Below are 57,671 nucleotides of genomic sequence, written 5' to 3'. Positions count from 1 at the left end.
TTCGCTGAAGGATCAGCGGGTGCTGATCACGGGCGCGGGTCCCATCGGGGCGATCTGCACGGCGCTGGCACGGCTTCGCGGCGCGGCCGAGATCGTCGTGACCGATGTGCAGGATTACACGCTTGGCATCGCCCGCCGGATGGGCGCGGATCGCGTGGTCAATGTCGCCAGCGACCCCGAAGGTCTGGCCGGATATGCCGCCGGCAAGGGCCGGATCGACGTGGTGCTGGAATGCTCGGCCAATCCCCATGCCATCGCCCAGGCCATCGGCATCACCCGCCCGCAAGGCACGCTGGTCCAGATCGGCGTCGGCGGCACGCTGCCCCTGCCTTTGAACCTGATCGTCAGCAAGGAGCTGCGTTTCCACGGCACCCACCGCTTCGACAGCGAGTTCGCCGAGGCCGTGCGCATGATCGGCGCAGGCGAGATCGACCTGTCGCCCATGGTTACCCAGGTCATCCCCGCGCATGAGGCCGTGCGGGCCATCGATCTTGCCGGGAACCGGGCGCAGGCGGTGAAGGTGCAACTCGACTTCGCGGGCTGAACCGATGGTCATCACCGAGATCGAGGATCTGCGGCGGCTGCATCGACGCCGCGTGCCGCGCATGTTCTACGACTATGTCGATACCGGCGCCTGGACGGGCAGCACCTATCGCGCGAACAGCGAGGATTTCGACCGGATCCTGTTTCGCCAGCGTGTCGCCCGCAATATCGAGGCCCGCAGCCTTGCCGCCACGATGATGGGCGAGGCCGTGTCCATGCCGGTGGCGCTCGCCCCGGTCGGGCTGCTGGGGATGCAGCACCCGGATGGCGAGATCCACGCGGCCCGCGCCGCAAAGGCCAAGGGCGTGCCCTTCACGCTTTCGACCATGTCGATCTGCTCGCTGGAAGAAATCGCCGAGGCGACCGGCGCGCCCTTCTGGTTCCAGCTTTACACGCTGCGGGACGAGGAGTTTCTGGACGATATCCTCGACCGGGCGCGCCGCGCCAGGGTGACGGTGCTGGTCCTTACGCTGGACCTGACCATTCAGGGGCAGCGCCACAAGGACCTGAAGAACCGCATGACCGCGCCGCCGCGCCTGACGGCGGGCAATCTGCTGAACATCGCCCTGCATCCGCGTTGGGCGCTCGGGATGCTCGGCACCAGGCGGCGGGGCTTCGGCAATATCCTCGGCCATGCGCGCGGGGTGACGAATATGGGCGATCTGATGGAATGGACTTCGCGCCAGTTCGATCAGCGGCTGGACTGGGCGCGGGTTGAGGAGATCATCCGCAAATGGGGCGGTCCGGTGATCCTGAAAGGCATCAACGATGCCGAGGATGCGCGGCGGGGCCTCGATACCGGCGCGCAGGCGATCCTGGTCTCGAACCATGGCGGGCGGCAGCTGGATGGCGCGCCCTCGACCATCCGGGCGCTGCCCTCGATCCGGCGCGCGGTCGGGGCGGATTATCCGCTTTACCTCGATGGCGGCATCCAGTCCGGGCAGGCCGCCTTGAAGGCGATTGCCAACGGCGCGGACGGCGTCTTCGTGGGTCGCGCCTTCACCTATGGGCTGGGGGCGATGGGGCAGGCGGGCGTGGAATGCGCGCTCGACATCATCCGGCGCGAGATGGACATCACCATGGCGCTTTGCGGGGTCAACGATATCGGCGATTTCGGGCCGGACTGCCTTTGGTCCGGCGAGGACCAAGCGAATTCACAGCAAGGAAGCGATTGATGCGACATACATGGCGCTGGTTCGGCCCCAATGACCGGGTTTCCATCGACGACATGATGCAGGCGGGGGTTCAGGGCGTCGTCACCGCGCTGCACCATGTCCCCACCGGCACCGTCTGGTCGCCCGAGGAAATCGCCAGGCGACAGGCCGAGGTTTCGGTGATGCGGGACGGCGCCGCCTCGGGTCTGGCATGGGAGGTGGTCGAAAGCCTGCCGGTCAGCGAGGCGATCAAGACCCAGACCGGCGACTGGCGCGCCCATGTCGACAACTGGATCGCCTCGATGCGCAACCTGAAATCGGCCGGGATCGAGGTGATCTGCTATAATTTCATGCCGGTGCTGGACTGGACGCGCACCGATCTGGCCTGGCGGCGCCCGAACGGTGCCACCTGCATGCGGTTCGATTTCGTCGATTTTGCCGCTTTCGACATCCATATCCTGCGCCGCAAGGGTGCCGCAGAAGATGTCCCGGACGCGGTCCGCGAGGAAGCCGCCCGTCGCTTCTCCGGGATGGACGAGGCCCGCAGGCAACAGCTTGCCGGCAATGTCGTCTTCGGCCTGCCCGGTGCCGCCGAGCGCTTCACGCTGGAAGACGTGCGCGCGCTTCTGGACAGTTACGCCCCTGTCACCGACGCCGTGCTGCGCCGGCATTTCCACGATTTCCTCGAACAGGTCGCCCCGGTCGCCGAGGAGATCGGCCTGCGGCTCTGCTGTCATCCCGACGACCCGCCTTTCGGCCTGCTGGGCCTGCCCCGCGTGATGTCGACCGAGGCCGATTTCGCCGAACGCTGCGCCGCCGTGGACCTGCCCGCGAACGGGATCACGCTGTGCTCAGGCTCGCTCGGGGCGCGGCCGGATAACGACCTGCCCGGCATGATGGACCGGCTTGGCGATCGCGTGCATTTCCTGCATTTGCGCAATGTCCGGCGCGAGGGGGACGCCATTCGCGGCTCGTTCTTCGAGGATGAGCATCTGGGCGGGCAGACCGACATGGTGGCGCTTGTCGCGGCCGTGCTGCGCGAGGAGGCACGCCGCCGCAAGGCCGGTCGCGCCGATGCGGCGATCCCGATGCGGCCCGATCACGGGCAGGATATCCTCGACGATATCGGGCGTGGCGGCCAGCCGGGCTATCCCGCCATCGGCCGGCTGAAGGGCCTGGCCGAGTTGCGGGGCGTCGAGGCCGCACTGCGCCATGCGGGCCCGGCATGACGCGCCTGACCGGCACGGCGGATCTGCCGGCGGGCGGCGCCGTTCCCGCCTATGACCGTGCGGCGCATGGCACGGGCATCCTGCATCTGGGTCTCGGTGCGTTTCACCGCGCCCATCAGGCGGTCTATACCGACGACGCGCTTGCCGCAGCGGGGGGCGACTGGCGCATTCTGGGTGCCAATCTGCGCAGCCGCGATATCCCTGACGCGCTGAATGCGCAGGACGGGCTCTTCACCGTTCTGGAACGTGGCGAGGTTGACCGCGCCCGGATCGTAGGCGCACATGGTCCCGCCATCGGCGGCGATGCGGCGGCGATCCTGCGCGCCGCCTGCGACCCGGCGATCCGCATCCTGTCGCTGAGCGTGTCCGAAAAGGCCTATGGCATCGATCGCGCGGCGATGGATATCGACGAGAGCCACCCGGCCATCGCTGCCGATCTGGCCCGCCCTCAGGCCCCGCAGGGCGTGTTGGGGATCGTCGCCGCAGCGTTTTCGGCCCGGCGCAAGGCGGGTGTCGCGCCCTTCACGGTGCTGTCCTGCGACAACCTGCCCGATAACGGCCCGCTTCTGCGCGCCGGCGTGCTGGGCATGACCCGCCGCCTCGACCCCGATCTTGCCCGCTGGATTGCCGAGGCGGTCGCCTTCCCCGCCACCATGGTCGACCGCATCACCCCCGCCACCACCGCCCGGACGCTTGCCGATACCGAGGCCCTGACCGGCCATCACGACCCGGCGGGCGTCGAGACCGAGCCCTTCCGGCAATGGGTGATCGAGGATCATTTCCCGCAGGGCCGCCCGGTATGGGAGGCTGGCGGGGCGGAATTCGTCCGCGATGTCGGCCCCTACGAGGCGATGAAGCTGCGGATGCTGAATGGCAGCCACTCGCTGATGGCCTATGCCGGCCAGCTTCTGGGGCTGGAACTGGTCCGTGATGCGGTAAGCGATGCCGATCTGGCCCCATTGGTGCGCCGCCACATGGATGCCGCCGCCGCGACCCTACCGAAAGGCGTGGGTCTTGAGACGGGGACCTATGCGGGCGCCCTGATGGCGCGCTTCGCCAATCCGGGCATTGCCCATCGGACGCTGCAGATCGCCATGGACGGCAGCGAAAAGCTGCCGCAACGCTGGTTTGCCCCGGCGGCGGAACTGTTGCGGGCGGGCGGCGATGCACGGCCCTTCGCCGTCGCAACCGCGATCTGGCTGGCATGGCTGGCCAGCCTGAGCGAAAGCGGCACCCGCCCCGACGATCCGCGCGCCGAGACGCTGATGGCGCGACTGCGCGAGGCCGGGCAAAACGAGGCGCATCTGACCCGCGCCATCCTGTCGCTGCCCGGGCTGGCCCCTGCGGCGCTGACCGAAAGCGCCCCCTTCACCGGGGCCGTTGTCAGGGCGCTGACATCCATCCGCCGTGATGGCATAAGACAGGCCATCGCAAACGGGAGCCTGTCATGACCGCAACCCGCATCCTGTCCATCGGCGAGGCGATGGTCGAACTTTCCGCCTCGGGGCAGGCGGGGCTGTGGCGCCTCGGGATCGCCGGCGACACGCTGAACACGGCCTGGTATCTGCGCCGCCTTTTGCCGGCGGAATGGCAGGTCGGCTATTTCAGCCGGGTGGGCTTGGGCGAATTCTCGCAGAAGATGATCGAGTTTCTCGATGCGGAAGGGATCGACAGCCGCCATATCGGGCGCGATGCGCAGCGCGAGATCGCGCTTTACGCCATCTCGCTGAAGGATGGCGAGCGCAGTTTCACCTATTGGCGCGACAATTCGGCGGCGAAGCGGCTGGCCGACGATCCGGCGGCATTGGCGCAGGCGTTGCGCGGCGTCGGGATCGCATATTTTTCCGGCATCACCCTGGGCATCCTGCCCGAAGCCGGGCGCGGGGCGCTGCTTGAGGCGCTGAAGACCGCGCAGCGGACCGGCACGCAGGTGGTCTTCGATCCGAATTTGCGGCCCCGGCTCTGGCCCTCGACCCGGGTCATGTGCGACGCCATCGAGGCCGCCGCCGAAATCTCGGACCTGATCCTGCCCAGCTTCGATGACGAGGAAACCTTCTTCGGCGATCTGAACCCCGAGGCGACCATCGCCCGCTACCTCGCCCGTGGCGCGCGGCAGGTGGTGGTCAAGGCCGGCGGCAAGGCGGTTCACTTCCGGGGCGCTGATGGCGCGGGCGTGGTCGACGGGCTGGAACTTGCCGTGCCGGTGGACACGACTTCGGCCGGGGACAGCTTCAACGCGGGCTATCTGGCGGCACGGATCGGTGGCCATGACGTGGCCGGTGCCATCCGCCAGGCGCATGAGTTGAGTCGCCGCGTCATCGGCCATCACGGTGCTTTGGTTGCCGAAGCCGTCACCGCAAGCACCTGACAGGATCACATCATGGATGTTGAAAAAGGCAGGCGATTAGGCATCGCCTGCCTTCCTAATCTATGCGATGGAGCGCTTCTGATTGCTCAGCCGTCCAGGAAGCGCTTCGCGGATGGCAGGTTCTTCATCAGCAGGTAATAGGTGATCCCCGCCGGCAGCAGGCTCGCATACCAGGAGATGCCCGAGAAGATCAGCGCCGCGACGACACCCACCGCCATCGCAATGACAGCGGCCATATTGATGCCCTGATAGGGGCCTTCAGGGTCATAGAGCTTGTCGAGATCGAGTTCCTGTTTGCGCAGCACGAAGTAATCCACCACCAGAATGGCGAAGATCGGGCCAAGGAAGGCCGAATAGGTGCGGATGAACAGGTTCAGCCCGGCTGCGGATTCGTCCTTGACCAGTTCCCACGGGAAGGTGACGAAGGCCAGCAGGCCGACGATCACCGCCGAAGTCTTGAAGTTGATCTTGAACACATCCATCAGCGCATAGGCCGGCGGAACGACGTTGTTCAGGATATTCGTCGTGACCTGCGCAAAGGCGATGAACAGCAGCGTCACGATCAGCAGAAGCTTGTTGTCGACGGCGCTGGAAAACACCTTGATCGGGTCGACCTCGCCGGTGGCACCTGACACCATCAGCCCGATCAGGCCCATGAACAGCGTCGCCGGCAGGATGGAGTTCGCGTAGATCACCACCTGCCGCAGCGGACCGACATCCTTGCGCAGTTCTCGCGAATAATCCGAGACGTTCAGCATCATGGTCGAGTAGATGCCCAGAAACAGCATGGTCGCGCCCCAGAACGGCGCACCCCAGGTGCCCTCGACATTGATGAGGTTGGTGCTGATTTCGTCGCCATATTTGCTGATGACGCTGAAGAACATGTAGATCAGAGAGCCGATGATGAAGATCGAGCCGATGTTTTCCAGCCACTTGATGCCGTGAAAGCCCAGGACGGACAGGCCGATCTGCAGGAACTGGAAGCCGATGAAGAACACCCACATGTTCGAATAGCCGAACAGGGTTTCCGATACGAGGTTCAGCGCGCCGGCACCGATCCAGCTTTGAAAGCCGAACCAGACGATGGCGGGAACGGAACGCACGAGGGCCGGGATGCGCGTGCCGGTAAAGCCGAAGGCAGAGCGCGCCTGCACCATGAAGGGAATTCCGTATTTGTGGCCCGCCTGACCGTTGATCATCAGCGCCAGGCCGATGACGGCGCAGCCGATGGCAATGGCGACGAAGGTTTGCAGCAGGTTCAGCGTGCCGACCAGTCCCGAACCGATGGTGAAGGTGCCGATCGACACGCAGCCGCCCAGCCAGGCGAACAGATAGGACCAAGGGTCCATGATCCGGGTTTCCTGCGGTGCCAGGCTTTCTTCGCCGATGGCCTTGTGGTCGATCTGGGCGGTCGCAACACCCTCTGATGTCGTGTGCTGTAATGTCATCCTGTTCCCTGTCCCTCTATTTGCTGTTGGGGGTTGCGTATCCGTTGATTTTGCTGGTTTTCAGGCCGGCCCCGACAAGGGCCTCGATCATGCGGGTTGCAACGGTAACCCCGTCGATGACCGGGATTCCGGTTTCCTCGCTCAGCCAGGCGGTCAGATCGGCCATGCCGGCGCAACCCAGCACCACCGCCTCGCAATGATCCTCGGCGATGGCGCGCAGGATCTCGTCGCGGACCTTGAGGCGCGCGTTCGATCCGGGTTCCTCGAGTGCCAGCACGGGTATGGCGGCGGCGCGCACGCGGCGGCATTGATGGGACAGCCCATAGCCGTGGATCAGATGCTCGATGATCGGGATCGAGCGGGGCAGCGTGGTCACGACCGAAAACGACGTGGCCAGCATGCTGGCGGCTTTCACCGCCGCCTCGCAGATGCCCAGCACCGGCCCGGTCGCCAGTTCGCGGCAGGCGGCAATGCCAGGATCGTCAAAGCAGGCGACAACGATCCCGTCGATGCCCTTGGCCTCTGCCTCGCGAATCTGCGCCATGAGGCCGGGCAACGACATGGCCTCATCGTAATGGCCCTCGATGCTGGCAGGGGCGCCGGCGGCGGTGGCACCATGGATCACCGTGCCGGGGCTGGCAACCTGCCGCGCTGCCTCCACAATCTTGTCCGTCATCGACTGTGTCGAGTTCGGATTGACGACGAGAATATCCAAAGAGCACCTCCCATATTGGTTAACAATTATTGTTAACAATGCTGGCGGCGCGTCAAAGGTTTTTTGGCCTTCAGGCTTGTCCGGCTACGATATCGCCCCTAATTTCGGCATATTGCGCGGAAATGAGCCAGAAAGCAGATGGACGCCCAGCCGGAAAACCAGATCGTTCGCGCCGTTATCGATGCCATCTCGGAACAGCGCCTGCCTGCGGGGGCGAAGCTGGGCGAGCAGGTGCTCAGCGATCTGTTCGACTGCAACCGCGCCAATGTCCGGCGCGCGCTTGCATCGCTGGCTGCGCAACATGTGGTCGAGCTTCGCCCGAATCGCGGTGCCTTCGTGGTGGCTCCCTCCGCCCAGGAAGCGCGCGAGGTCTTTCAGGCCCGGCGCGCCATTGAGCGCACGATTGCGCGGCAGGCGATAGGGCGAGTGACCGACGCCGACATCGCCTATCTGCGCGCGAATATCAGCGCGGAGACCGAAGCGCGGACGCTTCGCGACAAACCGGCAGAGCTTCGCACCTCGCAACGCTTCCACATGTATCTCGCGCAGCTTTCGGGTAATCGCATACTGGAGCGTTTTCTGGCCGAACTGACCATGCGCAGCACCCTGATCCTCGGCATGTATTCTGCCGAGGGGCATTCCTGCGCGCGCTGCGACGATCACCGCGGCATCGTGGATGCGTTGATCGCGCGCGATGAAGAACTGTTGCTGCGGCTGGCCGAAGAACATCTGCGAAATCTCGAAGCCGAACTGAACTTCGATATTTCAACGACTTCCGCAGGCGGGCTGAAGGATCAGCTTCTCGGACCGAAGCCTTCGTCAGACAAGCCGGTGACGCGTCTTTAGATTTTGGTTGTGTCTGCCAAGGCTATGCCACTATAGGTTGTTTAACTCTACTTGCCCCGAAGGGTGTCAAAACGCTGTCTGCTTCGCGTGAAGCCACCGACAGCGTTAACGCCGATCATCTGCGGGGCGGATGGTTCAACAGGCAGCTGTCGAGGCCGGTTTCGCATGGCAAATCAGAATGGCCGCAATGCCTATCACGGAACGCAGGATATGGACGGGACGCAGGTCATCACTCACATCCCGGCTTCTGAGCCTCAGGCAGCGCCGGACCTTTCCAGCCGCCTGATGGCTTGCGAGGCCGCAACCGAGGAACGCTTTGCCGATATCGCCGCGCTCGGGCATGAAATCGCCCGGCTGGAAACCGCATTGGCACAGAAAGATACGGCGTTTCGGGCGATGCTCGCCCGCAAGGATGCCGATATTGCCGCACTGACCGAACAGGTCGATCACAACAGGCCTGGCGGACTGATCCCGGATCAGGCCGAACTTATCATCGCCGAGCTTTCGCGTCAGTTGGACATCCGAGACCGGACACTTGCCGAAGTTGTCGCAGACCGGAACCGCGTTGTCGCGATGGTTGAGGAGATTTTCGGCACCTCGTCCTGGAAGGCGACCGCGCCATTGCGCAAGCTCAAGCGGATGTTGCGCGGCGCGGAACGGTCGTGACGTGATGGAGATGGACACCGCTGCAGCCTGTGCCGAAGGCCTGTCCCGCGCGCAGGCGCAATTGGCCGAACTGATTCCGCTTGAGGCGCAGCGGACATTGCTGAACCGCGCGCTGACCATGCAGCCGAGTCTGGCGGGGCTGCGCCAGCTCGCGGCGCTGGAGGTGCGGGCGAGTCATGTCTGCGCCGCCGCCGAATTGCTGCGCCAGATCCCACGCTATCTGTGGACCGAAGCCGGCCCGAGCACCGACTGGCACGATCAGATGCGGCTCAGCCTGACGAGCTTGGGGTGCGACCTGCCAGAGCCGAGCCCGCCTTCGAACCGCCTGGTGATCGCCTTTGCGTTTCCACCTTTCGCGACGGCCTCGGGCAATGTGATGGCCCGCCGGATCGAGGCCGATGGAGGCAAGGTCGATGTCATCTCCAACGACATGTCCGGGCGCGAGCGAATCGACCGCACGTTTTATGGCGCAATCGCGCCTCTGATTGGGCAGCACATCGTCCTGAACTCGGAAAACTGGCCGGCACGAAGTGCCGCCTTTTCGGATTTCGCCGACAAGGCGCAGGCGGCGGTCGCGTCTGGATTGTTCGGCCGGACGCATTATCCCGAAGTCCGCTCACGCGCGATGTGGGCGCAATCGCATTTCGCCGCTGCGGCGGTCCTCGCCGCCGGTCGGGCTGATCGCTGGGTGGCGGAGTTTTCCGACCCCTGCCGACTGGATCTGCACGGTCAACATGCCGCAGCGCCCGCCGACGATGCATGGTTGGAACGCATCGGTATTGCTGACCTGCTGCGCCAACGCGGTCATGCGGTGCCGCAAGGGCGAAGCCTGATGTATTGGGTCGAATACCTGCCCTTCTGCCTGGCCGACCGGATCATCTTCACCAATGAGGTTCAGCGCGACGTGATGCTGTCGCAGGCGGAGGACTCAGTTGAACTGCGCGCCCGCGCCTCCGGCGTTGCAGAGGTCATTGCCCATCCAGAACCGGGCGCGCGCATCCTTTCGGCGCTGCCCATGCCGAAGCCGGTCCGTGGTTCGATCTGGATCGGCTATTTCGGCAATTGCAACCCGCGTCGCGGTCTGTCGACGCTGTTGAACGCGCTGTCCGCTTTGCCGGAGGATCTGCGCGGTGCCGTTCAGCTGCATTTGCATGGCCCGGAGCCAGAGGGGCTGCGCGCCCTGATCCGCCAGCTGGACATCGTCCCGATGGTCCGGGTCCACCCGCCGCTGGACTATCTGGAGGCCCTCGCGCGGATGCGAACGATGGACTGGCTATTTGTCAACGATACCAGCAGCACTGGCGCCTTCGGGGTCACACCCTTCCTGCCGTCAAAGCTTGCGGATTACCGCAGCGCGGCACGCCCGATCCTGGCCCTTGCAGAGCCGGGTGGCCCATTGTCGCAGGCCCCGCTCCCGCCCGGATCGCTGTGCGTCAACATGGGCGATGAAGACGCTTTGCGCGATGTGATGGGCCAGATCGCCGCATCGGGCCGCGAGAGCTTGCAATCCTGACGGAAGAATGACAACCTATAGGTGTATTCAACGGATGATATACACCCATGAAGGTAATGACCGTCTTCGGCACACGTCCGGAAGCAATCAAGATGGCCCCGCTCGCGAAGACGATCGGGGCCGATCCTCGCTTTGAAGGTGTGATCTGCGTCACCGGGCAGCACCGCGAGATGCTGGATCAGGTGACCTCGCTGTTCGGGCTGACACCGAAGCACGACCTGCGGGTCATGAAGGCCGGGCAGGATCTTTACGGCGTCACCGCCGCGATCCTGACCGGCATGAAGCCGGTGCTGGAGGTCGAGCGTCCTGACATCGTTCTGGTCCATGGCGACACCGCCACGACCCTCGCCGCGACGCTGGCCGCCTATTATGCCCGCATCCCTGTGGGCCATGTCGAGGCCGGGCTGCGGACCGGCAATATCTATTCGCCCTGGCCGGAGGAGGGGAATCGCCGCATCGCCGGCGCGCTCGCCCGACGGCATTTCGCACCTACAGAGACAGCGCGTCAGGCGCTTCTCAACGAAGGCATCCCGGGTGGCCGGATCACCGTCACCGGAAATACCGTCATTGATGCGCTCATGGAGATCGTCGGTCGGTTTGACACTCAGCCCGAGTTGAACCGAGAGATTGCCGGTCGTTTCGATTTCCTGCATTCGCAACGGCGGCTGATCCTGGTCACGGGTCATCGCCGGGAAAGTTTTGGCGGCGGGTTTGAGCGCATATGCACCGCCCTCGCGCGGATCGCGGAACAATTCGATGATGTCGATATCGTCTATCCCATGCATCTCAACCCCAATGTCCGAGAGCCGGTGACCCGGCTGCTTGGCCGGCATCGGAATGTCCACCTGATCGAACCGCAGGATTACCTGCCATTCGTCTGGCTGATGAATCGCGCGACCTTCATCATCACCGATTCGGGCGGAATTCAGGAAGAAGCGCCGTCGCTCGGCAAGCCGGTGCTGGTGATGCGCGACACGACCGAGCGGCCAGAGGCATTGGCTGCCGGAACCGTCCGGCTGGTCGGCACCGATACCGACCGGATCGTCCGTCTGGCAACCGAATTACTGACCGACGCCGGCGCCTATCGCGAAATGAGCGTCGCTCATAACCCCTATGGTGACGGCAAAGCCGTCGGCCGCATCCTCGATGCGCTCACTGAAATCGGAGAAGCGGCATGAAAGATCCTTTCCGCAAGATATGCATGGTCGGTCTGGGATATATCGGCCTGCCGACCGCCGTAATTTTTGCGCTGCGCAATATCGAGGTCATCGGTCTCGATATCGACGAAAGCACCGTCAATCGGATCAATCGTGGCGAATGCCACATTGTCGAGCCGGGGTTGGAGGATGCGCTCCGCGCCTCGGTCGGTGCGGGCCTGTTGCGCGCAACGACAGTGCCCGAACCGGCGCAGGCCTTCCTGATCGCCGTGCCGACGCCCTTCCTCATGGGCGACAATGAGAAATTCCCGGATCTTTCCTATGTCGAAAGCGCCGCGCGCAAGATCGCGCCGGTGTTGAAAAGGGGCGATCTGGTGGTGCTGGAATCGACCAGCCCGGTCGGCGCGACCGAACAGATGGCGGCATGGTTGGCCGAGGAGCGACCCGATCTGACCTTCCCGCAAAGCCACGGCGAGGAAAGCGATATCCGTATCGCCCATTGTCCTGAACGGATCCTGCCCGGCCACGCCTTGCGGGAGCTGGTGACCAACGACCGTGTCATCGGCGGCATGACCCCGGCCTGTGCCGCCCGCGCGCGAGAGATTTACCGCATGGTGGTCGAAGGCGATTGCGTCGAAACAGATGCCCGCACCGCCGAAATGGCCAAACTGACAGAAAACAGCTTTCGCGATGTGAACATCGCCTTTGCCAATGAGCTTTCGATCATCTGCGACCGGCTCGGAATCGACGTATGGGAGCTTATTCGCCTGACCAATCGGCATCCGCGCGTGAATATTCTGCAACCCGGCCCCGGCGTGGGCGGGCACTGCATTGCGGTCGATCCGTGGTTCATCATTGCCCGCACCCCGGAACTGGCGCGAATGATGCGTGCGGCCCGTGACATCAACGACCAGAAGCCGGAATGGGTGCTGCAGAAGATCCGCGAAGCCGTTGCCGCCAAGGGCGAAGGCGCCAGCATTGCCTGCTTCGGCCTGACCTTCAAACCCAATATTGACGATCTGCGCGAAAGCCCCGCCGTCGAGATCGTCCGCCGCCTGACCGAGGAGTTTCCGGGTCGGGTGAAGGTGGTCGAACCGCATATTCAGGTCTTGCCGCCCGCACTTGCCGGCAAGGCCGGCCTCGTCCCGATGGGAGAGGCGATGGAGGCCGAGATCTGCGTCATGCTCGTGGATCACGCGAAATTCCGTGACGCGCCACCGCCTTCGGGTGCCAGCCAGATCACGGTCGACACGCGCGGCATCTGGCGCAAGGCGGAACTCGCCCATGCCTGATACGAGTGCGGGGACGGACGACGCCGAAACCTTCGCGAGGGGGCTTGATATTGCGGCTCAGCGGCTGGAGCAGCTTGGCCGTCCGGCGTCCAAACTGGCGATCCTCGACCGTATCTGTCGCGACCACGACCACTGGCCATATCAGAAGCAGCGCCTTGCCACGGCGATTGACCTGCGCGCTTTCGATACTGCGGAAGCCATCCTTGACGAGATGGACCGCAAGGCCGTGGTCGATCCCGCCGAAGAAGCCTGGCTCGATGCACGCCGCAAACAGGTGTCGAACAGGCCGATTGTCGTATCCCGGCTGCTGACCGAACTCGCGGTGAAGAACCCGCCACAATACGAGCCGGTCACAGGCCGCATCCTTTACGTCCTGCACAACTCGCTGCCCTATTCCTCGGGCGGCTATGCGACACGCGGACATGGTCTGCTGCAAGGCATGCGCCAGATCGGCTATGATATGGTCTGTGTCACCCGACCCGGATTTCCGACCGACATCATTGAGATCGAGCCAGAAGATGTCGCACCCATCGACGAAGTCGATGGCATCCAATATCACCGCATCACATCCCCCAGCTACAAGATTGCCATCGGGCACGGTTACATCTTGTCCGCCGCCGAGCGGATGGAGGAAAAACTGCGCGAGTTGCGCCCCGAACTGGTCATTGCGGCGTCGAACCATGTCACCGGATTGCCAGCGCAGATCGCCGCAAAACGCCAGGGCATCCCGTTCATCTATGAAGTCCGGGGCTTCTGGGAAATCACCCGTGCCTCGCGCGAACCGAGATATCTTCAAACCAAGGCCTATGCTGGTCAGGCGAAGCTGGAAACCATCTGCGCCGACGCCGCCGATCACGTCTTCACCCTTACCGGCGGGATGCGCGAAGAACTGATCCGGCGCGGCGTTTCCGGCGCCAAGGTTACCCTGCTGCCGAACTCCTGCCTGCCCGAGCAGTTCCTGCCGCAACCGCGAGACAGGCAGTTGGCGGAAGCCCTGAACATCCCCGAGGACGTGCCGGTGATCGGCTATATCGGCTCTTTCGTGCAATATGAGGGTCTGGACGATCTGGCCCGCGCGGCCGCAATCCTGAAGGGCAGGGGCGTTGAGTTCCGTTTGCTGCTCGTCGGCAACGAAAACGTCTCTCGTCAGGAAAAAGGCCCGATCACGGCCATGATCGAGGCTGTGGCGACCGAAGGCGGGCTGGCCGATTGGCTTATCATGCCTGGCCGCGTTCCGCATGACCAGGTTGCCAAGTATTACTCCCTCATCGACATCGCCCCATTCCCACGCAAGCCGCAACTGGTGACAGAGATGGTTTCTCCGATGAAACCACTGGAGGCGATGGCAATGCAGAAGGCGGTCGCGGCATCATCCGTCGCAGCACTGGCAGAGATGATTCGGGATGGCGAAACCGGGCTCATCTTCGAAAAGGGCAATCCCGGCGCGCTTGCCGATGTATTGCAACGCCTCATCGAAGACCCGGAGCTACGGGAAAAGCTCGGCAGGAATGGTCGGACCTGGGTCGAGACCGAACGCAGTTGGCCCCAAACGGCGGTCCTCGCGCAAAATGAGATCACGCGAGTCCTCGCCAGCAGGGCCAAAATGCCCGCCGCTTGACCATGCCCAGCCGCCCCGCAACCGACGACGCCCAATTTTCTGAACCCCACACGGCGGATTCCGATATGCAATCCGCAGGAACCCCCGGCACGCTCGTCCCTGTTGAGCATTTCCTGACCCGTGTCTTCTCTGTACCGAAGGCAAGCGGGGAGCTGCGTGATCTGGTCACCGCCCGCATATTCAAACCCCGGGCCGATGCTGACCCATTTCCGCTGCCAGTTTCCATAGACTGGGAAGCCCGGGATCGGCATGTCGACCGCAACTGGCGGATGCAGCTTCAGGGCTGGCTGATGTTTGCCCCGGTGATGAACGCCTTCGATTCTGGCGATGCCAAGCCCGAGGCGGTCGCCTATTTCCTTCAGGTCGTGGCCGACTGGTGGCAGCACTATGGTGACGATGCCGAGGATATCGTGACCTCGCGCATGCCGGAAAGCTATGCATGGTATGACATGTCCGTCGGCTATCGGGCGCTGATCCTCGGCTTTTTTCTGAACCGGATCGCCTATTTCCGCATCGCCCTGCCCGAAGATCAGACCCGCCTGCTGGGTGATGTCGCAGAAAAGCACATCCGCCACCTTGCACGACCTCAGGTCTTCTCGCTGAACAATCACGGTATCTTTCAGATGCATGGGCTGCTGGCACTGACCAATTGCCTGCCCGATCCCGCCCGTTTCGCGCAAGAGCGAAGCTATGCGATCACCCGCATGACCGAACTTCTGGATGCGCAATTCGACGAAAGCGGCATCCATCGCGAGCATTCGCCGCATTATCACTTCTATGCGCTGAAGATGTTCTCCGGTGCGCTTCTGTCGGGCTGGTATGGCGATCGCCCGGCATTCACCCGGCGGGTCGAGTTGGCCATGGAGGCGCGCAAATGGCTGGTCGATCCCTTGCGGCGGCCGATCTGCGTGGGCGATTCCGTCCTGACCAGGCAGTCAGATCTGACCTTCCCCGCGGCGACGGAGCCTGCACATGTGATCTCGGATTTCGACGCCTCAGGCTATGCGGTGCTGCGTTCGGCCTGGGGGGTGCCAGCGGATGCCGCCTCGATGGTCTTCCTGATGGGTGCCTATCACGCCACGACCCACAAGCATCGCGACTGCCTCAGCTTCGACTGGTTCGACAAGGGTCGGCGGATCATCTGCGACGGTGGGAAATACGGCTACAGAAGCGATGTCTATCGCCGTTACGCGCTGTCCTATGCCGCCCATAACAATATTGAATTCGACGGTTTCGATATCATCAAGATGAGTCCCTATGGCTCGGCCATCGAGGGGACCGAGGAACTGCCGGGCGGCATCTTCCGCATGACGGCGGCGCTCAGGATTAAGGCCATCACCCATGTCCGGTGCCTGCATGTCAAGCCGGGCCATTGGATATTGATCGAAGACGACATCGAGCAAAGCCGACCACGGAAGATCAGGCAGCGTTGGCATCTTGATAGCGATTTCGGGCTGCAGCGCCTTGCTGGCCGGGTGCTTCATGCCATGGCATCCGATGGGCAAGGCATCACCATCGAGCCCTTCGGCTGGAAGCCAGAGCCGATGCTCCAACGCGGCGACAGCGCCCCGGTCCAGGGCTATAGCTTCACTGCGGACCTGAAACTGGAACCGGCACTGGCGCTGACCTATTCAGGCGAGGTCCAGAATGGCAAGCTCCTGACCGCGATGTCGCTTTCCGCGTTCGACCGCCAGGATGTGCAAAGTTATTGCCACGCACATTTCGGCCTGCCCAGGCCGAAGCCCGAATCCCTGCCAGACGTAAAGGCGCTGCTGCCGAATGTTCCGCATCGGACCGTCAGACCGGATCAGGCCCTGATGCTGTCTTCGGGTACGCGAAGCTATACGATGCTGGCAGGCGGACTGGCGCTGTCTTTCCTTGCGACCAGACGACCCGGCGGATCGAAGCGGCTTCTGGTCATGCTGCCCGGCGCATCGGCGCGGAAGCACGGGCATCTGGACTTCCAGCGCCACGGATGGGGCGATGATTATCCTGACTACGATATTGTCGCGATCTCCGACCCGTCGCTCAAGCCCGGCAATGACATCGGTCTGGCCTGGTTTCAGAACAGCGCCGCATATTGCGGTCTGGATGCCTTGGCAGAGGGTCTGTCACGCATCTGCGAGGCGGGTGGATATGCCCCGCAGGATGTGGTCATCCTGGGGTCTTCCGGGGGCGGCTTCGCGGGGCTGATGCTGGCAAGGCGTTTCCCGATGGCGCGGATCATTGCCTTCAATCCACAGCTCGACCTTCGCCATTATAGCCGCTCTGCCTATCTGAAGATGTTGGGGACCTGCTATCCGGGCTTTACCGAAAGCGCCGTTCAGCAGAGATTTGGCGACCGGATGCGCGTCTCACCCGAACTGGTCGAGCGGACGGCCCCGATCTTCCTGTTCCAGAACGAGCATGACACGCTGCATCTCAACCATCACCTTACCCCCCTGCTGCAGAAGGTTCCGGCTGAAAAGCAGGCCGAATTTACTGGCCGGATCGGGCCTCGGGCGGATTGGCGCATTCTCAATATCATTCGCTATGCCGACCCCGCGCTTGGTCATTCACCGCCCAGCCGGGCTGACACAGGCGATCTCATTCGACCGCTCTTGGCGGGCGCTGAAGGTCTGGCACCGGATTGAGCGGCTGCGCCCGCTGCGAACAGGCCGATCTGCGGCGGGCCGGGCGACGCCTGAATCTGTTCGGCATCGCCCGAGCTTCCGCCCTGATCCGCCCGCTTACGCGGGATCGCGCATGGCCGCGTCGAAAAGCACGCGGGTATTCTCGCGCGTCATCTCGACCGGATTGCCCCCGCAAGAGGGATCTTCCAGCGCCATCTCGGTCAACTCGTCCAGCCGCGACGCCTCGACCCCCATCACGGCAAGGTTCTGAGGAATCGCCAGCTCGGCCCGCAGGTCCAGCACGCGGGCATAGAAGCCGTCGAAGCCGCCCTTGATGCCCAGATAATCGGCGGCCCGCGCGATGCGCTCCTCGATCGCGGGGCGGTTGAATTGCAGCACTATCGGCATCACCACGGCATTGGTTGTGCCGTGATGGGTGCCGTAAACCGCACCGACCGGGTGGCTGAGGCTGTGGATCGCGCCCAGACCCTTCTGGAAGGCGACCGCGCCCATGGCGGCGGCGCTCATCATGTTCGCCCGTGCCTCAAGGTCGTTCGGATCGGCATGGGCGCGCGGCAGGTTCTCGTTCACCAGCCGCAGACCTTCCAGCGCGATGCCCTGGCTCATCGGGTGGTAATGCGGGCTGGAATAGGCTTCCAGACAATGCGCGAAAGCATCCATGCCGGTGCCGGCGGTGATGGCGCGCGGCATTCCGACGGTCAGTTCCGGGTCACAGATCGTCACCGTGGGCAGAAGCTTCGGGTGGAAGATGATCTTCTTCTTGTGGCTGGCGCTGTTGGTCAGCACCCCGGCGCGCCCGACCTCCGATCCCGTGCCGGCGGTGGTCGGCACGGCGATGATCGGGGCGATGCTGTCGGGGTTGGCGCGGGTCCACCAGTCGCCGATATCCTCCAACTCCCAGACCGAGACCGGCTGGTCGATCATCAGCGCGATCATCTTGCCCAGATCCAGCGCCGAGCCGCCGCCGAAGCAGATCACCCCGTCATGGCCGCCCTTGCGATAGGCGGCAAGGCCGGCTTCCATATTGCCCTCGTTCGGGTTCGGATCGACATCCGAGAACACCGCCCGGCCCAGCCCCGCCGCATCCAGCAGGTCCAGCACCTGCGCGGTGATCGGCAGGGCGGCAAGGGCGCGGTCGGTGACCAGAAGCGGCTTCGCGATCCCCGCCGCGCGGCATTGATCGGGCAGTTCGGCGATGCGGCCGGCACCGAATTTGATCGCGGTCGGATAGGACCAGTTGGCGCGAAGCGTCATGCTGTCACCTTTTTCAGATGGAAGGATTTGGGCCGGGTCACGGCATGGAAGCCAAGCGCCGACAGGCTGGCCCCGCGCCCGGTATCCTTGACCCCGGTCCAGCACAGCGCCGGGTCGAGGTAATCGCAGCGGTTCATGAAGACGGTGCCGGTTTCCAGCTTCTCGCCAATCGCGGCGGCGCGGTCGGAATCGGCGGTCCAGATCGAGGCGGTCAGCCCATAGGCGCAATCGTTCATCAGCGCGATGGCTTCCGCATCGTCCCTGACCGGCATGATGCCGACCACGGGGCCGAAACTTTCCTCGCGCATGACGCGCATGTCATGGCGCACATCGACCAGCACCTGCGGGGCCAGATAGGCGCCGCCATCGTCGGCCGGAAACTCGCTTGCCTCGATCAGCGGGCGCGCGCCCGCAGCCACGGCCTCGGCCACCTGTTCGCGCACCAGCTTCGCGAAACGCAGATTGGCCATCGGCCCCATCGTGGTCTCGGGATCGGTCGGATCGCCCAGCTTCAGCGCCCGCACCCAATCCGCCGCCCTGGCGACGAAACCGTCATACAGGCTGTCATGGACATAGATCCGCTCGATCCCGCAGCAGCACTGACCCGAGTTGAACATCGCCCCGTCCATCAGCCCGTTCACCGCCGCTTCCAGATCGGCATCCTCGGCGACATAGCCCGGATCCTTGCCGCCAAGTTCCAGCCCGGTGCCGGTAAAGCCGCCCGCCGCCGCGCGCTCGATCGCCTGACCGCCGCCGACCGAGCCGGTGAAATTCACGAAGCCGAAATTGCGCTCGGCGATCAGCGCCTCGGTGGTGGCATGATCCAGAACGAGGTTCTGGAAGATATCCTCGGGCACACCGGCCTTGTGCATCGCCTCGGCCAGACGTTCGCCCGCCAGCAGGGTCTGGCTGGCATGTTTCAGCACCACGGCATTGCCGGCGATCAGCGCCGGCACGATGCCGTTGATTGCGGTCAGGAAGGGATAGTTCCAGGGCGCGATGATGAAGACCACGCCCACCGGCACCCGGCGCAATTCGCGGCGGAAGGTGCCGCTATCTTCAACCACCTGCGGGGCGAGGGTTTCCGCGGCGATCTTCGCCATGTATTCGGCACGTTCGCGCACCCCGCCCATCTCGCCGCCATAGCGCACCGGGCGGCCCATCATCCGGGCCAGTTCCGGCACGATCCGGTCGTTCATGGCGATCAGCGCCTCGACGCCGGCCATGACCAGCCGGATGCGTTCATCCAAAGGCCGCGCCGCCCAGTCCGGCTGCGCCGCGTGGGCGCGGGCGACAGCCGCGCGCGCATCCTTGGGCGACAGCACGTCGCGGGTCACATAAACCTCGCCATCGACCGGCGATACCAGCTGGATCTTTCCCGACATCTCGATTTTCCGTTCCTTCAAGCCCGCTCGAATCCGCGTGCGGTTTCCCAGTCGGAGACGACGCGATTCTGTTCCTCTATCTCCCAAAGCGCGGCGCGGTGGTAGTGGGCAACGACATCCTCGCCAAAGGCGGATTTCAGCATCCCTGACCCCATCGCCGCAGCCGCCGCCGCGCCAAGCGTGCGCGGCACCTCGGGCGCATCCTTCGACTGGTAGAGATCGCCCGAGAAGGCGGGGGCAAGCTCCATCCCCTTCTCGATCCCGTCGAGGCCTGCGGCCAGCAGCGCCGCGCAGGCCATATAGGGGTTCAGATCGGCCCCGCCGATGCGGCATTCGATGCGCACGCCCTTGGTATTCTCGCCACAGAGGCGGAAGCCGGCGGTGCGGTTGTCGACGCTCCAGACCGCGCGGGTGGGGGCGAAGGTGCCGGCAACGAAGCGCTTGTAGCTGTTGATATTGGGCGCAAGGAACAGCGTGATCGCCCCGGCATGGGCAAGTTGCCCGGCGACATAGGATTTCATCAGCGCCGACATGCCGAGCGGGTCGGTCGCATCGACGAAGACATTCGCCCCGTCCTTCGCCAGCGACTGATGGACATGCGAGGAACTGCCGACCTTGTCGTGATGGTATTTCGCCATGAAGGTGGCTGACCGCCCGGCCCGGCGCGCGATATCCTTCGTCGCCGCCTTGATCAGGATATGCATGTCCGCCGTATCCAGCGCGTCGGAATAGCGCGCATTGATCTCGTGCTGGCCGCGCTCGGCCTCGCCCTTGCTGCACTCGACCGGCACACCGGCGGCGTAAAGATCGTTGCGCAGCGCGCGCATCACCACCTCGTCGCCCGAGGTCTCGCTCAGGGCGTAATCGACATTGTAACGCGCGCTCGGCGTCGGATCGCGATAGCCGGTATCGAACAGGTCCTTGAAGCTTTCCTCGAACATGAAGAACTCAAGCTCGGTCGCCATCATCGGCTCGAACCCCATGGCGCGGGCGCGGGCGACCTGACGCGCCAGCACATTGCGCGGCGCATGGGGGACGGGTTCATGGGTGTGGTGGTCCAGCAGATCGACCATGCAGAGCGCCGTGCCCGGCGCCCAGGGCAGGCGGCGCAGGGTCGAAAGATCGGGGCGCATGACGTAATCGCCATAGCCTTTTTCCCAACTGCTGGCCTTGTAGCCGGGGACGGTGAACATCTCGTAATCCGTGGCCAGCAGGTAATTGCAGCAATGGGTCTCGTCATGGGCATCCAGGAAATGCTGGACATGGAAGCGCTTGCCCATCATGCGCCCCTGCATGTCGATCAGCGCGACGGCCACGGTGTCGATCTCGCCCGCCTCCCAGGCGGCTTTCAGGCTGTCGAGCGTCATATTGGCGGGCATGATATCCTCCGGATCGGGAAGGCCGGGCACGAGGGCCGCGCCCGGCAAGGGGTCTTAGCGGTAAGGATAGCCGGCCTTTTCCATATTGGCGGCGTAATCCTTGAAGGCCTGCACGACGCGGCCGGCGCGGTCCGAGGAACCGGCAACCTCGTCCCAGAAGCCTTCGGCATCCTTGACGACCTGCGCCCATTCCTCGTCCGGCAGGCTGGTCAGTTCCACCTTCTCGCCCTCGACGCGCAGCTTGGCCTCGCCGCCCCAATACCAGACATTGCGGTAGTAATGGGACTGGTCGATGGAGATGCGGAACAGTTCCTGCAGATGCGGCGGGACCTTTTCCCAGCTGGCGGTATTGGCGAAATAGCTGCCGAACCAGGCGCCGGTGACCGAGTTCGTCAGCGCATAGTTGCAGACGTCGGCCCAGCCGACCTCATAGGCCTCGGTAAAGCCGCACCAGGCGACGCCGTCGAGTTCGCCGGTCTGCATGGCGACTTCCACGTTGTCCCAGGGAATGGTGACCGGGATCAGGCCATAGCGCGACAGGAACTTGCCCGCCGTCGGCACCCCGAAGACGCGCAGCCCCTTCATGTCGGCAAGGCTGCGGATCGGCTTGTCCACGGTGAAGATATGCAGCGGGTCCCAGGCCCCGGTCGACAGCCAGGTGACATTGTCGACCTCGTCATAGGCCTCCTGCCAGATCTCTTTCAGGCCGTAATACTGGAACAGCGCCGCCACATCGAGGCTGTAGCGGGTGGCGAAGGGGAAATAGCCGCCGAAGACCGAGATATCGACCGGCGAGGCCATGGTCGCCTCGTCCGACTGAACGGCGTCGATGGTGCCGTTCTGCAGCGCCCGGAACAGGTCGGCGGTGGGAACGAGCTGGTCGGCATAGTAAAGCTCGATCTCCATCTCGCCATTGGCCGCCGCGTTGAAGGCGTCGATCTGCGGCTTGATGACATGGGCGCCAAGCGGCGCGCCGGAATAGGTCTGCAGCCGCCATTTGATCGGGCCGCTCTGCGCCAGCACGGCAGGCGCGGCGAGGGTCGAGGCCGCAGCCCCGATCCCCGCCGTCTGCAGGAACTTGCGGCGGCTGGACAGGATCTTTTCCGACGGGGTGATCAGTTTCTTGGTCATGGTATCCTCTCGGTTGGGTGGACCCTCTTGGCGGGGCTTGGTTTCAGGGATCGCTCGCTAACCTCGGACGCTCATATGTTCGGGCAGCCACAGCGCGATCTGCGGCCAGATCATCACCAGCACGATGGTGATCACCATCATCAGCGCGAAGGGCCAGATCGAGCGGTAGATATCGACAAGCGTGATCTCCTTCGGCGCCAGAGAGCGCATCAGGAAGAGATTATAGCCGAAGGGCGGGGTGATATAGGCGATCTGGCAGGTGATGGTGTAAAGCACGCCGAACCAGATCAGCTGGTTGTCGAAGCCCAGATCCAGCGAGGCCACCAGCGGAATGTAAAGCGGCGCGACAATGACCAGCATCGCCGTGTCGTCCAGAAAGATACCCATCAGGATGAAGCTGAGCTGCATCATGATCAGCACCTGCCAGGGTCCGAGATCCCAGGTGTTCAGGAACAGGTTCTCGATGGCGCGCACGGCGCCCAGCCCGTCGAAGACCGCCCCGAAAGCCAGCGCCGCCAGGATCAGCCACAGGAACATGCAACTGACAGACAGCGTCTTCAGCGAGGTCTCCTTGATCAGCCGCCAGGTGAACCGCCCCTTCAGCAGTGCCGCCAGCGTCGCCGCCGTGGCCCCCACGGCCGAGCTTTCCACGAGCGAGGTATAGCCCATCACGAAAAGCCCGGTCATCAGGAAGAAGATCAGGAAGGGGATGATGCCGGCGCGGGCAAGGGCCAGCTTCTCGGCAAAGGGCATGTTCAGTTCCTCCTCGTCCACCACCGGGGCGAGGGCGGGATTCATGCGCGCGCGGATCAGGATATAGGCCACGAACATCGCCGCCATGATCAGGCCGGGCACCAGCCCCGCGAACCACAGTTTCGACACCGGCTGGCGCGCGATCATGCCGTAAAGCACCATCACCACCGAAGGCGGGATCAGGATGCCAAGCGAGGATCCCCCCTGCACCACGCCCGAGATCAGGATCTTGTCGTAACCGCGCCGCAGCATCTCGGGCAGGGCGATGGTGGCGCCGATGGCCATGCCGGCGACCGACAGCCCGTTCATCGCCGAGATGATGACCATGAGCAGGATCGTCCCCACCGCCAGCCCACCGCGCACCCGGCCGAACCAGACATGCAGCATCTTGTAAAGGTCTTCGGCGATGCCCGATTCCGACAGCACATAGCCCATATAGATGAACATCGGCAGGGTCAGCATCGCATACCAGTTGAACAGCTTGAACACCTGGTTGAACGGCAGCTCGATGGCGCCCTGCCCGTAAAGCAGCAGCGCCGCGCCGGAGGCGACGAAACCGATGGCGGCAAAGACCCGCTGCCCGCTGACCAGCAGCAGCACCATGGAGGCGAACATCAGCAGGGCGATGGATTCATAGCTCATGCGATGGGTTCCCCGCGCAGCGTGGCAATATGCTTGAAGACAAGCGAGAAGGCCTGCAGCAGCATCAGCACCAGGCAGACGACCATCAGCGCCTTGATCGGAATGACCGAGGGGTTCCACATCGAAAACCGCCGTTCATCGGTGGAGATGGCGTATTTCAGGCTGCTGATCGAGCCCATCAGCATGACGACCAGATAGAAGATCAGGCACCAGATGGTGACCAGATCCAGCTTCGCCTTGCCGCGCTCCGACAGCGAGGCGTAAAGCAGGTCCATGCGCACATGATCGTTGTTCTTCAACGTGAACGGCCCGCCCAGGAAGTAATAGGCGGCCAGCGTGAACTGGGTCAGCTCGATCGCCCAATGAACGGGAATGTTCAGCACATTGCGCGTCACCGCATCCAGCAGCAGCGTCGCCACCATGACGAAGATCAGCGAGGCCGCCAGCCAGCCGGCCCAGTCGCTGATACGGTCGACGCTGCGGACATATCCGCGGATCAGCTTCGGCATCGGTTTCCCTTTCGTCCTGTCCCGTTGTTTTCTTCCCGGCCCTCAGCACAAGACCCGCAGCCCGCAGGCGGCCAGCTGGCCCCGCATCGGCCCGGGGATCGCGTCGTCGGTGATCAGCAGATCTATCCGTGCCGTCGGGCAGACAGTGAAGGCGGCGCGACGGTCCAGCTTGCTGCTGTCGGCCAGCACGATCAGGTTCTGCGCATTGGCGGCCATGGCGCGCGCGATCTGCGCCTCGTCATGGCTGGCATCCATGGCCCCGACCTCGGCCGAGAAGGCCGCGACGGTCAGCACGCAGTGATCGGCCTGATATTCGGCGATCTGGCCAAGCGCGGTCGGCCCGACCGTCTGCGCATTGCCGGCAACGTAACTTCCGCCCAGCAGATGCACCGAGGCGTCCGATCCCGCCCGCGCCAGCGCATCGGCCAACCGGCAGGAATTGGTGATGACGGTCAACCCGACAATCGCCGCCAGTGCCGGCACCGCCGCCAGGGTGGTCGAGCCGGTGTCGATGAACAGCGTGGCCCCCGGCTCGATCTCGCCGGCCAGACGCCGGCCGATCTGCACCTTCTCCTCGCTGGCCTGCGCGGCGCGGATATCCATGCTCGGCTCGACCAGAAGCCGGGCGCTGCGCGCGCCGCCATGCACTTTCAGCACCCGCCCGGCGCCGGCTAGGCGGGCCAGATCGCGGCGGATGGTTTCGGTCGAGACCTCGAAATGCGCAGCCAGGTCCTCGACACTGGCCGAGCCTTCGCTTCGGATCATGGTTTCGATCTGCAAGCGTCTCTCACGCGGTTTCATCGTTATCCCCTCGACCTGAAGCCAATCCGGCGCGCGCGCCCATGTCAACGAATATTTGTATTATCCGGCAAGAATTTGCGCCTGAAACCACAGTTTTATGCTTGACGATTGCCCGTTCGGTCAAATTATGTATAGTTATGCGGCAACTGATGGGGTCGGAATGGCTGAGGTGGCAGGTTACGATGTGGCAATCGTCGGCGCCGGGATCGTCGGCTGCGCCCTTGCCCGCCGTTTCGCCATCGACGGGGCGCGGGTGGTGCTGCTGGAAAAGGCGCATGACGTGCTGGACGGGGCCTCCAAGGGCAACAGCGCCATCCTGCATACCGGCTTCGACGCGCCCGAGGGCTCGCTGGAACTCGACTGCATCCGTGCCGGTCATGCGGAATATCTGGACATTCACCAGCGTCTGAACCTGCCGCTGGACCGCTGCGGCGCCCTCGTCCTCGCCTGGGATGCCGGGCAGGAGGCGGCGCTGCCCGATCTGATGGCACAGGCCCGCCGCAACGGGGTCGAGGATATCGAGCCCATGGACCGCGCCGCGCTGCTGGCCGCCGAACCGGCCCTTGCGCCGGGCGTCCGCGCCGGTTTCCGGGTGCCGCGCGAGGCGCTGATCGACCCGTGGTCGGCGGCACATGCCTATCTCTATCAGGCCATCGCCCATGGTGCCGAACTGCGCTGCCGGGCCGAACTGACCCGTGCCGAGCGCAGGGGCGGGCGCTGGCATCTGACCACTGCCGCCGGTCCCGTCGAGGCCGGGTTGGTCGTCAACGCGGCGGGCCTCTGGGGCGACCATGTCGAAAGGCTGCTGACCGGCGAGAGCTTCTTCCGGATCCGTCCCCGAAAGGGTCAGTTCATCGTCTATGACAAGCCGGCGGCGGGGTTGGCGCGGCATATCCTGCTGCCGGTGCCCACGAAGATCACCAAGGGCATCGTCGTCTGCCGCACCGCCTTCGGCAACCTTCTGGTCGGCCCCACCGCCGAGGAACAGGAGGACCGAGAGGATGCCTCGCTTTCGCCCGACACGCTGCGCAACCTGCGCGAGACCGGCGAATCCATCCTGCCCGGACTGGCCGCGCAGGAGGTGACGGCAGCCTATGCCGGGTTGCGTCCCGCGACCGAGGACAAGGGCTATCGCATCCGCGCCGATCTGGCGCGGGGGCTGGTGACGGTGGGGGGCATCCGCTCGACCGGGCTGTCGGCGGCGCTTGGGATCGCGCGCCATGTGGCGGGGCTGGTGGGTCGGGCGCCGAGAGAGCCGCAGCACTGGCCGCAGATGCCGATGCTTGCGCAGGCGGGGCCACGCGACTGGCAGGCGGCGGGCAATGGCGGCATCCTTTGCCATTGCGAGCTGGTGACCCGGCGCGAAATCGAGGCGGCGCTGAACGCCCCGGCCCCCGCCCGCTCGATCGCCGGGCTGAAACGGCGCACCCGCGTCACCATGGGCCGCTGCCAGGGTTTCGGCTGCACGGCGGCGCTGGCGAAACTGACCGAAGCACGCTTCACCCAGCCCATGACCTGCGGGGATAAGGATGGAGACTGACATCGCCATCATCGGCGCCGGCCCCGCCGGACTGGCCGCCGCCGCAGAGCTTGGCCGGCTGGGCGCAGGCCGCGTGACCGTGATCGAGCGCGAGCCGGTGCCCGGCGGCATCCCCCGCCATTGCGGGCATTCCCCCTTCGGAATGCGCGAATTCCACCGCATCCTTGGCGGGCAGGCCTATGCCGCGCGGCTGGCGGCAGCGGCAGAGGCGACGGGGGCCAGCATCCTGTGCAACACCACCGCAACCGCCTTGCAGGACGGCCCGGCGCTGGAACTGACCGGCCCCGAAGGGGTCTTCCACCTGCAGGCCCGCGCCGTTCTGCTGGCCACCGGCACGCGCGAATCCAGCCGGGTGCAGCGCCTGATCGGCGGCCAGAAGCCCGGCGGCGTGATCCCGACCGGCGCGCTTCAGGGCCTCGTGCATCTGAACCACCAGATACCGTTTTGCCGACCCGTGATCCTCGGGACGGAACTGGTCAGCTTCTCGGCCCTATTGACCTGCCGACAGGCCGGCATCCGCCCGGTGGCGATGATCGAGCCGGGGCCGCGCATCCTCGCCCGCCGCCCCTCGGGCCTGTTGCCGCGCCTGTTGGGCGTGCCGCTGCATCTGAAGACCGAGATTGCCGCGATCCATGGCCGAGAGCGGGTCAGCGGCGTGACCCTTGCCGGGCCGCAAGGCAAGACGCATCTGGATTGCGACGGCGTGCTGCTGACCGGTTCCTTCCGCTCGGAAGCGGCCTTGCTGGCCGGGGAGGGGGTCGATCCGCACTCGACCGGGCCGATCATCGACAGTTTCGGGCGCTGCGCCAGACCGGGCTATTTCGCCGCTGGCAACCTGCTGCGCCCGGTTGAAACCGCCGGTGCCTGCTGGTCCGAGGGCCGCCGCGCCGCCCATGCCATCCATGCCGCACTGCGCGGCGATCTGCCCGATCCTTCACATGGCGTGCCGCTGACCATCCGCAGCGATCTGATCCGCTATGCGCTGCCGCAGGTGATCTTCACCGACGGTCCGGGCCGGCACGGACAGATTCAGCTGCGCGTCACCCGGCCCGTGCACGGGATCCTGTCGCTGCATCAGGGCCCCATGGTCATCGCCAGCCACAGGATTAACGCCCTGCCGGAACGGCGGATCACCATGCCTTTGCCCAAAAACCTGCTGCCCGACCCGCTGATCCTGACGCTGGAGGAGACCGCATGAAGGTCCTCGCCATCGACCAGGGCACCACCTCGACCCGGGCGCTTCTGTATCGGGACGGCAGGCTGGCCCCGGTCATGCAGCGCGCCCATCGCCAGATCCTGCCCGCCCCCGGCCATGTCGAGCACGATCCCAAGGAACTGCTGGCAAATCTTCACGCGGCGCTTGACCATGAGGCCGATCTGGTCGCGCTCGCCAATCAGGGCGAAAGCTGCCTCGGCTGGGATGCGCGCGACGGGCGGCCCGTCAGCCCGGTCATCGTCTGGCAGGACGACCGCACCGCGCCGGAAACCGCCCGGCTCGACCGCGAGGGGGCAGGGTCCGAGGTCATGGCCCGCGCGGGCCTGCCGCTCGATCCCTATTTCTCGGCCACGAAACTGGGCTGGATCCTGCGGAACTGCCCCGAGGCCGCCGGCCTTGCCCGGCAGGGGCGGCTGCGGCTCGGCACCACCGATGCCTTCTTCCGAGACCGGCTGACCGGGCGTTTCCAGACCGATATCGCCACCGCCTCGCGCACCTCACTGATGAATATCGAGACCGGCGCCTGGGACCCCGCACTTTGCGAGATCTTCGGCATTCCACCCGATTGCCTGCCCGAGATCACGCCGACGGCGGGCGATCTGGGGCGGTTGCCCAATGGCGCGCGGCTTGGCGCCAGCATCACCGATCAGCAGGCGGCGCTTTACGGTCACGGTTGCCGCAGCCCGGGGGCCGCGAAGGTGACCTTCGGCACCGGCGCCTTCGTGCAATGCCTGACCGGCGCGCTGATCCGGCCCGAAACGCCCGGCCCCCTGCCGACCGTCGCCTGGCAGATGCCCGGCGAGGCACCACAGCATGCACTCGACGGGGCGGTCTATTCGGCGGCGGCGGCGCTGGATTGGGCGAAATCGCTGGGCCTGTTCAGCGAGTATGCCGAGATCGCCCGTTTCGACGCCGCGCCCGCCATCGACCGGGGGCTGGTCTTCCTGCCCGCCCTTGCCGGTCTGGCCTGCCCGCATTGGGACCGACAGGCGCGCGGCAGCTGGTTCGGGCTGACCCTGGATCACGGCCCCGCCGACCTGATGCAGGCGCTGCTGGAAGGCGTGGCCCTGCGCGCGGCCGAGGCGATCGGGGCCATCGACGCATTGCAGCCGATCCGCGCGCTTTCCGTCGATGGCGGGCTGGCGCGGAACGATTACCTGCTGGGCTTTCTGGCCGGGCTTCTCAGGCACCCGATGGGCCGCGCGGTCGAGGTGGAAAGCACGGCGCTTGGCCTCGTGCATATGGCCTTGGCGGCGGATGGCCAACCGGTGCCCCCGGTGCCGGAACCCGTTCCCGTCACCCCGTCGCAGGCGGCGCAGGCCGAACGCCGCCTGAACCGCTTTGCGATGGTCCGTGAAGGGCTGGCCGCGCTGTCGCATCGGGTCGCGGCAGACTGACAAGCCTCAGTCCTTGCCGCGCCGATCCCAGGCTCCTTTCAGGATATTGTCGCCGATGGCCGTGGCCGTGGTCACGAACAGTCCCAGCCCGCAAAGCACATAGGCGATGGTGAACAGTTTCCCCATATCGGTCTGCGGCGCGAAATCGCCATAGCCGACGGTCGAGATGGTGATGACCGAGAAATAGAAGGCGTCGATCCAGCCCCAGCCTTCCATCCAGTGATAGAAGGTTGCGGCGGTCAGGATCAGAAGCGCCGTCATCGCCACCAGATAGCGCACCCGGCGGGTCGAGAACGCCCGGCGGATCCCGGCCAGCATGTCCTTCACGCCGCGCCCGACGCCGCGGATCACCACCAACATGCGCACGCTCCTTGCCCTTGTGCAGGTTTGGACGGAAGCCTGGTCATGACACATCCTTCGTGTCGCATGGCTCAACCATGCCGGCGGCCTCGAACGGCTCGACATTCTGGGCCAGCAGGATGGCGAAGGGCCGGGTCGAGGCGAAGCTGGCCATGACGATGGCGATGATCGAGGTCAGCGGAATGGCCAGGATCGCCCCCGCCGCCCCCCAGATCGAGGACCAGAGCGCCAGCGCCACCAGCACGACGAAGGGCGACATGTTGATCCGGCGCCCGACCATGCGCGGCTCCAGCGCATTGCCGACCCACATCTGCGCCGCCGTCAGCAGCACCGCGATCACCAATGTCTTCTGGACCGAGCCGAATTGCGCCATGCTCAACACCACCGGGAAAACCACCCCGAGAAGCGAGCCGACATAGGGAATATAGTTCAGAAGCGCGATCAGCACCGCCCAGAACAGCGCGAAATCCACGCCGAGCGCCCGCATCGCCAGATAGGACAGCACCCCCAGAATGGCGTTCACCAGCGTCTTCACGGCGATATACTTGCCGATGGCATCGTTGATATCGGCAATGATGGCGCTGGCGCGATGGGCGCGCTCTCCGGGCAGGGCGACGGCGATCTTGTGGGCGAAGCCGCTGCGCTCTCCCATCAGGAAGGTGGCATAGACCAGCACCATGAACATCAGTCCGGCGGCCGAGCTGATCGAGCCGAGCACGGCACTGGCGATTTCGCTGATCGGCAGCGCCGCGCTCAACCGTTCGAGCATCTGGCCGAGATCGGGCAGTTCGGACAGCCCGGCCATGCCCGCAAGCTCGGCATAAAGCCGGTCGATATTGGCCTGATATTCCGGCAGCTTGGCGCTGACCTGACTGGCCGTCGACATCATCACCCCGCCCAGCCAGAAGGCGATGACCAGAAAGCCCACCAGCACCAGGGCCCGGCGCGCCCATTCCGGTGCGCGGCCCGCAATGGGCACCCGGCGCAGGGCGTCGCTGGCCTCGACCAGCACATAGACCGAGATCACCGCGATGATGATCGGCAGAAGGAAGGATTTGCCCACCACCATGAAGCGCCCGACAAGGGCCACCAGCAGAAGCGACAGGACGATGCCGAGAAGACCGCGCAAAGGGTCGGATTTGCTGAACATATGCCCCTCCGTTGCGGGCTGGCGGGTGGCGCGAGGCCTTTCCGGCACAGGATGGCACGCCCCGCCGGGCAGGTCCATGGCCGGGCAACGCCGGGCAGGCGGGCCGGCCCCCTCTCGCCTAATCGCGCCGCAGCGGGTAAGACATCGGAAGCCGTGGCGACGACCCGGCAGAGATTGCAGGCGATGGATCGGATGGACTGGAAAAAGCCCCTTGGCATCTCGCTTCTGCCCCTGTTCCTGGGCTTGCTGTTCTTTGCCGCCTCGCTGACCCCCTCGCTGATTCCGCGCGGCTGGGTGCTGCAGGGCATCCTTGGCGGCACGGTGGCCGCGCTCGGCTATCTGACCGGGCGGCTTCTGCTGACGATCTGGCGGCAGATGGCGCTGCCGCTGATGCGCGGGCGGGGCTTTGTCATCGGTCATCTGGCCGTCGGCCTGCCGGTGCTGGCGACGGTGATCGTGGCGCTGATCCGCGAGGTGCCCTGGCAGAACTCGATCCGCATTCGCATGGGGATGGAGCCGATCGAATCGATTCGGATGCTGCACATGCTGGCCCTGGCGACGCTGATCTTCGCCATCCTTTACATGATCGGGGCGCTGATCCGGCTGATCTTCGACCGCACCCGGCAACGCCTTTACCGCTATATGCCCGAGCGGCGGGCCAATATCGCCGGGCTGCTGATCGTGGGGCTTCTGGTCTTCATCACCACCCGCGACGGGCTGGTCGACAGCCTCGTGGGCTTTGCCGACAAAAGCTATACCGTTGCCCAGGACCTGTTCGAAAGCGCCCCGCCGCCGCCCGACGACAGCCTGAGGTCGGGCAGCGCCGCCTCGCTGATCGACTGGGGGGCGATGGGCAGGCCGGGGCGCAATTTCGTCACCTCCGGCCTCGATGCCGCCGATATCGAGGATTTCAGCACCCGCCCGGCAAAGCAGCCGCTGCGGGTCTATGTCGGTCTCGCCCAGGCCGACAGCGCGCAGGAACGCGCCGATCTGGCCCTGGCCGAATTGCAGCGCATCGGCGCCTTCGAGCGCAAGCTGCTGATCGTCGCCATGCCGACCGGGACCGGCTGGCTCGATCCCGGCAGCTTCGACGTGGTCGAATACATGCATGGCGGCGATATCGCCTCGGTCGCCGTGCAATATTCCTATCTGCAATCGCCGCTGGCGCTGATCCTGGAAACCGATTCCGGGCTGGAACAGTCGCGCGCGCTTGTCACCACCATCCACCGCTACTGGCGCGATCTTCCCGAAGATGCGCGACCTCGGCTTTACATGCACGGGCTCAGCCTCGGGGCCTGGGCCTCGATGTATGGCACCGATCTGGAGGCCCTTGTCGACGATCCCATCGACGGTGCCTTCTGGGCCGGCCCGCCCTTTCCATCCTCGCTGTGGAATTCGGCCATGGCGGGGCGCAAGCCGGACACGCCCTATGTCGCGCCGGATGTGGCGGATGGGCGGCTGTTCCGCTTCGCCAGCCATACCAAACCCGCCGGCGGGCCCGATGGCTGGGGCTCCATGCGGTTGATGTTCCTGCAATATTCCAGCGATCCCATCGTCTTCTACCAGCCCAGTTCGCTCTGGCGCGCGCCGACCTGGATGCGCGAGCCGCCGGCCTCGGATGTTTCGCCCGATCTGCGCTTCATGCCGGTGGTGACGCAGTTCCAGCTGGCGCTCGACATGGCCATCGCGCTGTCCGCGCCCTCGGGGCATGGACATTCCTATTATGCGCATGACTATATCGGGCCCTGGCTGGCGGTGACCGCACCGGATGGCTGGACCGAAGACGATACCGCGCGGCTGATGGCGCGCTGCGACAAGGATGCACAGCACGGATGCAGGAACGGAAACGACGCTGGCTCTGGCTCTGGATCCTGAGCGGGGTTCTGGCCGCGATGCTGATCGCGGCGGCGCTGAATTCATGGCGCAACTGGGCCGGGATCGCGATCAACACGCAAACCACGCAGGAACGGCTGGAGCTTCTGGCCGATGACTGGCGCATGGTCCCGCCAGACACACCCCTGACCGAGGCCGGGGCGATGCTGCTGTCGGGTTGCGACGGGGTGCATGACAATATGGATTACTGGGCCGGCATTCTGGCCGCGCGCGGCTATCCGGGTCTCATCATCGACAGCCACAGGCCGCGCGGCTATGACCGGCTGGAAAGCTGGCGTCTGCTCTGCATGGGGCAGCTTCTGCCGGGGGCGGAACGCGCGGGCGATATCGCCGTCGGCATGGCGACAAGCGGCAGCAATGACGTGATCCTGCTGGGCGCGTCCCATGGCGGCTGGTCGGTGCTGGAATTCATGCGCCAAAGCATGACCGGCGACCTGCCGCCGGGCCTGTCCGAATGGCCCGTTTCGCCCGACGCCCTGCATCGGCGCATCGCGGCGGCCATCGTGATCTATCCCTATTGCGGGGTGCTGAACGGTGCCGCCGAAGGCGACTGGTCCGGGATGCCGCCGATCCTGATGATCCTTGCCGGCAAGGACGAGTTGATGGTGACCCCGGCGTGTCAGCGCATGGCCGAGGATCTGACGGCACTGGGCGCGGATGTGACCGTGGTGCTTTACGAAGATGCCGGCCACGGTTTCGAGCAGCAGGAGCGCGCGCCGCTGTCGCAACTGGAATTCCGGCCCGAACTGCGCGAGGCGGCAACGGTCGAGGTCAAGGATTTCCTGACCCGCCACGGGCTTTAATCAAGCGGGATCGCCGCCTCGCCGCGCAGATCGAAGGGCGAGGTGATGCCCAGAAGCGCCATGTCGCGGTCGATTTCTTCGCCGAGCAGATTCGCGGCATGGCTTACGCCCGGCACGCCATGGGTGGCGGCGGCATAAAGGAAGGGGCGGCCCACGAAGGTGAAATCGGCGCCCAGCATGATCGCCTTCAACACATCGGTGCCGCGCCGGATGCCGCTGTCGAACATCACCACCATGTCGGGCACCGCCGCCCGCACATCCGGCAACACCCTGAGCGGCGCTGCGGTTCCGTCCAACTGTCGCCCGCCGTGGTTCGAGACGATCACCCCGTCGCAACCGGCATCGCGCGCCGCCCGCGCATCGTCGGGATGCATCACCCCCTTCACCACCAGCTTGCCCGGCCAAATCTGGCGGATGCGGCGGATATGGGTCCAGCTCAACTGGTCGCGCCCGATGGTCGAGCGCACCAGATCGCGCGAAAACAGCGGCGGGCCCTGCACCGCCTCCATATTCTCGAAATGCGGCATTCCCCGGGTCGCGATCTCGCGGCAAAGCGTCAGCAGCGACCATCTCGGATGCGTCATGCCCTGCCAGATCAGTTGCGGGCTCAGGCGGAAGGGCGCGTCGAAACCGTTGCGGGCGTTGTTTTCGCGATTGCCGCCCACGGGCACGTCGCCGGTGACGACAAGGCGGTCAAAACCGGCGCGCTGCAACCGCTCCAGCAGGGCCTCGATCCGGGCATCGTCGCCGGGGATATAGGCCTGAAACCAGCGGCTGCCGCCTTCATCGGCGACACGTTCCAAGGGCGTGACCGAAGCGGCCGAGCAGATGGCGAAACTGCCCGCCTCTGCCGCGCCCTTTGCCAGCGCGACATCGCCATCGAAAGCCGCCACGGCGCTGAAACCCATGGGGGCGATGCCGAAGGGCATGGCGAAATCCTGATCGAACAGCCGCGTGCGCTGATCGCGGGTCGAGACATCCTGAAGGATGCGGGGCCGAAAGCCGATGCCTTGAAAGGCGGCGCGGTTATCCGTCAGGCTGGTGTCATCCTCCACCCCGCCGCTGACATAGCCATAGATCGCGCGCGGCAAAAGCCGGCGGGCCGCGCCTTCGAAATCGTCGAGCGCGAGGAACCCGCGCAGCCGGCGCGGCACCGTCACCGGCTTGCGGCGCGCGATCGAGACCGGATCCGTCATCCGCCCGTGCCCTTCGGCCAGGTGCGGGACGCGGTCAGTGCTGCAAGGATCATTCTTCCCCCTCCGACAAGCTGGCTGCCATTCCCGGCAGCATTGCGGATCGGGGCGGCGATGACAATCCGGGCCGGGGTCGATTTGGACCCGCCCGGCCTTGATATCGGATTGCAGGCTGCTAGCCTGAGACCTTGGGCCCATGAACAGGAGCAAGCCATGAACACCCCCTTCGCGATGACCCGGCGCGGGTTTCTGTCCAGCACGGTTGCCGGGGTCGGCATGGTCGCGCTGCATCCCTTCTCGGCCCGGGCCGAGGCCGGGCAGGCGCATCTGCGGATCATGGAAACCACAGATCTGCATGTCCATGTCTGGCCCTATGACTATTACGCCGACAAGCCGGTCGATACGGTCGGACTGGCCCGCACGGCCGCACTGGTCGATGCGATCCGGGCCGAGGCCACGAACTCGATCCTGCTCGACAATGGCGATTTCCTGCAGGGCAATCCGCTTGGCGATTACATCGCCTATGAGCGCGGCATGGCCGAGGGGCAGATGCATCCCATCGTCACCGCCATGAACACCGTTGGCGTCGATGCCGGAACGCTCGGCAATCACGAATTCAACTATGGGCTGGATTTCCTGAAGAACACGCTGGCCGGGGCGAACTATCCGGTGGTCTGCTGCAACGTGGTCCTGACCGAGGGCGCGACGCCGGATGCCGATGAAACCCTGGTGCTGCCCTATATGATCCTTGAGCGCGCCTTGACCGATGGCACGGGCGAGGTCCACCCGATCCGTATCGGGCTGATCGGCTTCGTGCCGCCGCAGATCATGCAATGGGACCGCAAGCATCTGGAAGGCAAGGTGACCACGCGCGGCATCCTCGCCGCCGCCGAGGCCTGGGTGCCGAAGCTGCGCGCCGAGGGTGTCGATCTGGTCATCGCCCTGTCCCATTCCGGCATTGCCCCCCAGTCGCTGGAGGAGGATGCCGAAAACGCCTCGCTCGCGCTGGCAGGGGTCGAGGGCGTGGACGTGGTCCTGACCGGCCATCAGCATCTGGTCTTCCCCGGCCCGGATTTCGAAGGCGTCGAGGGCGCTGACATCGCCGCCGGCACCCTGGCCGGCAAGCCCGCCGTCATGGCCGGCTTCTGGGGCAGCCATATGGGGCTGGTCGATCTGATGCTGGAACGCGACGGCGAGGGCTGGAAGATCGCCGGCCATACCTCCGAAGCGCGCCCGATCTATGAGCGCAAGGAGGATCGCAGCATCGTCCCTCTGGTCGAAAGCGTGGCGTCCGTGGAAGACAGCGTGAAGCCGGAACACGAGGCGACGCTGGATTATATCCGCCGGGCCGTGGGCAAGACGTCGGCGCCGCTCTACAGCTATTTCGCGCTCGTGGCCGACGATCCGTCCGTGCAGATCGTCACCAATGCGCAGAAATGGTATATCGAACAGATGATGGCCGGCACCGCGAATGAAGGCCTGCCGATCCTGTCGGCGGGCGCGCCCTTCAAGGCCGGTGGTCGCGGCGGCCCGGATTACTATACCGATGTGCCGGCGGGCGATCTCGCAATCAAGAACGTGGCCGATCTTTACCTCTATCCGAACACGATCCGGGCGGTGAAGATCACCGGCCAGCAGGTCAAGGACTGGCTGGAACGCAGCGCCGGCATGTTCAACCAGATCACCCCGGGCGAGGCCGATCAACTGCTGCTCAATCCCGATTTCCCCAGTTATAATTTCGACGTGATCGACGGGGTCAGCTACCGGATCGACCTGTCGCAGCCTTCCAAATACGACAGCGACGGGGCGGTGGTGAACGAAGGCGCGAACCGGATCACGGATCTGACCTTCAACGGCGCCCCTATCGACCCAGCGGCCGAGTTCATCGTCGCCACCAACAACTATCGCGCCGGCGGCGGCGGGACCTTCCCCGGCAATGACGGCTCGACCATCGTTTTTGAAGGCCCCGACACCAATCGCGACATCATCGTGCGCTATATCGTCGAGCAGGGCACCATCGACCCCAAGGCCGATGGCAACTGGTCCTTTGCGCCGCTCGACGGGACCACTGTGCTGTTCGATACCGGCCCGAAAGCCGCCGATTATCTGGCCGACATGACTGCCCTGACCATCGAACCTGCCGGCGACGGCGCGGACGGCTTTGCCCGCTTCCGTATCACCCTGTAATCGCGGTAGGATCGGCGGGAAGGGCCGGGGAATAAAGATGGATCTGAACAGCGACATGGGCGAAAGCTTCGCCGCCTGGGCGATGGGCGACGATGCCGCCATGCTGGAGATCGTCACCTCGGCCAATATCGCCTGCGGCTTTCATGCCGGCGATCCGGCGGGCATCCTCGATACGCTGCGGCTGGCGGCGGCGCGCGAGATCGCGGTGGGCGCGCATGTCGGCTATCGCGACCTTGCCGGCTTCGGGCGCCGGCCGATGGACATCCCGGCGCGGGAACTGACGGCGGATGTGATCTATCAGATCGGCGCGCTCGACGGGCTGGCGCGGGCGGCGGGCAGCGCGGTGCACTATGTCAAGCCGCATGGCGCGCTCTATAATACCATCGCCCAGGGCGGCGATCAGGCCTTGGCCGTCATCGACGCGATCAAGGCCTGGGACCCCGGCCTGCCGATGATGGCGCTTGCCGGATCGCCCATCGTAGGCCTTGCCCGCAAGGCCGGGTTGCGGGTCATCTGCGAGGCCTTTGCCGACCGTGGCTATCAACCCGACGGCCAATTGGTCTCGCGCCGGTCGCCGGGCGCGGTTCTGCACGACCCCGAGGAGGTCGCCCGCCGCATGTTGCGCTTCGCCCGAGAGGGCACCATCCGCGCCGTGGACGGGCAGGACATCCGCGTCGACGCAGAATCGATCTGCGTCCATGGCGACAGCCCCGGCGCTGTGCTGATGGCCCGGCGGATTCGCGAGCTTTTCGATGCCGAGGGCATCCCGCTTGCCCCCATCGCCCCATGACCCCCCGCTTCCTGCCCGCCGGCGATACGGCCCTGCTGGTCGAACTGGCGGATCTCGACGCGGTGCTGGCGCTGTTTGCGAGCCTCGGTGCCGATCTGCCCCCCGGTGTGATCGAACTGGTCCCGGCGGCGCGCACGCTGGCGGTGACCTTCGACCGCCATTTGACCACGGCAGAGCGGCTGGCCGCAGAGATCGCCGGGCGCGATCTTTCGGCCCGGCCCGAGGGCGGCGGTCGCGAGGTCGACATCCCGGTCATCTATGACGGTCAGGATCTGGCCGAGGTTGCCGCGCTGACCGGGCTCTCGGAGGCCGAGGTGATCCGGCGCCATGCCGATACCCCGTGGCGGGCGGCCTTCACCGGCTTCGCGCCCGGCTTCTGTTACCTGACCGGCGGAGATCCGGTGCTGGCGGTGCCGCGCCGACAAAGCCCGCGCACGGCGATCCCGGCGGGATCCGTGGCGTTGGCGGGCGAATTCAGCGGCGTCTATCCCCAGCAAAGCCCCGGCGGCTGGCAGATCATCGGCACGACGCCGATGCCGATGTGGGACCTGTCGCGCAGCCCGCCGGCACGGATCGCGCCCGGCGATTTGGTGCGCTTCGTCCCCCATACTGGCCGGAACCTCAGTGCGCCCCGTCCGGCCAGCCCTGCACCGGACGCAGCCGCGCCAGAGGCAAGGCTGGACATCGTCTCGGCCCCTTTTCCGGCGCTGTTTCAGGATGCCGGGCGGCTGTCGCAACTGGCGCAAGGGGTCGCGGCATCCGGTGCGGCGGATATGGGGGCGTTCCGGGCGCTGAACCGGCTGCTTGGCAATCCCGCTGGCACGGCAGCGGTCGAGATCGGGGCCGGGCCGCTGAAACTGCGTGCGAGCCGGGTCTGCACCCTTGCCGTGACCGGTGCCGACCGGCAGATCACGGTCAATGGCGGCCCAGGCTTCGCCACCCATTGCCCCATCCCCGTCGATGCCGGTGACGAGATCGCCATCGGCGCGCCCCGCAATGGCTGCTACAGCTATCTCGGCGCGCGTGGCGGTTTTGACGTGACCCCGGTTCTGGGCAGCGCCGCCACCGATACGCTGGCCCATATCGGGCCGGAGGCGCTGCGCGCGGGCGGCTGGATCGGGCTGGCGAATGGCCCGGCGCAGGCGCTCGGGCCGGTCGAGCCGATGCCGCTGCTGCCCAAGCCCGGCGCGCTGATCGTCGTCGATGTCATCCCCGGACCGCGCGCCGACTGGTTTCCGCCCGAGACTCTGGCGCTGTTCACCGCGCAGGACTGGCTGGTCACGCCACGATCCAGCCGGATCGGCAAGCGGCTGGAAGGCACGCCCCTGCATCGCAATGACAGCCGCGAATTGCCAAGCGAGGCGACCATGACCGGCGCGATCCAGGTGCCGCATTCCGGCCAGCCGGTGCTGTTCCTGCCCGATCACCCGCTGACCGGCGGCTATCCGGTGATTGCCACCGTGGCCGCCGATCACCTCGACCTTGCCGCGCAGGTTCCGCCCGGCGCCCGGCTGCGTTTCCGCCCCCGCATTCCCTTCGCCGCAATCCCGCCTGACCGACCCGAGGTATCCAGATGAAGAACGTCCTGATCGCCAACCGCGGAGAAATCGCGCTGCGGGTGATCCGCGCCTGCCGGGATCACGGCATCGGCGCGGTGGCGGTCTATGCCGATGCGGATGCGGATGCACCTTACCTGCGCCTTGCCGATGCGGCTTATGCGCTGCCCGGCAAGACCCCGGCCGAGACCTATCTGAATATCCCCGCATTACTGGATATCGCCCGCCGCGCCGGCGCGGATGCGGTGCATCCGGGCTATGGCTTCCTGTCCGAAAGTGCCGAATTCGCGCGGGCCGTCGCCGATGCCGGGCTGATCTGGATCGGCCCCTCGCCCGAGGCCATCGCGCGCCTTGGCGACAAGATCGCCGCACGCGAAATCGCCCGCAAGGTCGGCGCGCCGCTGGTGCCCGGCAGCGACGGCCCGGTCAGGGGTGGCGACGAGATCCGCGCCTTCGTGGCCGAACACGGCTTGCCCGTTGCCATCAAGGCCTCGGCCGGGGGCGGGGGCAGGGGGATGCGCGTGGTCCGCGAGACGGCCGAGATCGACGAACTTTTCGCCGCCGCCGCCAGCGAGGCCCGGACCGCCTTCGGCAATGGCGCCTGCTATGTCGAACGCTTCCTCGACCGGCCCCGTCATATCGAGGCGCAGGTGCTGGCCGATCGGCATGGGAATGTCGTGGTCGTGGGCCTGCGCGACTGTTCCCTTCAGCGCCGCAACCAGAAACTGGTCGAGGAGGCACCGGCCCCCTTCCTGCCCGACGAGCTGGCCGAACGGATCGCCACCTCTGCCCATGATATCTGCGCCGAGGCCGGCTATACCGGCGCGGGCACGGTCGAATTCCTGCTCGGCGCCGATGGAATGCTGAGCTTTCTTGAGGTCAATACGAGGTTACAGGTCGAACATCCGGTGACCGAGGCCGTAACCGGCATCGACCTGGTGATCGAACAGTTCCGCATTGCCGAAGGCCTTCCGCTGCAGATCGACGCCATGCCCGCGCCCATGGGTCACGCCATCGAATTCCGAATAAATGCCGAGGATCCGGGCCGGGGCTTTCTGCCCACGCCGGGCCGGATCACCCGCTTCTCGCCCCCCGGCGGTCCCGGCATAAGGCTGGACAGCGGGGTCGAGACCGGCAGCACCGTCGCCGGGGCCTTCGATTCGCTGATGGCAAAGCTGATCGTGACCGGACCTGATCGCGCAACCGCCATTGCCCGCGCCCGCCGCGCCTTGGCCGAATTCCGCATCGAGGGCGTGGCCTCGGTCCTGCCCTTCGCCCGCGCCGTGATCGAGGCGCCGGACTTCAACGGCACCGCCCCCTTCACCGTCCATACCCGCTGGATCGAGACCGATTTCGCCGCCGATCTGGACGCCGCGCTGCGCGTCCCCGAGGCGGAGGACAGCGTGCTGCGCCTGCCGGTCGAGATCGACGGGGAACGCCGCGATCTGGGCCTGTCGGCAGGCGCGCTTGGCCGGCTGGCGGGGGCGCTTGGCGCATCGGCTCCGGCACCGCATATCGGCTTGGCACAACCCGCGACGGAAGCGGCGGATGGTCTGCGTGCCCCGGTCGCGGGCACATTGACCCGCTGGCTGGTCGCGGATGGCGAGACCGTGGCCGGGGGTCAGCCCGTCGCGGTGATCGAGGCGATGAAGATGGAGATGACGCTGACCGCAGAAAAGGCGGGCGTGCTCCGTCAGCGCATACAGCCCGGCGAGGAATTGGCCGAAGGCGCGTTGCTGGCCGAAATCGCGGCAGGCTGACAGCGGGACACAGCCACCCCTGCACGAGCCCGATTGTCTTCGCACAGCCTTTCCAATTAGGTAAAATGACGCAATCGCCGACCCCGAATCCCGAGGTCGTCCAGAAGGAGTTTTGCCCGTGCCGAAGGGTGATGAAACCAAAGCCGACGCATCGCGGAACGGTGTCGATGCCGGTGCTTCGGCTGGTTCGGTCTCGCAGCAGCATCAGCTTTTCGAACAGATCGAGCAATCCTCGGTCCCCAGCCTGAATTTCTACTTCATGCTCGGCATGGCCACGGCCATCGCCTCTTTCGGGCTGCTCAGCAACAGTGCCCCGGCGATCATCGGCGCGATGATCGTGGCGCCGCTGATGTCGCCCATTATCGGTTTTTCCTTCGCCGCGATCACCGGCGCCCATAAGCTGGCCGTGCAATCCCTGACCTCGATCCTGACCGGCATCCTGCTGGTGGTCGGCATTGCCTATTTCTGCACCGAGGTACTTGGCCTGCGGGTCGTCGGCTCTGAAATCCTGGCGCGGACGGCACCTTCGACGCTGGACATGCTGGTGGCGCTCTGCTCGGGCGCGGCGGCGGCCTTTGCCCATGCCCGGCCCGGCATCGCCAGTTACATCGCCGGGGTGGCCATCGCGGTGGCGCTCGTGCCACCTCTGTCTGTCGTCGGCATCGGGCTGGCGCTTGGCAATGATGCCGTTTCGGCCCAGGCCATCGCCATGTCGGACCTGCACCATCAGGGCAATGGCAACAGCATGGCCGCAGGCGCGCTGCTGCTGTTCGTGACCAACTTCCTCGGCATCGTGGCGGCGGCCATGCTGATCTTCGGGTTGCAGGGCTATGGCAGCTGGCGCAAGCCGGTCGTGGTCGCCGTGGCGCTCATGATGGCGTCCTATTTCGTGGTCGACAAGCTGGACCGGCGGCTGGAAATCATCTTCGTCGAGGATCTGGTCAAGCGGCTTTATGTGCAGGCGGTCAACGAGGGTTCGGATATCGTCAGCGAAGACAGCTATGTCTGGCAGGTCCGGGGCGAGCGGGTCGGCGGCCAGCTTTCGGTCTCGGTGGTTCTGCTTGGGCTGCGCGCGAATCTGGACCGGGTCAAGGAAACCTCGGAACGCTTCCGCGAGTTGATCTCGGCAGAGCTGGGCGAGGAAGTTACCCTCAGACTGGAAATCATCCCGATCTCGGTCATCTTCCACGAGGCGAAGCCGCCGGAAGCGCCCGCAGAATAGGCGGCGTTGGATCAGATCGGTCCTGCCTCGCAATGGTCGGCAAAGAGCCAGTCTTGCCGTCAGCGAGGCGCCAGATAGTCAGCGGACACATAACCCGAAACGCCTGGCCGGTCGGTGAGCGCAACCTTGCACCAGACTTTGCCCTCATTCGTTACGCAGTTCTGACGGGTAAGGGGCGTTCCGTCGGGCAGGCCGACTATGATCTTGTGGTTGAGCCCGGGGCCTTCACGAAGCTTCAGCAGATCGTCAGGTCCGGCGCCCTTGACCACCGCACCAGAACCGACCGCGCATCCGGTGAGCACCATGAGAGCGAGAAGAGCCGCTAAATGAGTTCGCATTGTCTGACCTCGGTTGTTTTGCCATCACTACGACACCGTGGCGGCAAATGACAGCTGGGCAGGTGTCGGGTCAAGGTGAGGCGGGTCACAAGTTGCGCAAGCCCAGCCCTTGAAGGCTCGTTCAACAGAGCGTCGATTCCGGTCGAGATTTCGCCGCATTATCAGCCCGGCGGCGCTTGGAGGATGTGGTCAAGCAGCACGGGACGGGCCTGACAGGCGGCTGTGGATCTGCCATGCCGATAAGGTCGCGACCGATTCGGCTTGGACAGGCGTTTGGCCGCACGATCCCTCATCGGACTGCCGCGAGGGAAGCATGGTGACAATCAAGGAAGAATATCGCGGCAATTGACCATCGCCAAACTGGTCGGAGCGAGAGGATTCGAACCTCCGACCCCCTGCTCCCGAAGCAGGTGCGCTACCAGGCTGCGCTACGCTCCGACCGTGAGGTGGCTGGTAGCCTGCGCGGTGCGGGAATGCAAGGCCTCTCAGCCGGAAAACGGCGGCGACCTGGGCTCGGGTGCACGGGCGGCCATTCTGAACGCATCGAGCCCTCCGTCTCAAGCTGCAGCGAAGGGCAGAAAGGCCAGCTAGAGAGGCACGGGCCGCTGACGCCAGGTGGGGACTGCGGCTACCCTATCCGTTTGGATAGGAAAACATGATCTTTAGTTGCCAATGTGCAATAATGCACTTAGGATGTAATCAATTTGACGCAACGTTCTTCCACATGTCTGTAACGACCAGGAGCGAGTTATGCCTAGCCAGACGATTACGGCCTCCGATACCATCGACGGTGTGCCCGTCACGACGACAACGACCGTTCCCGAATACGCAACCGACTCCATCACCATCAGCCATGATGTCAGTCTTGGTGCGCAGGACAACTCCGATATCAATATCGCGCTTGCGATCGACACATCCGGTTCGACCGCATGGGATTCTGGCAGCGATGTAGATGGTGACGGCGATAACGACACCTATCTGGAAGCGCAGCAGCTTGCCGCGAAGGAATTGTTCGAAGCCTATGTGGCTGCCGGCTATGACCCGTCGCGTGTGACGATCACGCTGGTAGAGTATGGATCGTCGGGAACGGTCCTCGGGATATTCAATCTCGACGATCAGGCGGCGTTCAATGCTGCGGTCGATGGGCTGGACTCCAGCGGATCGACGAACTTTGAAGACCCGCTGCAGGATATTTATGGTTCTTGGAGCTCCCAAGGTGTCGATCCAACTGCGAATAACACGGTGATCTTCCTGTCCGATGGTATGCAGAACTCAGGCGGAACCTTCACTGACGACGCTTCCGCCCTTTCTAGCACCTTCGGGGCCAATATCTCGGCCATCGGTGTTGGGGTAAACAGCAGCCTGAGCCAACTCAACCAAATGGATAATACCGGCGGTGCAGTCAAGGTCACCAATGTCGCCGACATCCTTAACGAGATCACCTCTCCTCCGCCGATTCTCGACGTCGATTCCGTCACGGTGGAGCTGAGTTATGTAGACGCCAATAATAATCCGCACACGTTCAGCTATATCTATGATATCAATAATGCGCCGATAACACCGACCCCCACGGGCTATAACATCAACGGCCATGAGATCGATTTCAATCCGCTGCCATTGGCTGGCACAAATATCGACGTGACCGTGACGACCTCTTTCAACAACGGTGCCGATTCGATCAGCACAGGCATCATCGCTGTGCCGGCCTATACCTGCTTCTCGGCCGATGTCTTGATCATGACCGATCGGGGCGAGGTCAGGGCCGGTGATCTGGTGGCCGGGGATATGGTGATGACCTTCGATAACGGGTTGCAGCCGCTTCTCTGGGTCGGCAAGCGGGCGGTCGCGCCGGAAATGCTGCGCAGTCTGCCGAAGATCTGCCCGATCCGCATCAAGGCGGGCGCGCTTGGGCCCTATATCCCTCAGCGCGATATGGTCGTGTCGCCGCAGCACCGCATCCTTGTCGCCTCGGCCATTGCCGAGCGCATGTTCGGCTGCGCGGAAGTGCTGGTCGCGGCGAAGCACCTGCTCGATCTTGAGGGGGTGGAACGGGCGGAGGACCTGGAAACGGTCGAATACGTCCACTTCGCCTTCGAGCGTCACGAACTCGTCTTCTCGGACGGTGCCATCAGCGAAAGCCTGTTTGCCGGGCAGCAGGCGTTGAACATGATGCTGCCGGAACAGCGCGAGGAACTGCTGACGATCTTCCCGGAATGGGACATGCCGGATTTCGTGCCGGTGCCCGTGCGCGAAATTCCGAAAGGTGCGCGGCAAAAGCACCTGGTTGCGCGTCACCAGATCAATGAAAAGGCGCTTGCCAAGCTGAACTGACGACGCGCGCTGTCGGCAAGGTGTCGCCGGCTGGTCTTGCCGGCGACGACGAACGGGACATCCTGTTCAGGCATTGGGCATGGAGATGCGGTCTCTCATGCCGCGCCTGAACAGTCAGGCTGTGTTGCGTTCGATCAAAGCGACCTTTGAGACTTATCCAGCAGCCTTGAAGCGGTTCCAGCGCGTTCCTGCGAAACGCCACCTCAATTGAGATGGCGTTTCATCACCATACGCCACCGAGTTGTTCACTTTGCACAACCGGCTTGTTGTTGTTCTTGTGTCGTATCGCCAGCTTTCTTCCCATACGGCCATTGGCCAGCATGCGGCAGGACAAAGGTTCATAGTCGACGTCAGCCAGTTCCGGGAAAATGGTCAGTATCTCGGCCTTGGACTCCGGGCTGACCGACTTCAGAGCCTGCGGTCCCGTATAGAGGCTCTCTGTCAATGCGCTGTTGGAGAACACCACCTCGTGGCGGTCAAACAGGATATGGACATAGGTCACCTCGATCACATCATGCGCGACATCAATACCGGCGAGCGGCACCAGGTGCTTCGCGGCAACCAGAACCTCGGTCGCGCCAAACATCCTTTGGGCGATTTGCGAAGCCACCAGAACCCGATGCTGGGGTGAAACCAGAAGGTCCTGCGCCGGGGTTCCATTGCCGAGTGCGCCGGCCTGAATACGGATCGGTTGCAGCGCGGGCTGTTCCGCGAGATCAAAGTAGGACAGACGCCGCTTGCCGATCCAGCGGATCGGTTGGTAGCCATTGTCAGCGGTCAGAACAAGATCACCCTGAGACAGATCCTCGACCGGGGTCTCGCCATATGGGGTTCTGATCAGCGTGCCAGACGCGAAGCACACAAGCAACGCAACATGAGCGACGTCCCCGATGCCGTGGAAGGATGTGGACGGCGTGATGATAATATTGGATCCATCACCGACATTGAAATCATTGCTGAACGCGTAATACTGCCCATTGACCGCCGGGGAACCCACACCGGTGTAGTTGTCCGAGACACGGATTTGATAAAGGCGTCCGGTTTCCCCGGTTACGGTATTGGTCACGTCATAATAGCCGCGCGCAAACACATAGGCCCCGGCAGCGTGTGTCCCGAACCCTTGGGAAAGGTTCTGAATGTTGGCATCCAGCGTCTGGCCCGCACCATCATCAACGCTGTCCTCAAGAATGCTGTCCTGGTCATTGACGAACATTGAGCTGAGATCGGCTTCGTTCACCGTTGCACCGCCGCCAATGATGGCATTGGCCAGGGTGTCCGAGATCACCTGATTATACTCGAACTCCTCAATCGGATCGCCGCCGGCAAGATCGGCGTAATTCGTATTGCCTACAGCACTCCAGGACTTGATCACAAAGGTTGAGCCCGGCGGCACATCATGCTGGAAGTTAAAGTATACGTTTCCACCAATGACGATCTGGTTCATTTCCAGCGTGTATTTGGTTCCATCCGGCTCGGTGACGTCAATCTCGCCGGTGACGCGTGAATAAAGGCCCGTTCCCGCTGGAATGCCATCATAGTCGTTGGTCAGGACTTGCAGCGTTGGATCCACCGTTTGGCCCGCGCCGTCATTATTGTTGTCCTCGAGTATCGAGTCATCATCCGTGATATCAATGGAATCCGGAGTCGCAGATGCGTTGAGGGTAAAGGTCCCGGTTTCCTGGTCCGTCAGACCGCCGGTAAAATCAGATACCGAATACAAGTTGCTTAATGTCGGCATGATGATGCCCTTCCCCGTTGCTTCACGTTGCACGCGACAAGCCACTGTGAATCGCGGAACTGGTGCAAAGGCAGGGGAAGCGCAGCTAACGTTTGCGAGACGTATGCTGACGATTCATTCCCAGCCCGCTGCACAGCTTCAGAGAACCACTTGGCTGCCGGGTGCGATTGCAGAATACCCCCGCCGGGGGGGGAGAGGGGAAGCTACCCATTGGGCGTTGATCCTTAACCGTTTGCCCGCGATCCGCGCCAACAGGCGATTGCCACCCCGCAGCCGCTTGAGAAAGGGCGCGTTGGGGGCGTATTTCCCGGCCCGCCCCGAAAGGCGCGGCCGGGATCAGGGGTCTTCACCGGGCGGAAAAGCGCGCGGCAAGGTCCTGTGCGGTCCAGTCTTCCAGCGCCTGATCGGCCGCCGCATCGCGGGCGGCGATCCAGTCGGCATCGTCACCGAACCGGCTGTCCAGCCGCGCGATCAGCGACGCCGCCTGCCCGTCGCCCGCCGCCGCAGCCGAACCGGCCAGTCGGCGCGCCAGCAGATAGCTGCGCGGAACGCCCTTACCCTCTGCATAGGCATAGGCGAGATCACGCAGTTTCGCGACGGTGTCGAAGGCATCCGCCGGGACATCCGAGTCTGCCGGCGCTTGCGCGGCGAGCAGGTCCGCCGTCGCAATACGTCCCTCGATCCGGTCGAGCGCCGCGGGCGCAGAACTGTCACCAAGAACGGCGGCCTTCTGGGCATGGGCATAGGCGCTGGCGGGATCGGTATCGGTGCTCAGCCGGGCGACGGTCAGCATGGCTTCGGCATTGTCTTCAAGTGGGCTCAGCACCTCGATGGCGCGGCGGCTGTTCTGCGGCAGACCGCGCCCCTCGGCCAGGGCCAGGCCAAGGGCCAGCGGATCGTCGAGGCTGTCCGGCGCCGCGATCAGCGGCAGGGGCGGCGTCGGCCGGGCATTGGTGAAGACGGGTTGCAACTGGACCACCGCCTCCTCGGGGGTGAGCCATCGGGTGGTATCGAAGGTGATGGGCTCGCCGGGGCGTATCTCGGCGGTGACCAGTCCGGGCTGGGCGATGAAATTCGTCAAAACCCCGGCCAGTGCCTCCTCGGTGGTGCGAAGCTCGGTCCCCGGCTCGGCGGTGACGACGCCCTGTACCGCCTCCGGACCGATCATGTCGGGCGGCATCAGCGGTTTCAGACGCTCCCACAGACCGAGATTCTCGGCGGTGAGATGGGCCGCGCGCAACTGGCCGCGCAGACCGGCCTCGGGCTGGGACGGCCCCATGCCCGGCTGGATCAGGTTGCCGTCCTTGTCGAAAGTCGGATCGTTGACATCGTAAGGATTGCTCTGCCCGGAGATTTCCTCCAGCAGGCCGGGCATCGAGAGGGCGACATAGGCGAAATCGGCGCTGCCTTCGATCCGGGCAATGCCGGGGCTGACCGCCTCGATATCGAAGGTTGCCGCACCGCTGCCTGAGATCTGGCGTGCGTCGATGACCAGCGATTCCAGCGGAATCGTCGGTCCGCCCGTGACCATGCCGATCATCGCGGCATTGGGGCCGAAGCAATTGGTGGCAATGGCCAGATCCGAGGCCTCGAACCGGCTGCGCAGATCCTCGGCCCCCCAGAAGCTGAGGCCGGACACTTCCAGCTTGCCGAGCGTGATCGAACAGTTCTCGTAATCGCCGATCCCGTCGATCTGAAGGTCGCGCATCACCAGCGATCCGCGCGCGCTGTCGGCCTCCAGCGCGCCATAGCGGATATCGGCCACGACACGGCCATAGGACACCGCAACCCGCGCCAGTGCTTCGGCCACGGTTGCAGCGGAAAAGCCCTGACCTTCATCTCCCGCCGCAGACGCGGCACCCGCCCCACCCATTACGATGGCGGTCAAAAGTGCCAGTGGCAGGAACGAGATCGCGTTGATGGTGCCTGCAGCATCGTCCAGCGGCGCGCGATAGGCGGGGTCGGTCTGAGCCGAAGCCGTGCCTGCCATGATCATCGACAAGGCGGTTCCCGAGGCAATCTTGCGGGCAATCGAACTCATGCTGAAAATCCTCTGATAACGGTTCGCCGCCAAGAAAGGGCAGGTCGCCCGGATTTGCAAGGCCATGTGGCGGGGCCTTTCTTAATGCGATCCGGCGATTCTGCCGATGAAGGGTTTGAACAATCGTTACCTTTAGTTGAAAGTGGATGTGGTTCCGGAACGCCCGGAGGTTGTGAAGGCAGGTCTCTTGTCGATCGCTGATACGGATATCGTCACCTTTGGTGAACTTCCCGGCTTGGCCGGGCGGCCCGGTTCGATCACCGCCCTTCTGGACGCGGCGCGCCTGCCGGGTCTGCCCGCCCGGATCAAGGCGTCGGGGGCGGCAGCCCTGAGCCTTTTCGACGGCAGCAAGGCAGCCCAGAAGCTGCGCGATGTCGCGCCCTATCTGGTCAGCCTGAATGGCGAGCTTTCGCAATTGCAGGCCTTGCTGGGCGGCCCAGACGACCTGACCGCCAAGCCGCGGGTGCTGCATGGTATCCTTCTTCTGTCCAGCCTCGGGCTGAACCCGCTCCGCCGGCATTTCCGGCGCTTTCTGCATGCCGAGGCCGAGGGGCGGCCCTGCCTTTTCCGGTTCTGGGACCCGCCCGCCGCCATTGCCTATTTCGATGCCATCGCCCGGGCCGAGGACCGCTGGCACTGGTTTTCCCCCCGCGAAGGTGGCCTGATCGATGCAATCCTGGTGCCGGATGGTGTCCCGGACCGGCTGCGCGCCTATCGTGCCGGGCCAATCCCCGCAGGGCCTGCCCGCCCCATCCGGCCGTTCCGACTGGGCACGGACGAACTGGCGGCGCTGAAAGCAACCCGGTCGCAGGTTGGCGAGGATCAGCTTGTCGCGCAGATGAACGCCGCTTTTCCGCAACTGGTCACACAGATCGGCGCCGAGGATTTTGACCGCATTGTCCGAAAGACCGCTCTGCGCTGCGCCGGCTTCGGGATCAGTCAGCATGCGCATCTGTTCCGCATCGCCGCCTGGGACCTACATGCGCGCGGCAGGTTCGAGGATGTCGATCCGGGACATGAACTGGCCCGCATCCTTGCCGCCGATCTGAACGAGGTCGAGAAGATGCGAGGCCTCGCCGCCCGTATTGCGACACTCGCGCCGGCCAATTCCCAACTGCCCATAGACTGAGGTTCAAGGCGACGGCCTCTTGACCCGCGCTTCGACAGCGGTCATTCAGGCGGTGCTCAGGTTCCGGCGCTCGCGCGTCGGTGAAAAGGGAACACGGGATCGGCCTTCGGGTCGTGGCCGTGGCTGCCCCCGCAACTGTAGGCGGAGAGTGACGCCATTCGTGCCACTGGGAAACCGGGAAGGCCGGCGAAGCCGAGACCCGCAAGCCAGGAGACCTGCCCGGGCATTCACCCTTTCCGTGGTGCGGGGCGCGCCAAGGAAGCGGCAGGACCGCAGCGGTGATGTTTCACCCCTGCGGATCACCCGCAGGCATTCTCTTGACCGGCCCTGTTTCCCTTGGGCCAAATGAAAGACATGCCAATGCGCCTTGCCTTTTTGCTTTGCTTTACTGCCCTTCCCGTCGCCGCTCTGGCGCAGGAAGCCGATACCATCCAGCTCGACCCTCTCTATCTCGATGCCGGGCTGACCCCGATCGAGGCGCAGGCCTATGGCCGCGCCAATACCGTCCTGACCGCCAGGGAAATCGAGGAACGCGGCATCGCCACCGTTCAGGACGCGCTGCGCCAGGTGCCGGGCGTCGCCGTCAGCGCCTCGGGCGAAAGCAATACCCAGATCCGCATTCGCGGGGCTGAGGGCAATCACACGCTGGTGCTGATCGACGGCATCCGCGCCGCCGCCGGCGATCAGGAATATTACTTCTCGGGCCTCTCGACCGCCAATATCGAGCGGATCGAGGTTCTGCGCGGCCCGCAATCGGTCTTCTTCGGCGCCGATGCCTCGGCCGGGGTGATCAATATCGTCACCGACAAGGGGGGCGAGGGCCGGCAGGCCCGGGTCGGGGTCGAATATGGCGATGGCTGGTCGGGTTACGCCCATCTCAGCCAGCGCAGCGCGCGCGGCGGGGTGGCGCTGAATTTCAGCCGCCGCAACGATCACGGCTATGACATCTCGGGCAGCGGCGGCGACGATGACGGGCTGCGGCGTTCCTCGGTGCAGTTCGCGGCCGATTACGCGCTGACAGACTGGCTGAGCGCCGGCGTCAACCTGCGCCGCGCCGACGAGACATACGAATATGACGGGGTAAGCTGGGCGGCGACCGGCCCGGACGACTATCTTCAGGACAGCGACAACCGCGCCGACCGGGTGGAACGCGGCGGCCAGCTTTGGCTTGAGGCCGAGACCCTGGACGGACGGCTGAACCACCGCCTGTCTTACGATCAGACCCGCTACGAATATGACGATCACCAATGGACCCGGACCGAGGCGCGCACCGATCTGTGGAAATACCGCGCCGTCTACGGCGTCGACGGCACTGTCGATGCCGCAACCCAGACCGTCGCCTTCGGGCTGGAACACCGCAAGGACGAGAACAGCCTTGCGACGAGCCAGAATCGCCGCTCGGATTCCGCCATCGTCGAATATCGCGGTGCCTTCGCCAATGGGCTGGATGTCCAGCTTGGCCTGCGCCACGATAATAACGATGTCTTCAAGGACGCCACCACCTGGTCGCTCGGGCTAAGCTGGCAGATGCCGAACGCGCCCTTGCGGCTCCATGCCTCGGCCGGGCGCGGCGTCGTCAACCCCGCCTATGCCGAGCTTTTCGGCGGCTGGGGCTATGTCGGCAACCCGGACCTGACGCCCGAGGAAAACCGCAGCTTCGATCTGGGCGTCGAGGCGACGCTGCTTGACGGGCGCGCCGTGGTCGACCTGACCCTGTTCCGCGAGGATCTGAAAAACGAGATCACCTGGTCCGGCGTGACCCTGCCCGATGGCACCAATTACTATAATCAGGACGGCACCAGCAAACGCCGGGGCGTCGAGATCGCCGGCAACTGGCAGGCCAGCGACAGCCTCAGCCTCGGGGCCGATTACACCTATCTGCACGCCAGAAACCCCGATGGCAGCGTCGAAATCCGCCGCCCGCGCCACCAGTTCGGCCTGAACGCGACCTATCTGTTCGCAGAAGGGCGCGGCAGCGTCTCGGGCGACGTGACCTATGTGGCCGGGAATTACGACGCCGAAGGCTGGGGCACCTATGCGGTGACCGAACTGCCGGATTACACCGTGGTCAACATGGCCGCCGGCTATGACCTGACCGACCGGGTGCGGCTGACCGGGCGGGTGACGAACCTGTTCGACGAAGGTTATGCCGATGCCTGGGGCTATCCGGCGCGTGGCCGCACCGCCTATCTGGGGTTGAACGCGAAATGGTAAGGCTGGCCGCCGCGCTTGCGATCATGCTCGCGGGCGCGGCGGCCCCGGTCCTGGCAGAGGCGCCGCGGCGCGTCGTGTCGATGAACCTCTGCACCGATCAACTGGCGATGCTGGTCGCGGCGCCGGGGCAGCTTGCCTCGGTCTCATGGCTCGCCGTTGACCCGAGCGTGTCGCTGATGAGCGATGAGGCCAGGGGCCTTCCCCTCAATCACGGCAGCGCCGAGGAGGTGTTTCTTCACGCCCCCGACCTGATTCTTGCCGGAACCTGGTCGACCGGCCCGGCGGTCGAGATGCTGCGCCAGCTGGGGTTTCGGGTCGAGACCCTGCCGCCGGCAAATTCCATCGCCGATATCCGCGACCAGATCGCCCGGATGGGCGCGTTGCTGGACCAGCCCGACCGCGCGGCGGCGGTGCTGGCGCGCTTCGATGCCGATCTGGCGGCGATCACGCCGGGGCCGGCGCGGCTGGCCGCGACTTATGGCGCCAATGGCATGACCGCCGGACCTGACAGCCTGTCGGCCGAGGTCATGCAACGGGCCGGGCTGGTGCCCCTGTCCGAAAGGCTGGGCCTTGCCGGCGGTCATCTGGCGCTGGAAGAATTGGTCATGGCCGCGCCCGAGATGCTGGTGACGGGCAGCCGCTACGACCCGCCCTCGCGCGCCGAAAGCATCACCGATCACCCCGCCTTTGCCGCCATCCCGGCCGAGCGGCGCAGCGTCCCCGACCGCGACTGGATCTGCGGCTTGCCCGCCATCGCCGGCACCGCCGCGAGGCTGGCGCAATGAGGGTGCTGCTGCCGCTTTGCCTTCTTTGCCTGACCTTGATGCTGGCCTCGCTGCTGATCGGGCCGGCGGATGCCGGGATCGGCGAGAGCCTGCGGGCGCTGTGGTCAGGCGAAGGCGCGCTCGGGCTGGTAATGCGCGAGATCCGGGCGCCGCGCGCGGTGCTGGGGCTGCTGGTCGGCGCCTCGCTGGGACTGTCGGGCGCGGCCATGCAGGGCTATCTGCGCAACCCGCTGGCCGAGCCGGGGCTGATCGGCGTCTCCGCTTCCGCCGCCCTTGGCGCGGTGATCGCCCTGCAGACCGGCATCGCCGCCGCTTTCGCGCTGGCGCTGCCGATGGCGGCGCTGGCGGGGGCGGGCATCGCGGTTGGGCTGATCGTGCTGCTGGCCGGGCCGGGCGGCGGTTCGCTGGCGCTGATCCTGGCGGGGGTCGCGATTTCCGCCTTCGCCGGGGCGCTGACCTCGCTGGTCCTGAACCTCTCGCCCAATCCCTTCGCGGCGGGCGAGATCGTGTTCTGGATGATGGGCTCGCTGGCCGACCGGTCCTGGCTGCATGTCGCCATTGCCGCGCCGGTCATGGCGGCAGGCGCGGCCCTGCTGTGGGGCGCGGGCCGTGGTCTCGATGCGCTGACGCTGGGGGAGGACGCAGCGGCCTCGATGGGCATCGACCTGCGCGGGCTTCGGCTGCGCGTCGTTCTGGGGGTCGCGGCCATGGTCGGGGCGGCGACGGCGGTGGCGGGTGCGGTGGGCTTTGTCGGGCTTGTGGTGCCGCATCTGCTGCGCGGCGCGGTCGGCGGCAGGCCGGGGCGGCTGCTGCTGGCATCCGCGCTTGGCGGGGCGGCGCTTGTGCTGGCCGCCGATATCGTGGTGCGGGTCGTGCTGCCGGGGCGCGACCTGAAGCTGGGCGTGGTCATGGCCCTGATCGGCGCGCCGGTCTTCCTGCACCTGATCTGGCGGCAAAGGCGGGGTTTCTGATGCGGGTCGAGATCCGGAACCTGACCGTCCGGCGCGGCGCCCGCGTCACCCTCGATACCGCCAGCCTGTCCCTTGGCGGTGGGGAGTTCGTCGGGCTGATCGGCCCCAATGGCGCCGGCAAGACGACGCTGATGCGCGCGGCCCTCGGGCTGATCCCGGCCGAGGGCGCCTCGACCCTTTCCGCCCTGCCGCCCGCCCGCCGTGCGCTGACCGCCGCATGGCTGCCGCAAGCGCGCGAAGCGGTCTGGCCGGTCAGCGTCGAAAACCTTATCCGCCTTGGCCGCATCCCGCATCGCCGCCCCGATGCCGACCCCGCCCATATCGAAGCCGCGCTGAGCCGCATGGGCCTGCAAGCCCTGCGCCATCGCCCCATCACCGAATTGTCGGGAGGAGAGCTTGCCCGCAGCCTGATCGCCCGCGCACTGGCGCAGGATACGCCCGTGCTGATGGCGGATGAACCCATTGCCGGGCTCGACCCCGCCTATCAGATCGCCACCATGCAACTGTTCCGGGATCTGGCGCAGGAAGGCCGCGCCGTGATCGCGTCGTTGCACGATCTCGGCCTGGCCGCGCGGCATTGCACAAGGCTGGTGATGATGGATCGGGGCCGGATCGTCGCCGACGGCCCGCCGGCCGAGGTGCTGACCCCCGACCTTCTGGCCCGCGTCTTCGGGATCGAGGGGCAGTTCGCACAAACGAAGGAAGGGCCGGTGTTCCAGCCCCTCCGAGTGTTGAGCTGAGGCGCCCCAACGGGGGCGCCCATGGCTCAGGCTGCGAGTTTGACGTCGAAGCGGTCGTTGTCCATGACCTTGGCCCATGCGGCCACGAAGTCGCGCACGAACTTCCCGGCATTGTCGTCCTGGGCATAGACCTCGGAATAGGCGCGCAGGATCGAGTTCGAGCCGAAAACCAGATCGGTGCTGGTCGCGGTCCATCTGGCCTTGCCGGTCTTGCGGTCGCGCAATTCGTAAAGCCCGTTGCCGACCGGCACCCACTGGAAGCGCATATCGGTCAGGTTGACGAAGAAGTCGTTCGTCAGCGCGCCCTCGCGGTCGGTGAAGACGCCGTGCTTGCTGCCACCATGATTGGTGCCCATGGCCCGCATGCCACCGGTCAGGACCACCATTTCCGGCGCCGTCAGGCCCAGAAGCTGGGTGCGGTCCAGCATCATTTCCTCGGGCGAGACGACATATTCGGTCTTCGCCCAGTTGCGATAGCCATCGGCCAGCGGCTCCAGCACGTCGAAGCTTTCGGCATCGGTCTGCGCATCGGTGGCGTCGCCGCGACCGGGCGTGAAGGGCACGGTGACATCGAAGCCCGCAGCCTTCGCCGCCTGCTCGACCCCCAGATTGCCGGCCAGCACGATCACATCGGCAATCGAGGCACCGGTTTCCGCCGCGATGGGCTCCAGCACCGACAGCACGCGGGCCAGACGCTCGGGCTCGTTGCCCTGCCAGTCCTTCTGCGGGGCCAGACGGATGCGCGCGCCATTGGCACCGCCGCGCATGTCCGAGCCGCGATAGGTCCGGGCGCTGTCCCATGCGGTCGAGACCATGTCGGCAACCGAAAGACCCGAAGCCGCGATCCTGGCCTTCACCGCCGCCGCGTCATAGCCGGTCGGGCCAGCCGGGATCGGGTCCTGCCAGATCAGCTCTTCCGAGGGCACATCGGGGCCGAAATAGCGCGCCTTCGGCCCCATGTCGCGATGGGTCAGCTTGAACCAGGCGCGGGCGAAAGCGTCATCCAGCGCCGACTGGTCCTTGTAGAATTTCTCGCAGATCTCTCGATAGATCGGGTCCATCTTCAGTGCCATGTCGGCATCGGTCATGATCGGGTTGTAGCGGATCGAGGGATCCTCGACATCGACCGGCTTGTCTTCCTCGGCGATCGAGACCGGCTCCCACTGGTTCGCGCCGGCGGGGCTTTTGCGCAGTTCCCAGTCATGTTCCAGCAGCATCTTCAGGAAACCGTTATCCCATTTCGTCGGATGGGTGGTCCAGGCGCCCTCAATGCCGCTCACGACCTGATCGCGGCCGATGCTGCGGCCCTTGGTGTTCAGCCAGCCGAGGCCCTGTTCGTCCAGCGGCGCGCCTTCCGGTGCCGGGCTGAGGTTCTCGGCCCGGCCATTGCCATGCGCCTTGCCGATGGTGTGGCCGCCGACGGTCAGGGCCACGGTTTCCTCGTCATTCATGGCCATGCGGGCGAAGGTCTCGCGCATCTGCGCGGCGGTCTTCAGCGGGTCCGGCTTGCCGTTCACCCCTTCCGGGTTCACATAGATCAGCCCCATCTGCACAGCGGCCAGCGGGTTTTCCATCGTCTCGGGCGCATCGACATTGTCGTAACGCCCGTCCGAGGGGGCCAGCCATTCCTTCTCGGCCCCCCAATAGGTGTCCTTCTCGGGGTGCCAGATATCCTCGCGGCCGAAGCCGAAACCAAAGGTTTTCAGGCCGGCCACGTCATAGGCGATGGTGCCGGCAAGGGCGATCAGGTCGGCCCAGCTGATCCGGTTGCCGTATTTCTTCTTGATCGGCCACAGGATGCGGCGGCCCTTGTCGGTATTGGCATTGTCCGGCCAGCTGTTGATCGGCGCGAAACGCTGGTTGCCGGTGCCGGCACCGCCGCGCCCGTCGGCCAGCCGGTAAGACCCCGCCGCGTGCCACGACACCCGCGCGAACATGCCGACATAGCTGCCCCAATCGGCGGGCCACCAGTCCTGGCTTTCGGTCATCAGCGCCCGCAGATCGGCCTTCAGCGCCGCGACATCCAGCTTCTTCAACTCATCGCGATAGTTGAAATCCGGGCCCATCGGGTTGGTCTTCGCATCGTGCTGCGACAGGATGTCGAGGTTCAGCGATTGCGGCCACCAGCTGGTCACCGATTCGCCGCTTTCGGTCATCCCGCCATGCATGACCGGGCATTTTCCGGTCGGATTGTCATTGCCATCCATCTGAAATCTCCTTGCTGGCTGGTCCGCCCCGGCCACCCGGGAACAGCGGAACGCGCGCTTCTTTCCGGGCCGAGAATAGCATCCGGGTCCGATCATGAATAATTGCATTTTCTTACCCGTAGTATAAATTGTTCTGATGTTATCTCTGACCTTGAAACAGCTTCGCTACTTCGAGGCGCTTGCCCGCACCGGCCAGTTCGGACGCGCTGCGGAAGACTGCGCCATCACCCAGCCGGCGCTGTCCATGCAGATCAAGGAGTTGGAGGCCCAACTGGGCGCGCCGCTGGTCGAACGGGGCGCGCGGCAGGTGCGGCTGACCGCGCTCGGCCATCAATTCGCCGCCCGCGCGCGCGAAATCCTGCGCGCCGTGGACGAGTTGGGCGATCTGGCCCGCGCCGATGGCGACAGCCTGTCCGGCCCGCTGCGGATCGGCGTCATTCCGACCGTCGCGCCCTATCTTCTGCCGCGCCTGATCCAGGCGTTGCAGCGGCAGTTCCCGCTGCTCGACCCGCAACCGCGAGAGACGGTGACCCTGCGGCTGATCGGCGACCTGCTAGAATCGCGGCTGGATATCGCCATTGTCGCGCTGCCGGTCTCGGAACCGGCGCTGCACGAGGTGGCGCTGTTCGACGAGGAATTCGTGCTGGTCCGCCCCGCGAGCGACGCCGAAATGCCGGTGCCGAGCGCCGAGGGCCTTCAGCAGATGCGCCTGCTGCTGCTGGAGGAAGGCCATTGCTTCCGCGATCAGGCGCTGTCCTTCTGCAAGCTGCCGCAGCCGGCGCGCGGGCTGATGGAAGGCAGTTCGCTGTCTACGCTCGTGCAAATGGTCGGCGCCGGGATCGGGGTGACGCTGATCCCCGAAATGGCGGTCGAGGTCGAGACCCGGCTGGCCAGCGTCTCGGTCGCGCGGCTGGCGCGGCCCCGACCGACGCGGACCATCGGCATGGTCTGGCGGAAATCCAATCCGCTGGCCGACCGTTTCGCCCAGATCGCCCAGATCGTCGCCGATATCGGGAAGACCTAGAGCATTTCGATTTTAACTTGATGCATATCCGGTGGCGGTGAAGTAGTTTG

45 protein-coding genes, 1 tRNA gene and 1 riboswitch (1 of these 47 running past the window's edge) are annotated in these 57,671 nt (G+C 65.1%); of the genes, 29 read left to right on the top strand and 17 right to left on the bottom strand.

The window, feature by feature from the left end:
- The 5 genes in view from Q0330_RS07250 to Q0330_RS07230 are tightly spaced (at most 4 nt apart) and all read left to right on the top strand, a layout consistent with a single transcriptional unit that may run on beyond the window.
- Positions 1-544 carry the 3' portion of an L-idonate 5-dehydrogenase gene (locus Q0330_RS07250; protein WP_299476617.1) on the top strand. The gene continues 497 nt to the left of window position 1, outside the view, so only the last 544 of its 1,041 coding nucleotides appear in the window; its start codon lies beyond the left edge, outside the window; it ends in the stop codon at positions 542-544.
- A 4-nt stretch (positions 545-548) separates the two neighbouring features.
- On the top strand, positions 549-1,718 hold the full coding sequence (locus Q0330_RS07245; RefSeq protein ID WP_299476614.1) for an alpha-hydroxy acid oxidase: 1,170 nt from the start codon (positions 549-551) through the stop codon (positions 1,716-1,718).
- Positions 1,718-2,926, top strand: a complete 1,209-nt coding sequence (gene uxuA / locus Q0330_RS07240; RefSeq protein WP_299476611.1) for a mannonate dehydratase — start codon at positions 1,718-1,720, stop codon at positions 2,924-2,926. The genes Q0330_RS07245 and uxuA overlap by 1 nt, the downstream gene beginning before the upstream one ends.
- On the top strand, positions 2,923-4,377 hold the full coding sequence (locus Q0330_RS07235) for a mannitol dehydrogenase family protein (RefSeq protein ID WP_299476609.1): 1,455 nt from the start codon (positions 2,923-2,925) through the stop codon (positions 4,375-4,377). The genes uxuA and Q0330_RS07235 overlap by 4 nt, the downstream gene beginning before the upstream one ends.
- The gene (locus tag Q0330_RS07230; protein WP_299476606.1) at positions 4,374-5,294 is read left to right on the top strand and encodes a sugar kinase; all 921 of its coding nucleotides are present in this window, start codon (positions 4,374-4,376) and stop codon (positions 5,292-5,294) included. Before Q0330_RS07235 ends, Q0330_RS07230 begins: the two co-directional genes overlap by 4 nt.
- 86 nt (positions 5,295-5,380) lie before the next feature.
- On the opposite strand, the gene Q0330_RS07225 is transcribed toward Q0330_RS07230, so the two are convergent.
- Together Q0330_RS07225 and Q0330_RS07220 are read right to left on the bottom strand one after the other, a co-directional pair.
- A complete protein-coding gene (locus Q0330_RS07225) occupies positions 5,381-6,742 on the bottom strand; it encodes an NCS1 family transporter (protein ID WP_299476603.1) in 1,362 nt (453 codons plus the stop codon).
- A 16-nt stretch (positions 6,743-6,758) separates the two neighbouring features.
- On the bottom strand, positions 6,759-7,457 hold the full coding sequence (locus Q0330_RS07220; protein ID WP_299476600.1) for an aspartate/glutamate racemase family protein: 699 nt from the start codon (positions 7,455-7,457) through the stop codon (positions 6,759-6,761).
- Between the two features lie 138 nt (positions 7,458-7,595).
- On the opposite strand from Q0330_RS07220, the gene Q0330_RS07215 reads away from it, so the two are divergent.
- The 7 genes from Q0330_RS07215 to Q0330_RS07185 all read left to right on the top strand — a co-directional run bounded on the left by Q0330_RS07215 (position 7,596) and on the right by Q0330_RS07185 (position 17,182).
- Positions 7,596-8,303, top strand: coding sequence for a GntR family transcriptional regulator (locus Q0330_RS07215; RefSeq protein ID WP_299476597.1), 708 nt, complete (start codon positions 7,596-7,598; stop codon positions 8,301-8,303).
- Between the two features lie 165 nt (positions 8,304-8,468).
- A complete protein-coding gene (locus Q0330_RS07210; RefSeq protein ID WP_299476594.1) occupies positions 8,469-8,969 on the top strand; it encodes a hypothetical protein in 501 nt (166 codons plus the stop codon).
- A 10-nt stretch (positions 8,970-8,979) separates the two neighbouring features.
- The gene (locus Q0330_RS07205; protein WP_299476591.1) at positions 8,980-10,482 is read left to right on the top strand and encodes a hypothetical protein; all 1,503 of its coding nucleotides are present in this window, start codon (positions 8,980-8,982) and stop codon (positions 10,480-10,482) included.
- A 47-nt stretch (positions 10,483-10,529) separates the two neighbouring features.
- A complete protein-coding gene (wecB, locus tag Q0330_RS07200) occupies positions 10,530-11,660 on the top strand; it encodes a UDP-N-acetylglucosamine 2-epimerase (non-hydrolyzing) (RefSeq protein ID WP_299476588.1) in 1,131 nt (376 codons plus the stop codon).
- A complete protein-coding gene (gene wecC, locus Q0330_RS07195) occupies positions 11,657-12,931 on the top strand; it encodes a UDP-N-acetyl-D-mannosamine dehydrogenase (RefSeq protein ID WP_299476585.1) in 1,275 nt (424 codons plus the stop codon). The genes wecB and wecC overlap by 4 nt, the downstream gene beginning before the upstream one ends.
- Positions 12,924-14,549 (top strand): glycosyltransferase family 4 protein, encoded by a 1,626-nt coding sequence (locus Q0330_RS07190; RefSeq protein WP_299476582.1) that lies wholly within the window; start codon positions 12,924-12,926, stop codon positions 14,547-14,549. Before wecC ends, Q0330_RS07190 begins: the two co-directional genes overlap by 8 nt.
- 65 nt (positions 14,550-14,614) lie before the next feature.
- Positions 14,615-17,182: a heparinase II/III family protein gene (locus tag Q0330_RS07185; RefSeq protein WP_299476579.1), complete on the top strand. Its 2,568-nt coding sequence runs from the start codon at positions 14,615-14,617 to the stop codon at positions 17,180-17,182.
- Positions 17,183-17,278: 96 nt separating this feature from the next.
- Here the strand turns inward: Q0330_RS07185 and Q0330_RS07180 are convergent, their stop codons facing one another.
- The 7 genes from Q0330_RS07180 to Q0330_RS07150 all read right to left on the bottom strand — a co-directional run bounded on the left by Q0330_RS07180 (position 17,279) and on the right by Q0330_RS07150 (position 25,036).
- The gene (locus Q0330_RS07180) at positions 17,279-18,436 is read right to left on the bottom strand and encodes an iron-containing alcohol dehydrogenase (protein WP_299476576.1); all 1,158 of its coding nucleotides are present in this window, start codon (positions 18,434-18,436) and stop codon (positions 17,279-17,281) included.
- On the bottom strand, positions 18,433-19,821 hold the full coding sequence (locus Q0330_RS07175; RefSeq protein ID WP_299476573.1) for an aldehyde dehydrogenase family protein: 1,389 nt from the start codon (positions 19,819-19,821) through the stop codon (positions 18,433-18,435). Before Q0330_RS07175 ends, Q0330_RS07180 begins: the two co-directional genes overlap by 4 nt.
- Before the next feature lie 17 nt (positions 19,822-19,838).
- On the bottom strand, positions 19,839-21,200 hold the full coding sequence (locus Q0330_RS07170; protein WP_299476571.1) for a glutamine synthetase family protein: 1,362 nt from the start codon (positions 21,198-21,200) through the stop codon (positions 19,839-19,841).
- Between the two features lie 54 nt (positions 21,201-21,254).
- Positions 21,255-22,295: a twin-arginine translocation signal domain-containing protein gene (locus Q0330_RS07165; protein ID WP_299476671.1), complete on the bottom strand. Its 1,041-nt coding sequence runs from the start codon at positions 22,293-22,295 to the stop codon at positions 21,255-21,257.
- A gap of 93 nt (positions 22,296-22,388) precedes the next feature.
- The gene (locus tag Q0330_RS07160) at positions 22,389-23,726 is read right to left on the bottom strand and encodes a TRAP transporter large permease subunit (protein ID WP_299476569.1); all 1,338 of its coding nucleotides are present in this window, start codon (positions 23,724-23,726) and stop codon (positions 22,389-22,391) included.
- The gene (locus tag Q0330_RS07155) at positions 23,723-24,235 is read right to left on the bottom strand and encodes a TRAP transporter small permease subunit (RefSeq protein WP_299476566.1); all 513 of its coding nucleotides are present in this window, start codon (positions 24,233-24,235) and stop codon (positions 23,723-23,725) included. The genes Q0330_RS07160 and Q0330_RS07155 overlap by 4 nt, the downstream gene beginning before the upstream one ends.
- Positions 24,236-24,277: 42 nt before the next feature.
- On the bottom strand, positions 24,278-25,036 hold the full coding sequence (locus Q0330_RS07150; protein WP_299476563.1) for a DeoR/GlpR family DNA-binding transcription regulator: 759 nt from the start codon (positions 25,034-25,036) through the stop codon (positions 24,278-24,280).
- Between the two features lie 160 nt (positions 25,037-25,196).
- Here Q0330_RS07150 and Q0330_RS07145 point away from each other — a divergent pair, with 160 nt between their 5' ends.
- Genes Q0330_RS07145 through Q0330_RS07135 form a run of 3 tightly spaced genes read left to right on the top strand, consistent with a single transcriptional unit; the run spans position 25,197 to position 29,189 of the window.
- Entirely contained in the window at positions 25,197-26,576 is a 1,380-nt protein-coding gene (locus Q0330_RS07145; RefSeq protein WP_299476560.1) for an NAD(P)/FAD-dependent oxidoreductase, read from the top strand.
- A complete protein-coding gene (locus Q0330_RS07140) occupies positions 26,566-27,774 on the top strand; it encodes an FAD-dependent oxidoreductase (RefSeq protein ID WP_299476558.1) in 1,209 nt (402 codons plus the stop codon). The genes Q0330_RS07145 and Q0330_RS07140 overlap by 11 nt, the downstream gene beginning before the upstream one ends.
- A complete protein-coding gene (locus tag Q0330_RS07135; RefSeq protein ID WP_299476556.1) occupies positions 27,771-29,189 on the top strand; it encodes an FGGY family carbohydrate kinase in 1,419 nt (472 codons plus the stop codon). The genes Q0330_RS07140 and Q0330_RS07135 overlap by 4 nt, the downstream gene beginning before the upstream one ends.
- Before the next feature lie 6 nt (positions 29,190-29,195).
- On the opposite strand, the gene Q0330_RS07130 is transcribed toward Q0330_RS07135, so the two are convergent.
- Both Q0330_RS07130 and Q0330_RS07125 read right to left on the bottom strand, forming a co-directional pair.
- A complete protein-coding gene (locus tag Q0330_RS07130) occupies positions 29,196-29,549 on the bottom strand; it encodes a potassium channel family protein (RefSeq protein WP_299476553.1) in 354 nt (117 codons plus the stop codon).
- 43 nt (positions 29,550-29,592) lie between these two features.
- On the bottom strand, positions 29,593-30,699 hold the full coding sequence (locus Q0330_RS07125; protein ID WP_299476550.1) for an AI-2E family transporter: 1,107 nt from the start codon (positions 30,697-30,699) through the stop codon (positions 29,593-29,595).
- Positions 30,700-30,750: 51 nt separating this feature from the next.
- On the opposite strand from Q0330_RS07125, the gene Q0330_RS07120 reads away from it, so the two are divergent.
- Entirely contained in the window at positions 30,751-32,574 is a 1,824-nt protein-coding gene (locus Q0330_RS07120) for an alpha/beta-hydrolase family protein (protein ID WP_299476547.1), read from the top strand.
- A complete protein-coding gene (locus Q0330_RS07115; RefSeq protein ID WP_299476544.1) occupies positions 32,532-33,395 on the top strand; it encodes a dienelactone hydrolase family protein in 864 nt (287 codons plus the stop codon). Before Q0330_RS07120 ends, Q0330_RS07115 begins: the two co-directional genes overlap by 43 nt.
- Here Q0330_RS07115 and Q0330_RS07110 read toward each other — a convergent pair.
- Positions 33,392-34,591 carry an alpha-hydroxy acid oxidase gene (locus Q0330_RS07110; RefSeq protein WP_299476541.1) on the bottom strand — a complete coding sequence of 400 codons (1,200 nt, stop codon included), beginning with the start codon at positions 34,589-34,591 and terminating at the stop codon, positions 33,392-33,394. The genes Q0330_RS07115 and Q0330_RS07110 overlap by 4 nt on opposite strands.
- Positions 34,592-34,801: 210 nt before the next feature.
- Between Q0330_RS07110 and Q0330_RS07105 the strand changes: the two genes are divergently transcribed.
- The 5 genes from Q0330_RS07105 to Q0330_RS07085 all read left to right on the top strand — a co-directional run bounded on the left by Q0330_RS07105 (position 34,802) and on the right by Q0330_RS07085 (position 42,103).
- Complete coding sequence (locus Q0330_RS07105; protein ID WP_299476538.1) at positions 34,802-36,775, top strand: bifunctional 2',3'-cyclic-nucleotide 2'-phosphodiesterase/3'-nucleotidase; 1,974 nt, start codon at positions 34,802-34,804, stop codon at positions 36,773-36,775.
- A gap of 37 nt (positions 36,776-36,812) precedes the next feature.
- Positions 36,813-37,565, top strand: a complete 753-nt coding sequence (locus Q0330_RS07100; RefSeq protein WP_299476535.1) for a 5-oxoprolinase subunit PxpA — start codon at positions 36,813-36,815, stop codon at positions 37,563-37,565.
- Positions 37,562-39,142, top strand: coding sequence for a 5-oxoprolinase/urea amidolyase family protein (locus Q0330_RS07095; protein ID WP_299476532.1), 1,581 nt, complete (start codon positions 37,562-37,564; stop codon positions 39,140-39,142). Before Q0330_RS07100 ends, Q0330_RS07095 begins: the two co-directional genes overlap by 4 nt.
- Complete coding sequence (locus tag Q0330_RS07090; protein ID WP_299476529.1) at positions 39,139-40,881, top strand: biotin carboxylase N-terminal domain-containing protein; 1,743 nt, start codon at positions 39,139-39,141, stop codon at positions 40,879-40,881. The genes Q0330_RS07095 and Q0330_RS07090 overlap by 4 nt, the downstream gene beginning before the upstream one ends.
- Positions 40,882-40,999: 118 nt before the next feature.
- A complete protein-coding gene (locus tag Q0330_RS07085) occupies positions 41,000-42,103 on the top strand; it encodes a DUF389 domain-containing protein (protein ID WP_299476526.1) in 1,104 nt (367 codons plus the stop codon).
- A 59-nt stretch (positions 42,104-42,162) separates the two neighbouring features.
- Here the strand turns inward: Q0330_RS07085 and Q0330_RS07080 are convergent, their stop codons facing one another.
- Both Q0330_RS07080 and Q0330_RS07075 read right to left on the bottom strand, forming a co-directional pair.
- Positions 42,163-42,441: an SH3 domain-containing protein gene (locus Q0330_RS07080; protein ID WP_299476523.1), complete on the bottom strand. Its 279-nt coding sequence runs from the start codon at positions 42,439-42,441 to the stop codon at positions 42,163-42,165.
- Between the two features lie 361 nt (positions 42,442-42,802).
- Positions 42,803-42,879, bottom strand: a tRNA-Pro gene (locus Q0330_RS07075).
- Between the two features lie 312 nt (positions 42,880-43,191).
- Between Q0330_RS07075 and Q0330_RS07070 the strand changes: the two genes are divergently transcribed.
- A complete protein-coding gene (locus Q0330_RS07070; RefSeq protein ID WP_299476520.1) occupies positions 43,192-44,772 on the top strand; it encodes a Hint domain-containing protein in 1,581 nt (526 codons plus the stop codon).
- Positions 44,773-44,995: 223 nt separating this feature from the next.
- Here Q0330_RS07070 and Q0330_RS07065 read toward each other — a convergent pair whose 3' ends face one another.
- Positions 44,996-46,543: a Hint domain-containing protein gene (locus Q0330_RS07065; RefSeq protein WP_299476516.1), complete on the bottom strand. Its 1,548-nt coding sequence runs from the start codon at positions 46,541-46,543 to the stop codon at positions 44,996-44,998.
- Positions 46,544-46,856: 313 nt separating this feature from the next.
- Entirely contained in the window at positions 46,857-48,551 is a 1,695-nt protein-coding gene (locus Q0330_RS07060; protein WP_299476513.1) for a hypothetical protein, read from the bottom strand.
- A 187-nt stretch (positions 48,552-48,738) separates the two neighbouring features.
- Here Q0330_RS07060 and Q0330_RS07055 point away from each other — a divergent pair, with 187 nt between their 5' ends.
- The 5 genes from Q0330_RS07055 to Q0330_RS07035 all read left to right on the top strand — a co-directional run bounded on the left by Q0330_RS07055 (position 48,739) and on the right by Q0330_RS07035 (position 54,390).
- On the top strand, positions 48,739-49,680 hold the full coding sequence (locus Q0330_RS07055; protein WP_299476510.1) for a DUF4123 domain-containing protein: 942 nt from the start codon (positions 48,739-48,741) through the stop codon (positions 49,678-49,680).
- A 41-nt stretch (positions 49,681-49,721) separates the two neighbouring features.
- Positions 49,722-49,918: riboswitch (cobalamin riboswitch) on the top strand.
- A gap of 116 nt (positions 49,919-50,034) precedes the next feature.
- Positions 50,035-51,894 carry a TonB-dependent receptor gene (locus Q0330_RS07050; protein ID WP_299476508.1) on the top strand — a complete coding sequence of 620 codons (1,860 nt, stop codon included), beginning with the start codon at positions 50,035-50,037 and terminating at the stop codon, positions 51,892-51,894.
- Positions 51,888-52,679: an ABC transporter substrate-binding protein gene (locus tag Q0330_RS07045; protein ID WP_299476505.1), complete on the top strand. Its 792-nt coding sequence runs from the start codon at positions 51,888-51,890 to the stop codon at positions 52,677-52,679. The genes Q0330_RS07050 and Q0330_RS07045 overlap by 7 nt, the downstream gene beginning before the upstream one ends.
- A complete protein-coding gene (locus Q0330_RS07040) occupies positions 52,676-53,650 on the top strand; it encodes an iron ABC transporter permease (RefSeq protein ID WP_299476502.1) in 975 nt (324 codons plus the stop codon). The genes Q0330_RS07045 and Q0330_RS07040 overlap by 4 nt, the downstream gene beginning before the upstream one ends.
- Positions 53,647-54,390 carry an ABC transporter ATP-binding protein gene (locus Q0330_RS07035; protein ID WP_299476668.1) on the top strand — a complete coding sequence of 248 codons (744 nt, stop codon included), beginning with the start codon at positions 53,647-53,649 and terminating at the stop codon, positions 54,388-54,390. Before Q0330_RS07040 ends, Q0330_RS07035 begins: the two co-directional genes overlap by 4 nt.
- 26 nt (positions 54,391-54,416) lie before the next feature.
- Here Q0330_RS07035 and katG read toward each other — a convergent pair whose 3' ends face one another.
- Entirely contained in the window at positions 54,417-56,597 is a 2,181-nt protein-coding gene (katG, locus tag Q0330_RS07030; protein ID WP_299476498.1) for a catalase/peroxidase HPI, read from the bottom strand.
- A gap of 136 nt (positions 56,598-56,733) precedes the next feature.
- Between katG and Q0330_RS07025 the strand changes: the two genes are divergently transcribed.
- A complete protein-coding gene (locus tag Q0330_RS07025) occupies positions 56,734-57,621 on the top strand; it encodes a hydrogen peroxide-inducible genes activator (protein WP_299476495.1) in 888 nt (295 codons plus the stop codon).
- Positions 57,622-57,671: the final 50 nt, after the last annotated feature.

Origin of the sequence: uncultured Paracoccus sp. (assembly GCF_937873615.1) — a bacterium.
In the GTDB taxonomy this organism is placed as follows: Bacteria; Pseudomonadota; Alphaproteobacteria; order Rhodobacterales; family Rhodobacteraceae; genus Paracoccus.
The sequence above is the reverse complement of the archived record's forward strand: the minus strand, read 5'-3'. Positions and strand labels throughout refer to the sequence as shown.

Bases quoted from the DNA above. Each gene is read 5' to 3' on its own strand.
- Q0330_RS07245 (WP_299476614.1), top strand. From the start codon at position 549: ATGGTCATCACCGAGATCGAGGATCTGCGGCGGCTGCATCGACGCCGC.
- uxuA (WP_299476611.1), top strand. From the start codon at position 1,718: ATGCGACATACATGGCGCTGGTTCGGCCCCAATGACCGGGTTTCCATC.
- Q0330_RS07235 (WP_299476609.1), top strand. From the start codon at position 2,923: ATGACGCGCCTGACCGGCACGGCGGATCTGCCGGCGGGCGGCGCCGTT.
- Q0330_RS07230 (WP_299476606.1), top strand. From the start codon at position 4,374: ATGACCGCAACCCGCATCCTGTCCATCGGCGAGGCGATGGTCGAACTT.
- Q0330_RS07225 (WP_299476603.1), bottom strand. From the start codon at position 6,742: ATGACATTACAGCACACGACATCAGAGGGTGTTGCGACCGCCCAGATC.
- Q0330_RS07215 (WP_299476597.1), top strand. From the start codon at position 7,596: ATGGACGCCCAGCCGGAAAACCAGATCGTTCGCGCCGTTATCGATGCC.
- Q0330_RS07210 (WP_299476594.1), top strand. From the start codon at position 8,469: ATGGCAAATCAGAATGGCCGCAATGCCTATCACGGAACGCAGGATATG.
- Q0330_RS07205 (WP_299476591.1), top strand. From the start codon at position 8,980: ATGGACACCGCTGCAGCCTGTGCCGAAGGCCTGTCCCGCGCGCAGGCG.
- wecB (WP_299476588.1), top strand. From the start codon at position 10,530: ATGAAGGTAATGACCGTCTTCGGCACACGTCCGGAAGCAATCAAGATG.
- wecC (WP_299476585.1), top strand. From the start codon at position 11,657: ATGAAAGATCCTTTCCGCAAGATATGCATGGTCGGTCTGGGATATATC.
- Q0330_RS07190 (WP_299476582.1), top strand. From the start codon at position 12,924: ATGCCTGATACGAGTGCGGGGACGGACGACGCCGAAACCTTCGCGAGG.
- Q0330_RS07185 (WP_299476579.1), top strand. From the start codon at position 14,615: ATGCAATCCGCAGGAACCCCCGGCACGCTCGTCCCTGTTGAGCATTTC.
- Q0330_RS07180 (WP_299476576.1), bottom strand. From the start codon at position 18,436: ATGACGCTTCGCGCCAACTGGTCCTATCCGACCGCGATCAAATTCGGT.
- Q0330_RS07175 (WP_299476573.1), bottom strand. From the start codon at position 19,821: ATGTCGGGAAAGATCCAGCTGGTATCGCCGGTCGATGGCGAGGTTTAT.
- Q0330_RS07170 (WP_299476571.1), bottom strand. From the start codon at position 21,200: ATGCCCGCCAATATGACGCTCGACAGCCTGAAAGCCGCCTGGGAGGCG.
- Q0330_RS07160 (WP_299476569.1), bottom strand. From the start codon at position 23,726: ATGAGCTATGAATCCATCGCCCTGCTGATGTTCGCCTCCATGGTGCTG.
- Q0330_RS07155 (WP_299476566.1), bottom strand. From the start codon at position 24,235: ATGCCGAAGCTGATCCGCGGATATGTCCGCAGCGTCGACCGTATCAGC.
- Q0330_RS07150 (WP_299476563.1), bottom strand. From the start codon at position 25,036: ATGAAACCGCGTGAGAGACGCTTGCAGATCGAAACCATGATCCGAAGC.
- Q0330_RS07145 (WP_299476560.1), top strand. From the start codon at position 25,197: ATGGCTGAGGTGGCAGGTTACGATGTGGCAATCGTCGGCGCCGGGATC.
- Q0330_RS07140 (WP_299476558.1), top strand. From the start codon at position 26,566: ATGGAGACTGACATCGCCATCATCGGCGCCGGCCCCGCCGGACTGGCC.
- Q0330_RS07135 (WP_299476556.1), top strand. From the start codon at position 27,771: ATGAAGGTCCTCGCCATCGACCAGGGCACCACCTCGACCCGGGCGCTT.
- Q0330_RS07130 (WP_299476553.1), bottom strand. From the start codon at position 29,549: ATGTTGGTGGTGATCCGCGGCGTCGGGCGCGGCGTGAAGGACATGCTG.
- Q0330_RS07125 (WP_299476550.1), bottom strand. From the start codon at position 30,699: ATGTTCAGCAAATCCGACCCTTTGCGCGGTCTTCTCGGCATCGTCCTG.
- Q0330_RS07120 (WP_299476547.1), top strand. From the start codon at position 30,751: ATGGCACGCCCCGCCGGGCAGGTCCATGGCCGGGCAACGCCGGGCAGG.
- Q0330_RS07115 (WP_299476544.1), top strand. From the start codon at position 32,532: ATGCAGGAACGGAAACGACGCTGGCTCTGGCTCTGGATCCTGAGCGGG.
- Q0330_RS07110 (WP_299476541.1), bottom strand. From the start codon at position 34,591: ATGACGGATCCGGTCTCGATCGCGCGCCGCAAGCCGGTGACGGTGCCG.
- Q0330_RS07105 (WP_299476538.1), top strand. From the start codon at position 34,802: ATGAACACCCCCTTCGCGATGACCCGGCGCGGGTTTCTGTCCAGCACG.
- Q0330_RS07100 (WP_299476535.1), top strand. From the start codon at position 36,813: ATGGATCTGAACAGCGACATGGGCGAAAGCTTCGCCGCCTGGGCGATG.
- Q0330_RS07095 (WP_299476532.1), top strand. From the start codon at position 37,562: ATGACCCCCCGCTTCCTGCCCGCCGGCGATACGGCCCTGCTGGTCGAA.
- Q0330_RS07090 (WP_299476529.1), top strand. From the start codon at position 39,139: ATGAAGAACGTCCTGATCGCCAACCGCGGAGAAATCGCGCTGCGGGTG.
- Q0330_RS07080 (WP_299476523.1), bottom strand. From the start codon at position 42,441: ATGCGAACTCATTTAGCGGCTCTTCTCGCTCTCATGGTGCTCACCGGA.
- Q0330_RS07070 (WP_299476520.1), top strand. From the start codon at position 43,192: ATGCCTAGCCAGACGATTACGGCCTCCGATACCATCGACGGTGTGCCC.
- Q0330_RS07060 (WP_299476513.1), bottom strand. From the start codon at position 48,551: ATGAGTTCGATTGCCCGCAAGATTGCCTCGGGAACCGCCTTGTCGATG.
- Q0330_RS07050 (WP_299476508.1), top strand. From the start codon at position 50,035: ATGCCAATGCGCCTTGCCTTTTTGCTTTGCTTTACTGCCCTTCCCGTC.
- Q0330_RS07045 (WP_299476505.1), top strand. From the start codon at position 51,888: ATGGTAAGGCTGGCCGCCGCGCTTGCGATCATGCTCGCGGGCGCGGCG.
- Q0330_RS07040 (WP_299476502.1), top strand. From the start codon at position 52,676: ATGAGGGTGCTGCTGCCGCTTTGCCTTCTTTGCCTGACCTTGATGCTG.
- katG (WP_299476498.1), bottom strand. From the start codon at position 56,597: ATGGATGGCAATGACAATCCGACCGGAAAATGCCCGGTCATGCATGGC.
- Q0330_RS07025 (WP_299476495.1), top strand. From the start codon at position 56,734: ATGTTATCTCTGACCTTGAAACAGCTTCGCTACTTCGAGGCGCTTGCC.